At 48.2% G+C, this 57,671-nt stretch carries 42 protein-coding genes, 2 tRNA genes and 1 riboswitch; of the genes, 31 read left to right on the forward strand and 13 right to left on the reverse strand.

The window, feature by feature from the left end:
• A partial coding sequence (locus tag HZB61_02835) for a putative metal-binding motif-containing protein (protein MBI5055539.1) occupies positions 1 to 679 on the forward strand: 679 nt, incomplete at its 5' end.
• A gap of 131 nt (positions 680 to 810) precedes the next feature.
• The gene (locus HZB61_02840) at positions 811 to 1,320 is read left to right on the forward strand and encodes a hypothetical protein (protein ID MBI5055540.1); all 510 of its coding nucleotides are present in this window, start codon (positions 811 to 813) and stop codon (positions 1,318 to 1,320) included.
• A gap of 193 nt (positions 1,321 to 1,513) precedes the next feature.
• Here HZB61_02840 and HZB61_02845 read toward each other — a convergent pair whose 3' ends face one another.
• From HZB61_02845 to HZB61_02880, 8 genes are all read right to left on the reverse strand, one after another.
• Positions 1,514 to 2,065 carry a type I restriction enzyme HsdR N-terminal domain-containing protein gene (locus HZB61_02845; protein MBI5055541.1) on the reverse strand — a complete coding sequence of 184 codons (552 nt, stop codon included), beginning with the start codon at positions 2,063 to 2,065 and terminating at the stop codon, positions 1,514 to 1,516.
• A gap of 156 nt (positions 2,066 to 2,221) precedes the next feature.
• Positions 2,222 to 3,109, reverse strand: a complete 888-nt coding sequence (locus HZB61_02850; protein MBI5055542.1) for an NmrA family NAD(P)-binding protein — start codon at positions 3,107 to 3,109, stop codon at positions 2,222 to 2,224.
• A 43-nt stretch (positions 3,110 to 3,152) separates the two neighbouring features.
• Positions 3,153 to 3,623, reverse strand: coding sequence for a cyclic nucleotide-binding domain-containing protein (locus HZB61_02855; protein MBI5055543.1), 471 nt, complete (start codon positions 3,621 to 3,623; stop codon positions 3,153 to 3,155).
• 1 nt (position 3,624) lies between these two features.
• Positions 3,625 to 4,272, reverse strand: coding sequence for an ABC transporter substrate-binding protein (locus HZB61_02860; protein ID MBI5055544.1), 648 nt, complete (start codon positions 4,270 to 4,272; stop codon positions 3,625 to 3,627).
• Positions 4,273 to 4,275: 3 nt separating this feature from the next.
• The gene (locus tag HZB61_02865) at positions 4,276 to 5,658 is read right to left on the reverse strand and encodes a TolC family protein (protein ID MBI5055545.1); all 1,383 of its coding nucleotides are present in this window, start codon (positions 5,656 to 5,658) and stop codon (positions 4,276 to 4,278) included.
• Positions 5,655 to 6,101 (reverse strand): outer membrane lipid asymmetry maintenance protein MlaD, encoded by a 447-nt coding sequence (gene mlaD, locus HZB61_02870; protein ID MBI5055546.1) that lies wholly within the window; start codon positions 6,099 to 6,101, stop codon positions 5,655 to 5,657. Before mlaD ends, HZB61_02865 begins: the two co-directional genes overlap by 4 nt.
• The gene (locus HZB61_02875; GenBank protein ID MBI5055547.1) at positions 6,098 to 6,874 is read right to left on the reverse strand and encodes an ATP-binding cassette domain-containing protein; all 777 of its coding nucleotides are present in this window, start codon (positions 6,872 to 6,874) and stop codon (positions 6,098 to 6,100) included. The genes mlaD and HZB61_02875 overlap by 4 nt, the downstream gene beginning before the upstream one ends.
• On the reverse strand, positions 6,871 to 7,659 hold the full coding sequence (locus HZB61_02880) for an ABC transporter permease (protein ID MBI5055548.1): 789 nt from the start codon (positions 7,657 to 7,659) through the stop codon (positions 6,871 to 6,873). The genes HZB61_02875 and HZB61_02880 overlap by 4 nt, the downstream gene beginning before the upstream one ends.
• Before the next feature lie 210 nt (positions 7,660 to 7,869).
• On the opposite strand from HZB61_02880, the gene glyQ reads away from it, so the two are divergent.
• Together glyQ and HZB61_02890 are read left to right on the forward strand one after the other, a co-directional pair.
• Complete coding sequence (gene glyQ / locus HZB61_02885) at positions 7,870 to 8,742, forward strand: glycine--tRNA ligase subunit alpha (GenBank protein MBI5055549.1); 873 nt, start codon at positions 7,870 to 7,872, stop codon at positions 8,740 to 8,742.
• 27 nt (positions 8,743 to 8,769) lie between these two features.
• Complete coding sequence (locus HZB61_02890) at positions 8,770 to 10,848, forward strand: glycine--tRNA ligase subunit beta (protein MBI5055550.1); 2,079 nt, start codon at positions 8,770 to 8,772, stop codon at positions 10,846 to 10,848.
• Between the two features lie 243 nt (positions 10,849 to 11,091).
• Here HZB61_02890 and HZB61_02895 read toward each other — a convergent pair whose 3' ends face one another.
• From HZB61_02895 to HZB61_02915, 5 genes are all read right to left on the reverse strand, one after another.
• Entirely contained in the window at positions 11,092 to 12,312 is a 1,221-nt protein-coding gene (locus HZB61_02895) for an SAM-dependent methyltransferase (GenBank protein ID MBI5055551.1), read from the reverse strand.
• A gap of 52 nt (positions 12,313 to 12,364) precedes the next feature.
• Positions 12,365 to 13,615 carry an NADH-quinone oxidoreductase subunit NuoF gene (gene nuoF, locus HZB61_02900; GenBank protein ID MBI5055552.1) on the reverse strand — a complete coding sequence of 417 codons (1,251 nt, stop codon included), beginning with the start codon at positions 13,613 to 13,615 and terminating at the stop codon, positions 12,365 to 12,367.
• Positions 13,615 to 14,094 (reverse strand): NAD(P)H-dependent oxidoreductase subunit E, encoded by a 480-nt coding sequence (locus tag HZB61_02905; GenBank protein MBI5055553.1) that lies wholly within the window; start codon positions 14,092 to 14,094, stop codon positions 13,615 to 13,617. The genes nuoF and HZB61_02905 overlap by 1 nt, the downstream gene beginning before the upstream one ends.
• A gap of 139 nt (positions 14,095 to 14,233) precedes the next feature.
• On the reverse strand, positions 14,234 to 16,927 hold the full coding sequence (gene fdhF / locus HZB61_02910; GenBank protein ID MBI5055554.1) for a formate dehydrogenase subunit alpha: 2,694 nt from the start codon (positions 16,925 to 16,927) through the stop codon (positions 14,234 to 14,236).
• A gap of 105 nt (positions 16,928 to 17,032) precedes the next feature.
• Positions 17,033 to 17,974 carry an SDR family oxidoreductase gene (locus tag HZB61_02915; protein MBI5055555.1) on the reverse strand — a complete coding sequence of 314 codons (942 nt, stop codon included), beginning with the start codon at positions 17,972 to 17,974 and terminating at the stop codon, positions 17,033 to 17,035.
• A 195-nt stretch (positions 17,975 to 18,169) separates the two neighbouring features.
• Here HZB61_02915 and HZB61_02920 point away from each other — a divergent pair.
• From HZB61_02920 to HZB61_03050, 27 genes are all read left to right on the forward strand, one after another.
• Positions 18,170 to 18,243 (forward strand) — tRNA-Gln (locus HZB61_02920).
• Between the two features lie 109 nt (positions 18,244 to 18,352).
• Positions 18,353 to 18,428: transfer RNA gene (locus tag HZB61_02925), tRNA-Glu, on the forward strand.
• A 226-nt stretch (positions 18,429 to 18,654) separates the two neighbouring features.
• A riboswitch (cyclic di-GMP riboswitch) is annotated at positions 18,655 to 18,740 on the forward strand.
• A 516-nt stretch (positions 18,741 to 19,256) separates the two neighbouring features.
• A complete protein-coding gene (locus HZB61_02930; GenBank protein MBI5055556.1) occupies positions 19,257 to 20,273 on the forward strand; it encodes a polysaccharide biosynthesis/export family protein in 1,017 nt (338 codons plus the stop codon).
• A gap of 45 nt (positions 20,274 to 20,318) precedes the next feature.
• Complete coding sequence (locus HZB61_02935) at positions 20,319 to 22,571, forward strand: polysaccharide biosynthesis tyrosine autokinase (protein MBI5055557.1); 2,253 nt, start codon at positions 20,319 to 20,321, stop codon at positions 22,569 to 22,571.
• 275 nt (positions 22,572 to 22,846) lie between these two features.
• The gene (locus HZB61_02940; protein MBI5055558.1) at positions 22,847 to 24,433 is read left to right on the forward strand and encodes a Gfo/Idh/MocA family oxidoreductase; all 1,587 of its coding nucleotides are present in this window, start codon (positions 22,847 to 22,849) and stop codon (positions 24,431 to 24,433) included.
• A complete protein-coding gene (locus HZB61_02945) occupies positions 24,430 to 25,602 on the forward strand; it encodes a DegT/DnrJ/EryC1/StrS family aminotransferase (GenBank protein MBI5055559.1) in 1,173 nt (390 codons plus the stop codon). Before HZB61_02940 ends, HZB61_02945 begins: the two co-directional genes overlap by 4 nt.
• A 31-nt stretch (positions 25,603 to 25,633) precedes the next feature.
• On the forward strand, positions 25,634 to 27,775 hold the full coding sequence (locus HZB61_02950; protein ID MBI5055560.1) for a polysaccharide biosynthesis protein: 2,142 nt from the start codon (positions 25,634 to 25,636) through the stop codon (positions 27,773 to 27,775).
• Positions 27,776 to 27,863: 88 nt separating this feature from the next.
• Entirely contained in the window at positions 27,864 to 28,031 is a 168-nt protein-coding gene (locus HZB61_02955) for a hypothetical protein (GenBank protein MBI5055561.1), read from the forward strand.
• 30 nt (positions 28,032 to 28,061) lie between these two features.
• Entirely contained in the window at positions 28,062 to 28,835 is a 774-nt protein-coding gene (gene rfbF / locus HZB61_02960) for a glucose-1-phosphate cytidylyltransferase (protein ID MBI5055562.1), read from the forward strand.
• 4 nt (positions 28,836 to 28,839) lie between these two features.
• Positions 28,840 to 30,039: an L-2-hydroxyglutarate oxidase gene (gene lhgO / locus HZB61_02965; protein MBI5055563.1), complete on the forward strand. Its 1,200-nt coding sequence runs from the start codon at positions 28,840 to 28,842 to the stop codon at positions 30,037 to 30,039.
• Positions 30,040 to 30,262: 223 nt separating this feature from the next.
• Entirely contained in the window at positions 30,263 to 31,315 is a 1,053-nt protein-coding gene (locus HZB61_02970; GenBank protein ID MBI5055564.1) for an SDR family oxidoreductase, read from the forward strand.
• An 11-nt stretch (positions 31,316 to 31,326) separates the two neighbouring features.
• On the forward strand, positions 31,327 to 32,634 hold the full coding sequence (locus HZB61_02975) for a glutamate-1-semialdehyde 2,1-aminomutase (GenBank protein MBI5055565.1): 1,308 nt from the start codon (positions 31,327 to 31,329) through the stop codon (positions 32,632 to 32,634).
• 74 nt (positions 32,635 to 32,708) lie between these two features.
• Entirely contained in the window at positions 32,709 to 33,944 is a 1,236-nt protein-coding gene (locus tag HZB61_02980) for a class I SAM-dependent methyltransferase (protein MBI5055566.1), read from the forward strand.
• 4 nt (positions 33,945 to 33,948) lie between these two features.
• Positions 33,949 to 34,494 carry a dTDP-4-dehydrorhamnose 3,5-epimerase gene (rfbC, locus tag HZB61_02985; protein ID MBI5055567.1) on the forward strand — a complete coding sequence of 182 codons (546 nt, stop codon included), beginning with the start codon at positions 33,949 to 33,951 and terminating at the stop codon, positions 34,492 to 34,494.
• Positions 34,488 to 35,777: a DUF4910 domain-containing protein gene (locus tag HZB61_02990; protein ID MBI5055568.1), complete on the forward strand. Its 1,290-nt coding sequence runs from the start codon at positions 34,488 to 34,490 to the stop codon at positions 35,775 to 35,777. The genes rfbC and HZB61_02990 overlap by 7 nt, the downstream gene beginning before the upstream one ends.
• Positions 35,778 to 35,822: 45 nt before the next feature.
• The gene (locus HZB61_02995) at positions 35,823 to 36,656 is read left to right on the forward strand and encodes a dTDP-glucose pyrophosphorylase (GenBank protein MBI5055569.1); all 834 of its coding nucleotides are present in this window, start codon (positions 35,823 to 35,825) and stop codon (positions 36,654 to 36,656) included.
• A gap of 46 nt (positions 36,657 to 36,702) precedes the next feature.
• Positions 36,703 to 37,944 carry a glycosyltransferase gene (locus HZB61_03000; protein MBI5055570.1) on the forward strand — a complete coding sequence of 414 codons (1,242 nt, stop codon included), beginning with the start codon at positions 36,703 to 36,705 and terminating at the stop codon, positions 37,942 to 37,944.
• A 21-nt stretch (positions 37,945 to 37,965) separates the two neighbouring features.
• Positions 37,966 to 39,000 carry an FkbM family methyltransferase gene (locus HZB61_03005; GenBank protein ID MBI5055571.1) on the forward strand — a complete coding sequence of 345 codons (1,035 nt, stop codon included), beginning with the start codon at positions 37,966 to 37,968 and terminating at the stop codon, positions 38,998 to 39,000.
• Positions 38,997 to 39,947 carry a hypothetical protein gene (locus HZB61_03010; GenBank protein MBI5055572.1) on the forward strand — a complete coding sequence of 317 codons (951 nt, stop codon included), beginning with the start codon at positions 38,997 to 38,999 and terminating at the stop codon, positions 39,945 to 39,947. Before HZB61_03005 ends, HZB61_03010 begins: the two co-directional genes overlap by 4 nt.
• Before the next feature lie 48 nt (positions 39,948 to 39,995).
• Positions 39,996 to 40,871 (forward strand): ABC transporter permease, encoded by an 876-nt coding sequence (locus HZB61_03015; protein ID MBI5055573.1) that lies wholly within the window; start codon positions 39,996 to 39,998, stop codon positions 40,869 to 40,871.
• A 25-nt stretch (positions 40,872 to 40,896) separates the two neighbouring features.
• Positions 40,897 to 42,246, forward strand: coding sequence for an ABC transporter ATP-binding protein (locus HZB61_03020; GenBank protein MBI5055574.1), 1,350 nt, complete (start codon positions 40,897 to 40,899; stop codon positions 42,244 to 42,246).
• Between the two features lie 73 nt (positions 42,247 to 42,319).
• Positions 42,320 to 43,225 carry a sulfotransferase gene (locus tag HZB61_03025; protein ID MBI5055575.1) on the forward strand — a complete coding sequence of 302 codons (906 nt, stop codon included), beginning with the start codon at positions 42,320 to 42,322 and terminating at the stop codon, positions 43,223 to 43,225.
• Between the two features lie 25 nt (positions 43,226 to 43,250).
• Positions 43,251 to 44,036, forward strand: coding sequence for a carbon-nitrogen family hydrolase (locus HZB61_03030; GenBank protein ID MBI5055576.1), 786 nt, complete (start codon positions 43,251 to 43,253; stop codon positions 44,034 to 44,036).
• A gap of 98 nt (positions 44,037 to 44,134) precedes the next feature.
• Entirely contained in the window at positions 44,135 to 44,746 is a 612-nt protein-coding gene (locus tag HZB61_03035) for a hypothetical protein (GenBank protein MBI5055577.1), read from the forward strand.
• Complete coding sequence (locus HZB61_03040; protein MBI5055578.1) at positions 44,743 to 55,344, forward strand: alkaline phosphatase; 10,602 nt, start codon at positions 44,743 to 44,745, stop codon at positions 55,342 to 55,344. The genes HZB61_03035 and HZB61_03040 overlap by 4 nt, the downstream gene beginning before the upstream one ends.
• Complete coding sequence (locus HZB61_03045) at positions 55,289 to 55,894, forward strand: hypothetical protein (protein MBI5055579.1); 606 nt, start codon at positions 55,289 to 55,291, stop codon at positions 55,892 to 55,894. The genes HZB61_03040 and HZB61_03045 overlap by 56 nt, the downstream gene beginning before the upstream one ends.
• On the forward strand, positions 55,842 to 57,653 hold the full coding sequence (locus HZB61_03050; protein ID MBI5055580.1) for a hypothetical protein: 1,812 nt from the start codon (positions 55,842 to 55,844) through the stop codon (positions 57,651 to 57,653). Before HZB61_03045 ends, HZB61_03050 begins: the two co-directional genes overlap by 53 nt.
• The last annotated feature ends 18 nt before the right edge of the window (positions 57,654 to 57,671 follow it).

Below are 57,671 nucleotides of genomic sequence, written 5' to 3' on the forward strand. Positions count from 1 at the left end.
CGACTCGATAAAGTATATGAACAACACATCTGTACCAATTACTCTTATTGAAAGCGATAACCAGTCATGGGCTGACAATCCATCCATAGCGGTTGGTCCAAGCGGAGAGCTTCATGTGGTATATCTAAAGAGTAATAATGCAGCTCCATGGTCAGCTTCGATTATGTACATGAATAAAACCTGCCCGGATTCAGATGGTGACGGTTATTCATCCGATATAGACTGCGATGATAGCAACGCTGCTATCAACCCCGGCGTAACTGAAATCCCTAATGACGGTATTGACAATGACTGCAATCCTGCAACGCCTGTTGCGGTTGTCTCAGGCTCCGGCATGAATTATCCGGTGCCCGGTTTCAGCGCAACAATGAGTGTAAATGTAAACGACTCAAATCTGTCGGCAGGCAATCTAAAATATTCCTATACCCGTCAGAAGATCAGCCTGATAAGCACATCGATTACCGGCATATCAGCGACAGGCGGCACCGCAAGTGTAACAGGCGCAGGCTCTATGAACGGGATCGCAGGTTATACATTTACAGCAACAATAACAGACGGCAGTCCTGACGGGATGGGCATAGAGGTCCGCAAGCCGGATGGGACTCTTTATTTCAGAGAGCCGTCGGCAGGCGGAACAAGAGCTATATTGAGATGGGGATTTAATATAACGGGACAGTAGAAAAGAGTTGGGAGTTGAGAGTTATAAGTGTAGGGGCGAGGCGGCGCCTCGCCCGATGTTGAAACACACCCCTAACCCCTCTTGATAGAGGGGAATAAGAGGACGGAATGAAAACTAAGGAGGATTTAAAAATGAGAAAACTTTTAGCGGCAGCAATTCTTGCAGCGAGTATGTTTGTATGTTCATCAATGGCGTTTGCAGGCACAGGAGCAAATCTGTGGTACAACGAAACGGATTTGGGAAGCGGTCTATGGCAGTATGATTACACTTTTCAAAACACCTCTACTGCAGGCGAGAGTTTGTTTGCAGTGGACCTCTGGTTTACTCAGATGACGGATGTTACAGATTTACAGCTTCCCTCAGGGTGGGCCTCGGCAGCTCCGGCCCAAACAGATTTACTGGATACCTTTTCAACTTCTCCTGCTGATGAAATAGCAGCCGGAAGCTCGTTAGGCGGTTTTAAATTTACAACTAATTACAAGGCAGGGAATATTGCCTATGACGCATATTTTGATGACGGCACAGGAAACGGTGTTTTATCATCAGGCAGCACTACGCCTGTTGCTCCTGAGCCTGTAAGCTCCATTCTCTTTCTTGTCGGCGGGGCAACACTGGCGGCGAGACGTTATTTAATAAGATAATTAAAAGTCTCAAAAAACCGTCGGCGTTTGTCCGTCATGCCCGAAGTCCTTAATCGGGCATCCATTGACTAATAACTGCTGGATTCCCGCTCAACAGATTGCCAACAGTAGGTGCTTTAGGCACGGGAATGACGCCTATATGAGTGCACAAATTATTAGACCCTTGATGAGATAAAAGGCGGGAGGTGAGTTGTTACAAACTTCCCGAACATCCGATCGAATCAAACGCGCGGACGATCCTTTTTTCCTTCTCGGCCCTCTTTGAATCGAGTTTTATAAATTCGATCTGCGCGATCGCGGAGGCAAGATGCTTTTTGGAAGGGATGGCATTCATGCTATCGCCGATCACATCTCCTGAAACAGTGTCGAGCACTATCGCGTCAAAGCCGTCCGTTACGACTGCAAACGGCACCTGGTAGGCATCGAGCAGTCTTGCGCAGGCAAGGGCATGTCTTTCCCGCGATACGAGTGAATCCGGGGCGCATTTAATTGAGACAAGCTTCCTGCTGTTCATGCAGACGACGAGGTCCACTGTGGATCTAACGGCCTCGCAGTCGATTGTGACATCGAATTCACAGGCGGCCTCTATCTCATCGCGTGAGTAACCTTTTGTCTCAAGAAGAAATCTTTCAATAAGGTGGCGTACAGCAGCCAGCATGGATTCAGCGGTCTCGAACTCTTTTTTCAGGAGCGCATTGATCGCCTCTTCCTTGTTATTAAATCCTTCAGGCAGTTTATACTTCATATTATCTCCGCTTTAAGTTATTTCGCTCTGGACCCGTCAGGCTATCTGTCATTCCGGCTTGCCCGGAATCTTTCTTCAGGAAGGATTCCCGACGCGCTTTGCTTGCGGGAATGACAAATTGAAATGTCCATTCAATAATATAAAGTATGCCATTAGTTACCCTGACAAGTAAATCTTCGCAAAGACATCAGCGAATTCTTCAATGGATGTTTCTGTGGTATTCTCCGGAGTGCGTGTCAGGTTAACTGCGAACAGGCCTTCGTTCAAGGCCCTGCTCATCTCTACATACAACCTGCTCAGATCTTCGCTCAACCCCGCGCCGATCAGCCCCTTTTCCGCGTCTTCATAGGAAAACTGCACATACTTCAAGCCGGGTTTGTTTATCTTCTTCCCGAATATCTGAATGGCTTCATTCATTGAGACGTCCCTCTGTCCGAGGATGTCCCTGACGGATTTGCCGGAGAAGTCCCTCTTCACAAGACGCTCCGCGATAAATTTTGCGATATCCTTTGTGGCTATCATTGCAAACTTAACGCCGCCGCTGACGGCGGAGCCTGCCATGTCCATATTTTTTATCATGGGAACATACATCAACAGGTTCTCCATGAAATACGTCGGACGCACATGAAGCACATTTACATTGTCGAGTTTGTTCAGGCGTTCTTCCTGGTCATGCAGGCCTTTAATGGGGCCGGTTCTATCAGGCAGGTTTGCCCCCTGGCTGCTCAAATTAACGACGTGTTTCACGCCGGACTTTCTGATCGCCTCCGCTGTACTCGCCCCGATCTCGTTCTGATAGGCGCGGAAATCTTTGACCGCATAATTGGGAGGTATCATCGCAAAGACCGCGTCGGCATTTGAAAAGGCCTTCGCCAGAAATCCGCTGTCCGCCAGATCTCCGGCCGCTGCCTCAGCTCCTTTATCAATGAATCTCTGCAGCCTGTCCTTACTCCTTCCAACCGCCCTGACCTTGTGCCCCCGTGAGTGCAGATCGTCAACCAGTTTACTGCCTATGTTTCCCGTAGCTCCTGTTATAACAAACATGATACATCTCCTTTCTGATTTTTAGAGTTCAAAGTAATCTCCTTTAAAAAACCACAGCAAGCCTTTCAACCACCTTGCGTAAACGTATCGAAATGATCTGGTTCAGCCCCTGCAATATTTTTATCGCGATATAGGGATGTTCCTTTATGATCGTTTCCAATGACTGATGCCGGAGGACTATCAATTCCGAATTCTCAAGGGCAACTACAGTGGTCGAGCGCGGCTGTTTCGGATCGATCAGGGAAAGCTCTCCGACAAAAGACCCCTTGCCTAAAATTGCAATCACGATCTGCCTGTCTTTAAATTCAGTCTGCTTTTTAACTTCCAGGCGGCCGTAGACAATAAACCCTATAAAGCCTCCGGGGTCGCCTTCATTAAACACAGTCGCGTCCTTCGGGTAGCCGGCCGCTTCAAGAAAAGGGATGACTTTTTCCATTTCATCATCATTGAGTAAATGGAAAAGGATCAGCTCGTCCCTGCATGAGTAAATGAGTTCTTTTAATCCTGTGCCCATTTCAGCTCTTTTCCCTCACCGCAGGCGCTCTATCTTCGAGGATGTTTATCTCCTCGAGTTTACTCTTCATTTTCCTGAGCAGTCCGTTATAAGATTCATTGACGATGATCTGGTTGTACTGGCTCCTGTAGGTGCTGATGAAACTGACCCCTTCTATCACTACATCGTAGACCCACCATTTGTCCCCTTTCAGCATAAGCCTGTATTCGATCGGGATGGAGACGTTTTTTGTGACAATGGTGGTGTCGACTTCAGCATACTTGCCGTCACCTTTTAAGGTCTCTTTGTCGTATGTGATCTTTTCGTCAGTGTATGATTCTATTTTCCCTATGTAAGAGGACCTCAGAAGTTCAGAGAAAAGGCTGACGAACTCTTTCTTTTCTTCCGCAGTCCTTTCGCTCCAGTGCCTTGCCAGGGAGCGCCGGGACATCTCTTCAAAATCAAAACGGTCGTTGATCAACGCCTTTATCCTTGCCCTTCTTTCCTGTTTCCTGTCCGGGGCGGAGAGGCCCTTGTCTTTCAATGTATCGATGACGGCGTCAACGGTGGACTTAACGGATTCTGCCGGGGTGTTAACTGCCATGACGGGTACGCGGAAGCTCAGGATTGAAAACGCAGTGACAAGCAAAAGTATTTTTATAGTCTTCATGATCTATCTTTCCTCTGCATAAGAAATTTCCTCGCCCGCCAGCCCGGAGGCCTGCAGCACATTGGCATAGCTCATATTGAAGTTGTAGACGGATTTAATATATTCCCCCTTCATATTGCCGTACGCCGCTATCGCGTCAGCGGCGTCCCTGACTTCGCCTATTCCCATATCATAATTCATCACAGAGCCGATCATCCACTTACGCGCAGACTCGAAGGCCTTCCCTGTGGCTTCAATGCTGTTTTTTGCCTCCATCATTTCCCTGTAAGATTTTTCAACCTGCAGCGGGATCCCGGCAGAGGCGTATTCATGCAGGCTTTGAAGCTTCAGGTAATCCGCCCGTGCCCGGTGCACCTGCGAGCCGGTTATGCCGAAATCAAAATTCCATTTCATCCCCAGCGCTGCCCCTCCGGCCTGATGCCTGAAGTAGTCATAGATCCACGGGTTAGTCACCCGGTCCCTTTCAGTGGCGTCCGAATATGAATAGAACGCGGCGGCGAATATTTTGGGATAATAATCAGCTCGCGCCATATTGAGCAGGGACTCTTTTGCCTTTAAGCCTTCCCTGAGCTGGGCGAACTCGGGCCTTAACTCTCTGCTCTTTGCCGAATAGAAATCCATTTCCCTGACATCGGCGTCAACAGGTTTCAGGGCCTCGTCCTTCAGGCTGAATACGGCATTGCCGTCCAGGCCCATAAAGGTGCGCAGCGCGTCCTTGCTAAGGATGATGTTCTTTTCCGCTTCCCCCCTGTATTTTGCAAGCAGGCCCTGGTAAGTCTCAAGCTTGTTAAGGTCCAGTTCAGTGGCGCGCCCTGATTCCGAGTCAATAAGTTTTCTTGTCTTTTCTATGGTCGAATCAAGATAGCCCTGAATTTCGTCAACCAATTTTTTAGTTTCCAGCGCGGCGAGATGCCCGTAGTAGTATTGCTTTATCTCAAGGGCCACATCGGTCGCCTTTTGCTTCACCTTTGATTCTTCAACCATGATCCCGTGTGAAGCCGCATTCTTTGCCTCTGTGATTTTTCCGAAGGTGTAGATGGGCTGCACCACCTTTATATCAGCGCTGCCGAAAACCCCCAGCCCTTCGATCCGGTCATTTCTGTAATCGGAATTGATCTGGTCGCCCCGTGCCTTGGGTGACGGGCCGAATAACGTCATGACCTCAATCTGGGGGAACCGGTAGCCGTCCGCCTCTTGCAGTCTGGTTCTTGCTATTTCAACCTCCTGCTGCTGCCCTTTGACCTGAGGGCTGAATCTCAAGGCCGCGCTGATGCATTCATCAAGAGAATAGACCCGCGCCTCCTGAGAAAAGGCTTCATGAGAAATAAATACAAGGTGTAACCATAAGATAATGAAACTGAATTTTTTCATCTTGATTATCTTCACTTATTCTCTTTCTCAAAGATATACTTGCTGATCAGTTCTTCCAATTCTATCGCGGACTCGGTTTCAAGGACATCCCCGCCCGGCTTTAAATATTTTTCGGAGCCGCCGGGCTTGATCCTGACGAACTTGTCTCCGATAATGCCCTGGGTCCTTACCGAGGCTATCGAGTCTTCCTGAAGTTTCACCTCCGGGTCAATGAACAGGTCCACGAGGGCCTCATAATTATTAAGGTGAACTTTGCCGACCTTCCCTACTGTAACGCCTGCGATCTCCACTACAGCTCCTTCCTTAAGGCCGGATATGTTTGCGAAGCGCGCTTTGAGAATATATTGCTTTGTGCCGAACAATTGAACGTCTCCTAATTTCACTGAAACATAGGCGAGGCATAAAAGTCCGAGAACGATAAAAATCCCCACGCCTGTTTCAATATTGATCTTCTTCATATTGCATCCTCCATTTTGCTTGAATAAAGAGGTCCCATAGTTGTCTCAACATATTCCCTGATGACCGGCTCCCGCGAGAGCTGAAATTCCTCCGGCGTGAGCACGTCCTGTATGACGCCATCATGCAGGAGGGCCACGTAATCAGCCAGCTTCAGCACCTTGGGAACGTCATGGCTTACGATGACCGCAGTATATCCCAGCCTCGCCTGTGTTTTAAAAAATACGCGGTATAGCTCCCTGCTCTTCGCGGCGTCAAGGCCGGTCGTCGGTTCGTCAAAAAAAATTATCTTCGGGTCCAGCACGAGGGCGCGCGCAAGCCCGACTCTCTTTCTCATGCCGCCGCTGAGCTGGGCAGGGTACTTGTCATCCTCTCCTTCAAGGTCCATAATAGCGAGTTTTTCATGCACGATCTTTCCGACCTCCGCTTCTGTCTTTTTTGTGCGCTCTCTCAGGGGGAGCGCCACGTTGTCATATACTGTCATTGAATCAAAGAGCGCAGCATTCTGAAAGAGCACGCCGAAATTCATCCTGATCTCCATGAGTTCTTTTTTGCTGACCCCGGTAATTTCCTTCCCGCGAAACAGCACCTTTCCTTTGTCCGGTTTAATAAGCCCGAGGATGTGCCTGACGATAAGGCTCTTTCCCTGTCCGCTTGCCCCTACAATAACAGTGGTCCTGCCCTCTGTGACGGAGAGATTGACCCCCTTTAAAACATGCTGGGAGTCGAATGATTTCCAGACATCGATCAACTCGATCACCGGCTGTGTATTCATAAAAGCACCGACGTCAGAAAATAATCAAACAGCAAGATCGTTACCGACGCCATGACCACCGCGCTGGTAGTCGCGTAACTGACCCCCTCAGCGCCGAAGCCTCCTCCTTTTTCCAGATGTACATAAAAGCCTTTTGAAGCCGTAATCAATATGATCAGGAAACCGAAACAGACCGCTTTTATAAACCCCATATAAACGTCCTGAAACTCGACGTCTTTATACATGCTTGAAAAATACGCTCCTTCATCGCCCCCCATGAGTTTGACCCCCACGACATAACCGCCAAGAATGCCGACTACATCAAAGATGGAGGTCAGCAGCGGCATGGAGATTATCCCTGCGATGAATTTCGGGGCCACAATGTATTTATGCGGGTCAATCGCCATACATTCCAGGGCGTCGATCTGCTCAGAGATGCGCATGATCCCTATTTCAGCGCAGATGGCGGAACCCGCGCGCCCGGTCACCATAAGCGCCGCGAGCACCGGACCTAATTCCCTGATAAGACTGAGCGCGACAACGGAGCCGAGAAGCCCCTCGGCCCCGAATTTCCTCAGCGTATGATAGCCTTGCAGGCCAAGCACCATCCCTGTAAAAGCGCCTGTGAAGATGATGACGAATATTGAGAGCGTGCCTATGACATATATTTGCTTGACGGCAGGGGAGATCTTGTACGGAGGTTTCAGGATATTGATGACTGAGTAAAAAAGAAATACCCCCATCCTGCCTGTCTGATTGACATAATACAGCGCATTGCCGCCAAGCTTCTCAAAAAAACCGGGCATCCCATTCTCCATAGCAAAACCATATAAGGCTTAGCAGTATAATATTTGTTCCTGAGTATTCGTGCATGTAATAAATTATGTCCTTCTGATGTAATAGGACCGGCGACATTATCTAAGACACTATTATCACAAAATGTCTGAGAGTTCAAGACATTCAACGCTGGTTACAGGTTTGACAAAGTCACATGCTTCCTTTTAAGATTTTAGCCTATGTATTTACAGGACCTGATCTTAAAGCTGCATGAATTCTGGGGAAATAAAGGCTGCGTGATCCACCAGCCTTACGATATCGAAGTCGGCGCGGGCACGTTCAATCCCGCTACGTTTTTCCGTGTGCTCGGGCCGGAGCCGTGGAAGGCCGCTTATGTTGAGCCTTCAAGACGTCCCACTGACGGCCGGTACGGGGAGAACCCAAACAGGCTTCAGCATTACTACCAGTATCAGGTGATAATGAAACCCTCTCCGCCCGACACCCAGGAGCTTTATCTGAAAAGTCTTTCAGCGATAAGCATCGACCTCCTCAAGCACGACATACGCTTTGTCGAAGACGACTGGGAATCGCCCACGCTCGGGGCCTGGGGGCTCGGCTGGGAGGTCTGGCTTGACGGGATGGAGATAACGCAGTTCACCTATTTCCAGCAGGTAGGCGGCATTGAATTAAAACCGGTGTCGGTAGAGCTCACTTACGGCGTTGAGCGCATTGCAATGTACCTGCAGGAGGTAGACAATGTCTATAACCTGAAATGGAATAAGGACATAACATACGGCGACGTCCATCATGAGTCGGAGGTTGAGTTCTCGAAATACAATTTTGACGAATCAGACGCAGGCCTGCATTTCCTGCTTTTTGAAAAATTTGAGAAAGAATCACTCGCCCTGCTGAAAAAAGGACTCGTGCTGCCCGCTTATGATTTCTGCCTGAAATGCTCGCACAGCTTCAACATGCTGGATGCGCGCGGGGCGATAAGCGTGACAGAGAGGACCGCGTACATAGCACGGGTGAGAAACCTTGCAAGGAAATGCGCTGAGGGATATTTAAAACTGCGGGAGGAAATGGGTTTCCCGCTGTTAAAGAAAAGTTAAGAGTTAAAAGTTGAAAGTTAAAAACTAATGGACCAATCGAATAAAAACAACTCGTCACTCGCCACTCGCCACTCGTCACTGCTTCTGGAAATCGGAAGCGAAGAGATACCCGCCCGGTTTGTCCCGAGAGGGCTGGCGATATTGAAAGATGCGCTTGTTCAGTTTCTGAATAACGCTTCAATCGAATACGGGACAATCTCTGAATACTGCACTCCAAGAAGGCTGACGATATACATTGAAAATGTTTCGGAGATGCAGAAAGACAGGACAACTGAGACCCTCGGCCCTCCAAAGAAAGTCGCGTTTGACGACAAGGGCAATCCGGCAAAGGCGGCAATCGGCTTTGTCCGATCGCTGAATATCAGTGTTGATAAACTCAGGATAGTTCAGACAGAGCGCGGGGAATATATCGCGGCCACTATTGAGGAAAAAGGCAGGGCGACAAAGGAAGTCCTGAGTGAAGCATTGCCCAAACTCATTTCATCATTACAGCTCCCAAAGACAATGAGGTGGGGTGACGGCTCCCTGAGATTTTTCAGGCCGATCCGATGGATAGCCGCAATGCTTGGAGGCGATGTGGTCCCGTTTGATCTTGACGGGACCAAGAGCGGCGACATTACATACGGCCACAGGTTCCTGTCGCATGAGGCGATCAGGATAAAAGACCCTTCCGAATACCTGTCCCTTCTTTCAAAGGGCGGCGTAACAGCGGACCATGTTGAGAGAAAGAGGGTTATTTCCGAAGGCATAAAAAAGATCGAGTCCGAAAAAAATATCAGGGTGCATGAAGATGAGGAACTGCTGGAGCTTGTGACCTTTCTTGTGGAGCATCCGACCCCGGTCCTTGGAAGCTTTGAAGACAAATATCTTGAGCTGCCCAAAGAGCTTCTCATAACGGTCATGAGGACGCACCAGAAATATTTTTCAACTGAAGACATGCAGGGGCGCATCCTTCCGAATTACATCGTTGTGAGCAACACAAGACCAGAGAACAATGACATCGTAAGGAAAGGCGCCGAGCGCGTGCTCCGCGCAAGGCTTGAGGATGCGAGGTTCTACTTTATTGAAGACAGGGAAAAACCTTTGTGGGATTACATAGAAAAGTTAAAGAAGGTCACCTTCCAGGAAAAACTCGGGACCCTTTACGATAAGGTTGAGAGGGTCAAAACTTTATGCTCTTTCATTTCGGACAGGCTTAATTTCCAGCAGAAAGAAAAACTTCTGCGGGCCGCGATGCTTTCAAAGGCAGACCTCGTCACCGGGATCGTGAGAGAGTTCCCTGAACTGCAAGGCTACATGGGGATGATATATGCTGTTCATTCCGGCGAAGGCAATGAAATAGCGGATGCGATATACGAACACTATCTGCCGAAATCAGCAGGCGGGGCCCTGCCTGCCGGAGAAATGGGAACCATAATCTCTCTTGCGGATAAGGTTGACAACATCGCATCATTTTTTTATCTTGGGCTGGTTCCATCCGGCTCCGAAGACCCTTATGCATTGAGACGTCAGGCAGCGGGGACAATAAATATTTTGCAGAATAAATATTGTCCCCTGACAATTGATATTCTTGTAGACAGGGCGCTTGAAAACCTTCCGGTTTCCCCGGAGAGGAAAGGGGCGTTGTCCGAACAGATATTGCAATTCTTCAGTCAAAGGCTCGAAGGGATTTTGTTGTCGCAGGGCCATAGCTATGACATAGTCAACGCGGCCCTTGCGGTGAAGAACCTGAACATGAAAGATTTAAAATACAGGATCGAAGCCCTCTCGGATTTAAAAAAGGACCCGGCGTTTCCTGCTCTCCTTATGGCGGCAAAGAGGGTCTACAATATTCTTGCCAAGGTCAAACCGGGAGAGGTAAATGAAACTTTATTAAATGAGCCTTCAGAGAAGGACCTGTTCAATACTGCCGGAAGGGTCAGAGATAAAATTGCGGGACAGGACCTTAACAGCCTGTTCGAGTTTGAAAAACCCATCAATACTTTTTTCGACAGCGTGCTTGTCATGGACAAAGACGAGAGGATAAAGAACAACAGGCTCGCCTTACTGCTCTCGGTCAGGAATATTTTCGATTACCTCGCCGATTTTTCAAAAATAGTGGAGTAGAGGCCTGTCCTGCAGCGTCCCACAGATGAACTTATTTCCGAGGCTATATCGTTGCCTGCAGATATCAGCGCGTTAATAGTTAACAAACTGCTTGAGAGCCTGAATCCAACAACAAAAGAGATTGATGAAATATGGGCGGCAGAAGCAGAAAAAAAGAGCTGAAGACATCAGGACAGGCAAAGTTAAAACAATTTCAGGAGAAGAAGTTTTCAAAGAGATACGGGACAAATTCTCAGCATAGAGTTAAATATTCTCCTTCTGGTCCCTTATCGAAAACCCTCGCAGCTCCGGCGAACCTTCACCTTTATATTGGACCATCACATTATGGGTCTCGCCCATGCCCTGCGGGAATATCAGGCCTTTGATCTTTGCCGTTTCAAATTCGTAATCGGGGCTGTCCGCGTAAAGTTCAGTGATGACTTCATCAATGCCTGACGCAATGAGAAAGATCCCCTGCTGGCAGTAGCCGGTGGTTTTCAGGCCGAGTGCTTCGCCCCATTTTTTCAAAGAGGAAAAATTAACGTGCGCAGTTATGTCCTGTTCCCCAACATTCTGATACGGGTTTTCATTGACCTGATGTTTGTGATAGCAGAGCAGGGTGCCTTTTGTCCTCTCTTCACTGTAATATTCTTTCGTGGAGTATCCATAGTCAATCGTCAAGAGAAAGCCATTTGACAACACTGCGCTAACTTCTTTAAGCCAATCTCTGATTTTCAAATTTATCTCGGTCCTGTAGCCCGGCTGAATGTTAATCGAAAACTCTTTGAAATAATCTGTTAGTTTCGGAGAGCTGACTTTATCCCGTATCTCTACAATATTTTCTCCATCAAAATCAATGTAGATTTCATTTAAATCTTCTCCCATCTCAACGAGGTGAACAGGGAAGGCGTCGAGCAGTTCATTGGAAAAGATACAGCCGGTGATTTGTCCATTAAATTCCTTCAACGACTTGACCCATGTTATTAATTCAGGGTCCGTACCTGCGATCTTTTTCTTGTTTTCGTAGGGGCGGGTTTCAAACCCGCCCCTACAATGCGTGGAAAAATGTTTAAAATATTCGCCTATCAATTCCCTCTGCTTTTCCTCGAAATGCGCGTACGGTTCAACGATCACATACCGCAATGCTTTCAGAAAATCATCTTTATCATCCAGTGATGATCTTTGCAGATAATCAAGGATGTCTTTGCAGAGATATCCTGCTCCAGCGCCGATTTCCACCGCGTGAAATACAGACGGCTTGCCCATCACCATCCACATCTCCATGAATTGTTTTGCGATCATCGCCCCGAATATCGGGTGCAGATGCGGGCTGGTGTAAAAGTCGCCTGCCCTTCCTATCGCGGTTTTATTTGATGAATAATATCCAAGACCGGGATAGTAGAGCGCCATGTCCATGAAGGCCTCAAACGTGATAGGGCCTTCCCGCCTGATTCTCTCGATGATCTTTTCTTCAAGGGGATCCATGGTAAAAAGTATAACGTAATTGGAATAAAAGCAGGTAGTGATGGTTACTCGTTTAGGGTTGTTCTTTTTTCAGAAGGGCTTCGAACTCTCCTCTGAACTTCTTCACCATGGTCTCAAGGGACATGGCGGCAGCGTCGCCGAGGGCGCAGATCGTGGAGCCTTTTATGTAGCGGCATAACCGCAGTATCTGATCAATATCGGTTGATGTGCCTTTGCCGGCGACTAACCGGTCTATGAAAAATTTGATCATGTTAGTCCCCTCCCGGCAGGGGGTGCACTGCCCGCATGATTCATGGGCATAAAACTTTGCCGTCTTCTGCGCGACAAAAGGGATGGAGACGTCTTCATCAAGCACGATGATCCCTCCGGTCCCGAATATTGAACCTGCTGATACGAGGGATTCAAAATCCATATCAACATCTATCTCATCAGCCCTGAGGATCGGCGCGGAAAGCCCGCCGGGAATGACCGCCTTCAGGCGTTTGCCGTCTCTGACACCGCCTGCAACTTCATATATCAGTTTTCTCAACTGAGTGCCCAAAGGATATTCGTAGATGCCGGGTTTATTGACATGACCGCATATGCCGAAGAGATTGGTCCCGTAGCTCCTTGGCTTTCCGAAAGCCCTGAAGGCGTCGGGGCCGTTCTCAATAATGAACGGGATGAATGCCAGTGTTGAAACATTGTGTATGACAGTCGGTTCGCAGTAAAGCCCGGCTGTGGCCGGGAAGGGCGGTTTCAACCTCGGCCTTCCGGCTTTTCCCTCTATTGATTCCATAAGAGAAGTTTCTTCACCGCATATATACGAGCCAGCGCCCCTGAAGACGTCTATGCAGAATTGAAAACCGGAGCCGAGTATATTTGTCCCGCTGTAACCGTTGTCCTCGGCCTCTTTGATCGCGCGGACGAGCACCTTTGCTATCCAGTCGTATTCGCCCCGTATGTAGATGAAGCCGTGCAGCGCCCCGATTGCGTAGGCGGCGATGGTCATTCCCTCGATCAAAAGATGCGGATCAAATTCCATGATCTGCCGGTCTTTGAAGGTGCCGGGCTCTCCTTCGTCAGCATTGCAGATGAGGTGTCTTATCTTTGTCCTGTCGGCTGGGAGGAATTTCCACTTCATACCGGCAGGGAAACCCGCGCCGCCCCTGCCCCTGAGCCCTGACTCAGTGACAATTGAAGCAACATTCTCAGGCGGCATTGAAAGGGCTTTTTTAAGCGCCCCGTACCCGCCGTGGGCGGTGTATTTCTTTATTGAATGCAGGTCAACAATTCCGGTTTTTGCTAAAAGAATATTATCCATCAATCCTGCCATTCCATTTTCTTTATGTCTTCAATCATTGCGTCAACTTTCTCAATGCTCATATCTTCGTAGTGGTCCATGTTGATCTGTATTGCAGGCGCATTGCCGCATGAACCGAGACACTCGACGGATGCGATGCTGAACAGGCCGTCCTGCGTTATCTCTCCTTCCTGGACCCCCAGTTTTTCAGAGAGATGCTTCAGGAGCGATTCACCTTTAAGCAGGGAGCACACAACATTTGTGCAGACCTGGATATGATACTTGCCGATACGCTTTAAACTGAGCATGGTGTAAAAACTTGCAGCGCTGAATACGCGCGCCTCAGGGAGGTCCATTATCTTTGCTATCTCCTCCAGATCGTGTTCAGTGATATGGCCGTTCCTTTTCTGTATCATCGACAGCGCGGGAAGGAGGGCGGATTCCTTCTTCGGGAACCTGTGTATTAATTTGATGATGAGTCTTTTAGTTTTGTCTTCCATTTTAATATTAACCACAGAGGGCACAGAGAACGACAATTAATTTAGCCGCAGATTACACAGATTAAAAAGTTTTTAAAAATCTGCGTATATCCGTGCAATCCCTGGCCGGGTTTATTTTTCTCAGTGCGCTCTGTGTCCCTCATTCAGCTTTCTCCAACCTTATCGCGCAGGCCTTGTATTCGGCGGTTGCGGTGACAGGGTCAAAGGCGTCATTCGTCAGCACATTTGAACATGCCTCATGAAAGTGAAAGCTCATAAAGCAGGTGCCCGGCGGGACCCTTTCCGATATCCATGTCTTTACCTTGACCCTTCCCCTGCGCGACACCGCAAGGATATATTCCCCGTCTTTTATATTCAGGTCCCTCGCGTCTTTTTCATTTACCTCGATCAACTCTTCAGGGAATATTTCCATGAATCCCGCAGACCTTCTGGTCTGAGTTGCCGTGTGATAATGCCATAGCCTTCTGCCGGTTGTAAGTACAAACGGGTATTGTTCATCAGGCACCTCTGCCGGAGGCCGCCAGTGCGCGGGCTGGAATGTGGCCTTGCCGCAGGGGAATACGTTATTACAGTAAAGATAACTGGTGCCGGGATGACGGACATCAGTGCACGGCCATTGAATCCCGTTCTGTTCAATCCTCTCATATGTGATACCGGACATGCTTGGGGTCATGCGGCGAACTTCCTCCCAAATTTCTTCCACGAATGAATATCCCATGTCATAGCCCATCCTCTTTGCAAGCTCGCATAAGATCCACCAGTCTTCCTTTGCCTGTCCCGGAGGCCCGACAGCTTTTCTGACCCGCTGAATACGCCTCTCGGTATTCGTGAAGGTGCCGTCTGTTTCAGCATAACAGGCAGCCGGCAGAACAACATGCGCATACTTCGCGGTCTCAATGAAAAAGATGTCCTGCACGATGAGAAGTTCCAGTTTCTCAAGAGCCCTGATCGTGTGCGCCTGGTTCGGTTCGGACATTACAACATTCTCACCGATAAGGTAGAGGGCTTTAATGTCACCGTGTATCATGCCGTCAAACATTGCGGGTATCTTTGTGCCTTCAGTATCATGCAGGGAACCAACATTCCATTCCTTTGCGAATTTTTCACGTATCGCCGGATCAGATACCTTCTGATATCCGGTCAGCACATCCGGCAGCACGCCCATATCACACGCGCCCTGGACATTGTTCTGTCCCCTGAGAGGATTAACGCCGGTGAACTCTTTTCCGATATTGCCGAGGAGCATTTGCAGGTTCGCGCAGGTTTTGACATTATCAGTGCCGCTGGTGTGCTCGGTAATTCCGAGGGTGTAATAAAGCGCGGCCTTCCCTGCGGTACCGAGGACCTTCGCAAACTCTATGATATCGTCAGCCGGGACCCCGCATATTTCAGAGGCGCGTTCGGGGGGATATTCGCTTACTGTCTTTTTAAGCGCTTCAAACCCCCCGGTATGATTTTCAACGAAATCTTTGTCATGCCATTCATTCTTTATGATCTCGTGCATCAGGGAATTCAGGAATGCAATATCAGAGCCTACCTTGTGCTGAAAATGCCTCGTGGCCCAGCGCGTAAGGTCGATCTTTCTGGGGTCCGCGACATAAAGCCGGCCGCCTTTTTTCACGGCCCTCTTCATGCTGTTTGCAATGACCGGATGGGTCTCAGTCGTGTTGGAGCCGATCACGAAGATGACCGGGCTGTTCTCGATCTCGCCGATCGAGTTGGTCATCGCCCCCGCGCCAAGTGTTGCGGCCAGACCGGCCACGGTAGGAGCGTGTCACGTGCGGGCGCAGTGATCGACATTGTTGGTGCCGATTGCCGCGCGCATGAATTTCATCATTATATAATTGTTTTCATTGGTGGACCTTGCGCAGCCGATACCTACGATTGAATCAGCGCCGTGGGTCTTTTTGATCTCCTTGAGTTTATCCGCGATGAAACTGAGTGCCTCATCCCAGCTCACCTCAACAAACTCGCCGTTTCTTTTTATGAGAGGGGACTTCAGGCGTTCGGGTGAATGAACAAAATCATATCCGAACCTCCCCTTTACACATAAGCTGCCCCGGTTCGGCACCGCATCCTCAACGCCTGTGACCTTTATAATTTCATTATTATTGACATGCAGATGCATCTGGCATCCAACGCCGCAATATGGACATGTGGTCCTTACTTCCTTTGTCTCCCAGTATCTTCCTTTTCCAACAGCCTTCTTTTCGATCAAGGCCCCGGTCGGGCAAAGCTGCACGCATTCACCGCAGATGACACATGAGGACTTTCCCATCGGTTTGTCAGTATCACAGACAACTGTCATCTGATTGCTGCGATACCCCATGTCAAGGACTTCATTTACGGCAATATCATTGCATCCGGCAATACAGCGGTAGCACTGGATGCACTTGTTCATGTTTTTGATTATCATCGGGCTCGATGAATCGACCGGGATGTCTTTTGGTAAAACGGGCAAACTGGATTTTTCAATACCGAGATGATAAGCGGCATCCTGAAGCTCGCACTCGCCGCTGGCCTCGCATGAAATGCAGTTGTGCTTGCCGGTGGACAAATACAGCTCGACGATCATCTTTCTTGTCTCGATGACGCGTTCGGTATTTGTGCGCACCATCATTCCGTCCCGCGCTTCAAGGGAGCAGGAGACGCGCAATCCTGGCAGGCCTTCAACTTCAACAACGCATATCCTGCATTTGCCTGCCTGTCTGGTGCGGGGGTGGTAGCAAAGGGTAGGGATGTAAATGCCATTTTCTCTCGCCGCATTCAGCACGGACCTGCCTTCTGCCGTCTGGATGCTTCTTCCGTCAATGGTTAACGTTATGTTTTTCAAATAACATCTCCAACTGGAATAGCGATACGCGTATCAATGAATTTAATTTCCATTAAATCATATGATAGCAAATATTACAGGAAGTAGAAGTCCCTGCCGGAATTGTTATGAAGTGGATGCTAATTTTTTGAAGTACTTGATCGTCTCTTTAAGTCCGTCTTCAAGCTGGATCTTCGGCTGCCATTTCAGTTTCTTTTTAGCAAGTGTAATGTCGGGCTGACGTTGTGTCGGGTCATCATGGGGCAGGGGCTCAAAGACAATTTTGGATTTTGATCTTGTTAGTTTTATGACCTTCTCGGCAAGTTCAAGGATGGTGAATTCTCCTGGGTTGCCGAGATTCACCGGGCCGGTAAAATCATCGGGGGTAGCCATGAACCTGATAAAGGCATCGACCAGATCATCAACGTAACAGAAGCTCCTCGTCTGGTCCCCTTTACCGTAGACAGTGATGGGCTTTCCCTGCAGGGCCTGCATTATGAAATTACTCACGACACGTCCGTCATTTGGATGCATCCTGGGACCGTAAGTATTAAATATCCTCGCGACTTTTATCCTAAGGTTATGCTGGCGGCGATAATCAAAGAACAGTGTCTCCGCGCACCGTTTACCCTCATCGTAACATGAGCGATAGCCGACTGGATTTACATTTCCCCAGTAAGATTCCGGCTGCGGGTGCACCCGAGGATCGCCGTAAACCTCGGAGGTTGACGCCTGAAGGATTTTTGCCCTGACCCGTTTTGCAAGTCCGAGCATATTGATTGCGCCGTGAACGGAAGTCTTAGTTGTCTGTACGGGGTCAAACTGATAATGGATCGGGGAGGCCGGGCAGGCGAGATTATAAATCTCATCAACTTCAACATATAAAGGGAAACAGACATCATGCCGCATGACTTCAAACAAAGGGTCATTAATGAAGCTCATGATATTTGATCGGCGGCCCGTGTAGAAGTTGTCAATGCACAGGACTTCATTCCCTTCTTTCAACAGCCTCTCGCAAAGATGTGAACCTAAAAATCCAGCGCCGCCTGTAACGAGTATCCTTTTCATGTCATCTCCCTTTTTAAAATTATTGTACATGAATTATTATCTTACTACATTTAATTACATTTTTAATAAGTTATCGGTGTCCTCAGATATTTACTGTAACCGCAAAAAATCGGAAAATTAAAATTCAATTTGAAATGCCGTATATTGACGGACAATTATAAAATGGGTAATATAAACGGGTTATGTAGTTGAAATTGGGGAGTCGTCCAACGGCAGGACGGCAGCCTCTGGAGCTGCTTATAGGGGTTCGAATCCTCTCTCCCCAGCCAATATAAAACAAGTAAGAGGTAAGAAGTAGGAAGTCAGAGACAATAAAGAAAGAGATTTTAACACTTCTCACATTCTTACTTCTTATTTCTCACTTCTCACTTTTTCACCGGTCCCATCGTCTAGTGGCCTAGGACGTGGCCCTCTCAAGGCTAAAACACGGGTTCGAGTCCCGTTGGGACCACCAATGATTTCAAAATCATCACTGCCTCTTATTGCTGCTGATGGCTTGCAGTAAATCCCGAAACTCTCCCGGTTCTTGGTCCAGGAAAAATTTCATTCAAAAGTTATATTCATATAATTAGAATAAATTGACACGGCCGGTATTTCATGTTAAAAAAAACTTAATAAAAAGAAGTAACAAAAAATTCTCTTGACACGGTTGATACTCCGTGGTATAAGAATTTTATTAATTCCCGAAAAGCCAAACCCTTTGCGAGAAGGGGACGGAAAGCACCGGGTCTTATGAATAGTCAGATAAGACAGCCGAGCTGCCGAAGAATAAACTTGGGCACGCTTGGCTTTTTGCATTTATGTTATTCATTTTATTGAATGAATAATTGCATCAAAAATTGTCTCATTCTAATTAAGCGTAAATAATTTCTGCTTTCCAGTAGTGGAAAGCAGAAACAGACTTTAATAACCGCATTGGTTACAAAAAACAATATGTAACTGAAAAGGCGGAGCAGTGCCTGATATATATTTTAAAACCATTCGGGAAAACAATTGATGATCTTATTTAATATGTAAGTATACAGGAATAAAAAACTTCCATGCATGGCATGGGAGTTAATAATAACTAATAAAAAAATGCGAGGTCGGGAAACCAAACACTTAGGGGCTCTTTTTGTTTAATAGCGCGGGTAAGATAAAAATACAAAAAAACGCCCCTGCGTAGCAAGGGCGTAAGCCAGTAAATGATGAGGTCGGGAAACCAAACACTTAGAGGCTTGTTTTTATTTAAGCATGTTCATATGGAGATGTCAATATTCCTTAAAATATTCAGGAGTCTTAGATGAAACGCAATAAAACATCTTTGTTATTGCCAAGCGTCGCTGCCGGATATTTCAACATACTCTTGATCCTTCTCTGCACTTTTTCATGCAGCAGCGTAGACACAATCAAACCGGGCACGGACTCTATTAACAATATGAAGGCCGCCTCCGAGAGTGAGAAAAGAAATACATTGATCCTGGAGCGGGCGATCAACGCATCCCGTCAGGAAGATTATATTCTTGGACCTGAAGACCTCGTTGAAATCGATGTTTTTGAGGTGGATGAATTAAAACGGTCTGCCAGGATCAGTTCAACCGGCTTTATCAATTTGCCCCTTATCGGCAAGATAAACGCATCGGGTCTCTCTCTGTCTGAGCTTGAAACAGAGATCAGTAAAAGACTTCAGCAGTATCTTCAGGACCCGATAGTGAGCGTATTTATAAGGGAATACAGGAGCCAGAGGATAACGGTTTTGGGCGCGGTAAAGAATCCGCAGGTACACAACGTGACCCGCCAGAAATTTTTACTTGATATGCTGTCTTATTCAGGCGGGCTTGCCGATGATGCCGGAGATTTATGTTATGTGCAGAGGGGAGGCGGCACCGTCATCATAAGCCTGGATGAGCTATTGATTAAAGGCAACACAAAGCTGAACATACCGGTTTTTGCCGAGGACGTCATTCATGTCCCGAAAGGCGGGATCGTATTTGTAGATGGAGCGGTCATAAGCCCCGGCTCATTTGTTATAAAGGGAACGGTCACATTGACGCAGGCAATTGCGATGGCCAAAGGTCTAAAGTACGAAGCATTGACAGGCCAGCTTAGAATCTATAGAAATTCCGGGACGGATGCAATGGAAACCATAGATGTGGATTATGATGCGATCCTGGCGAATAAAGGCGCTGATTTCATTTTAAAAGACAAGGATGTCGTGATTGTGCCTCAAAGCGATGCCAAGGCATTCCTGAATGGTTTTGTTAAAACAGTCAGGGGCATGGTAACTTTCGGCGGCGCCTCTGTCGGGGCGGGACTGTAGCGGAGGTGAGCTTGAATACTAAAAAATTTTCCAAGGAGAAGCAGTATGAGTAAATTAGATAGCAGTATTGAGAAGGCTTCCAGGCTGCGCTCTGATGCCGTGCAGGTAATAAGAAAAGAGCCTTTACCAGCATCAGCATTTAAAATTCACTCAGAAGATGAAGAAGATCAATCCCATTTAAGAGACTATTTTAATATACTGCTGAAAAGAAAATGGATTGTGATGGCCTTCTTTATACCGGTCGTTGTAATTGCCGCGCTTGTATCATTCTTTTCGAAACCTTTATATAAATCATCAGCGACCATCCAGATCAAGGCGGAAAGCTCGAACCTGCTCACCTTTAAAGACATTTACGGCAAGGTGCCTGACCTGGAATATTATGAAACTCAATACAACATACTGAAGAGCCATGCCCTCGCGCAAAGGGTAGTGACAAGAATGGGGGAAGAGATAGAAAGGGAGGTCGAGCTTGCATCCGGAAATATCATTGATTCAGCATTGCAGCAGATAACAGGCGAGGGTGGGGACAATCTGAAATGGGCCGACGCCGGGGCCAGGGACAGGGCATTAACGAATTACCTTGTCAGTAAAATAGAGGTGGACCCTATAAAGAAATCCCAGCTTGTGAATGTCAATTTCATATCATACGATCCGGTGCTGGGCGCCAATCTCGCCAATACAATGGCCGATGAATACATAAAGTTCACACTGGACAGTAAACTTGAGCCTACCCGGCAGGCAAAAAACAGGCTCGAACAAGAAGTTGAAGATATGAAAGTAAAGCTCGATAAATCTGAAGAGCAGCTCAACGAATACGTTAGAAGAAACCGGATTTTCTTTTTCAATAAAGAACAGAACTACGAGAATATCCTGACACAGAAACTCTCAACACTTTCCAAAGAGCTTAATCAGGCGACAACCGAGAGGATTTCCAGGGAAGCTCTTTATCAGGAAGTCGAAAAATCCGGGACCGATTACAGTTTTATCCTCCAGAACTCTCTCATACAATCTCTTACGATGGATTATATAAAGCAGGAATCGGAATACGTTAATCTTTTAAAGATACACAAACCCGATTACCCGAAGATGCTCCGTCTCAAAGAGCAGATAGAAAAAATAAAGAGCAGCATCGAGGCGGAGGAACAGAAGCTTATCAACACTCTGGATTCTGATTATAAGATAGCAGTAAAGAAGGAAGGATATCTGGCGTCCGCAATAGAAGCGCTTCATAAGGACGTTAATACTTTCCAGGAAAAGATGGGACAGTTGCAGATATTAACGAGAGAAGTCGATACGAACAGAGATCTTCATAACTCTCTTTTACAAAGACTCAAGGAAGTAGGCATAAGCACAGCGCTCACTGAAAGCAATGTGCAGGTCCTTGACAGGGCGGAAATTCCCAAGGCCCCTTTCAAACCCAATAAAGCCTTTAACATGGCTTTGGCGCTGATGTTCGGATTGTCCGGCGGAGTTTTGCTCGCCTTCTTTGTCGAATATTTTGACCGCACCATAAGGACACCTGACGATGTTGAAAAAAACTCCCCGGTCCGGGTAATAGGTATGGTGCCGATCTCCGGCCAAAAGACTGCAAAGCTTGTCTATGCTAACTCAAATAACAATGAGGCCTTTACAGAGGCTTTCAGGTCTCTAAGCACTTTTATCCAGTTTACAAATGTCTCCAGTCCGCCAAAGCAAATCCTTGTCACGAGCCCATTGCAGGGAGAAGGTAAAACCATTTTGGCAGTTAATGCCGCAATGAGCCTTGCAAATTTCCTCGGGAGGGGAGTTGTTATTGATGCCGACTTCAGGAGACCCAAGATCCACACCTTTTTTGATTTTGATAATTCCAAGGGGCTTTCATCATTTCTCACGGGGGACACGGAGCTTGAGGGATTGGCAAGAAAATCTACCCGTCCCGGACTCGATGTCATAACCAGCGGTCCGATGCCGCCAAATCCTTCCGAGCTTTTAAACTCTCTTCGCATGAGAGAGCTTGTTGAAGCGCTCTCCTCAAGCTATGACTACGTGATAATAGACTCCGCGCCGGTGCTGGGAATATCCGACAGCCTGATCCTTTCCGCCCTGGTCGAATCCGTAATATTGGTAGTTAAATCCAGCAACACGCCTGCTGATGCATTGACCCAGACATATAAGCTTTTGAACAACGTAAATGCAACGATACTCGGTGTTGTAGTAAACGGCGTTAATCCCAAGACGAAATACGGATACGCATATTATCAAAGCCCTTATGGAGACGCAGCAAAGCGCGCCGGTAAATCTGTCGGAAAACAAACATGAATATAAAAAGTCTGCCCCAATAATATCTGTGATAATACCACTGTCAAAAAACATCACGCAGAAGGGCTTATGAAAAATTATTTTTGCAAGCTTGCAGTCTCCTGCGCCCGCAAAACAGCATCCCTGATAAAGGATGCTTCAGAAAGACATGAAGTAACCCGCCAATTCGTAAGCTGTGTTTAAGAAACTTTTCTTGAACACAGATTAGTCAGAAAACATTTTGAGATATTTCGCAAGCTGAAATCAGCCCCGCAGGCTGAGCAAGGGGGATTACAATGGAAAACCATGGGAAATTTATTGGCCTTATCGGCCTTGGTTACTGGGGGAAAAATATCCTCCGTAATCTCTGCGAAATAGGGGCCCTTCACACAGCATGTGACTCCGAGCCGCTGATACTTTCAGAACGGCAGGAAAGGTTCCGGGATATAAACTTTACAACGTCCCTTGACGATGTTTTAAATGAGCCTGACATAAAGGCCGTCGCAATCGCCACTCCTGCCGCGACTCACTATGATCTTGTCAAACAAGCGCTGCTGAAAGGAAAGGATGTCTTTGTTGAAAAACCGCTTGCTTTGAGCGTCAACGAAGGTGAAGACCTTGTGGCGTTAGCCAAAAAAGAAAACAGGGTCTTGATGGTCGGGCATATACTGCAATATCATCCGGCGGTCAAAAAACTAAAAGAACTTATAGACTCCGGCGAACTCGGCAAGATCCAGTATATTTATTCGAACCGCCTTAATATCGGCAAGCTCAGGACTGAGGAAAACATACTCTGGAGTTTCGCGCCCCATGATATTTCGGTGATCCTTATGCTTCTCGGCGAGGAACCGGTAAAGGTGTCCGCCTTTGGAGGGGACTATCTGAATAGCGGAGTTTATGACACTACACTCACGACTCTGGAGTTTAAAAATGAGATCAAGAGCCATATCTTTGTCAGCTGGCTTCATCCGTATAAAGAGCAGAGGCTGATCTTTGTCGGTTCAAAGGCAATGGCGGTCTTTGACGACGTGAGCGAAGAAAAACTGTTTGTCTATCCCCATAAGATAGAGTGGAAGAACGGCAAGATCCCGGTTGCTCATAAGGCTGACTATGATGTTGTGCCGGTAGAAAAAGGCGAACCCTTAAAGCAGGAGTTAGAGCATTTCGCGGATTGTGTACTTTGGAGGAAGAGGCCGGTAACAGACGGCGTTGAGGGCCTGAAGGTATTAAAAATTCTTGATGCGGCACAGAAGGGGCTTACAAGAGGAAAAGATGCAAAAACTGAATCCAGGACCCGGAATTATCACCTGCATGAAAGCGCCTATATCGACGCTGACACCAGTATAGACGAGGGGACCAGGATATGGCATTTCTCGCATGTGCTGAAAGGGTCCCGAATAGGGAAGAACTGCATCATCGGGCAGAATGTCACCGTGGGGCCTGACGCGGTAATCGGCGACAGGTGCAAGATTCAGAACAATGTGTCGGTATATAAAGGCGTAATACTTGAAGACGAAGTTTTTTGCGGTCCCTCATGCGTATTCACAAACGTTTATAACCCCCGGGCCTTCATTGAGAGAAAGCACGAGTTCAGGCAGACGCTTGTTAAAAAAGGCGCGACCCTCGGGGCCAATTCAACTATCGTGTGCGGGGTGAAGATCGGAGAATACTCCATGATAGGCGCGGGCGCAGTCGTAAAGACCGACGTGCCGGACCACGCCATTGTAGCAGGCGTCCCTGCCAGGCAGATTGGATGGACGTGCAGGTGCGGCACGACTTTAAGATTCAATGATAAACAAGGCATCTGTGCTGACTGTGATAATGAGTACATGCTGGACAATGATCATCTCATAACAATCAAAGAAAGGGTGCTAAGCAAATGAAACAGATACCAATGCTTGATCTAAAGGGCGAATACGAATATATGAAGGCTGATATAGATTCAGCCATTAAACGGTGCCTTGAACACCAGAAGTGGGTCCTCGGCCCTGAGGTAAAGGAACTGGAGGAGACGATAGCTGGCTACGTGAATGTGAAACACTGTGTAGGGATATCTTCCGGGACCGATGCCCTGGTCCTTTCACTCAGGGCGCTTGCGATAAAAATAAAAGGCAAAGAGTATTGGGACAGGAATGATCTGATAATAACAACACCCTTTACTTTTACGGCTACAGGAGACGCGATACTCCGCGCCGGGGCGACTCCTGTATTTGTCGATATCGACCCTGTCACATACAACATCGATACAGACAGGATACTTGAATGTGTCTCATCATCAAAGGGAGAAAATTTTGTAGGCATATTGCCGGTGCATCTTTACGGCCGGGGCTGCGACATGGACAGGTTAATGGATATCGCAAGAGAATATGATCTCTTTGTCGTGGAAGACGTGGCACAGGCCTTCGGCGGAAGCCATGAGGGCAGGAAACTCGGCTCCATCGGCGCTGCGGGAATTTTCAGTTTTTTCCCTTCAAAAAATCTCGGCGGGTTTGGCGACGGAGGGATGGTTTCTACAAACGATGATGAGATAGCGGGACTGGTCCGCATGTTGTTGAAGCATGGCGGAAAAGACAAATACAACGTTGATTATGTCGGCTACAACGCGAGACTCGACACGCTTCAGGCAGCCGTGCTCCTGTCAAAGATCAAATACCTGGACGAGTTCAACAGGCGCCGGAGAAACATCGCGGAGATATATACCAGCTCTCTCACAGGCCTTGCAGGATTAATCTTACCGGGCAATAAAGCAGGGCATGTTTACCATCAATACACAGTGCGTGCATCGAGGCGTATGGAACTACAGGCATATCTCAAGGGAATGGGCATATCCACGATGATATATTATCCGTTCCCGCTGCACAGGATGAAGGTGTTTGAAGGCAGAATGAATATCCCGGGAGCATTGACCAATGCTGAAAGGGCGGCTGAAGAGGTGTTCTCACTCCCGATAGGGCCTTTGCAGAAAGATGAAGACACAAAATATGTGATTGATGCGATCAAACGGTTTGTAGAGATCAACCAGGAAAACCACAATATAGTCTCAGTTTATTAATTTACCGGAAATGGTTTCCTGCTGGGCAGGAATGACACCAGCCGGTCACTCCCATAAAAACGGGAATAAGGAAGGCAGGGCAGGCATGAAGAGTATTGCAAGCAATACACTCCAGTTCTTAAGAGACTTCATCATCAGCAACAGGCGCGTCATTGTCATCATCGTTCATCTTGCACAAGCCGCACTGGCAAATTACCTGGCATTTTTTATCAGGTTCGATACAGTCATCCCGCATGAGTATTTCAATATGCTGGTGTATTATCTCCCCGCCCTGTTGGCGATACGCCTTGTTTTTTATATTCAGGCGGGCCTCTATAAAGACATCTGGAAGTATTCAAGCATACGCGACATGGTCAAGATCATAAAATCCGTGACCGTCGGGAGCCTCTTGTTCTATATTGCAATCAGGTATTTGATCGGCAATACATCATATCCTCAGTCCATATATATACTTGACGGGTTGCTGCTCATAATTATTTCAAGCGGCAGCCGGCTTTTCATACGGGTATTCAAGGAATATCTGCACTCCCAGCATCTGGGAAAAAGAATACTTATCGTCGGCGCGGGAGATGCCGGAGTGAAAATTTTCAGGGATATAAAAAATAATCCTAAATCATACTATGAGCCCATAGGTTTTATTGATGACGATCCTTACAAGAAAGGGCTCGTGATTCACGGTGTCCCGATCTTCGGCCCGATCAGCATGATCCCCTATATTATTGAGACAAACAAGCCGGATGAAATTTTAATCACTATTTCCTCAAACAATAACGACAACATCAGGAAGATATATGAATTATGCAAGTCATACAACGTCCTGATCAAAAAGCTGCCGGGTATAAACGATATACTCGAAGGCAATATCGCCATGGCTGTAAAACTCGGGCAGCAGCTGGTCGAAGCCAATATAGTAACGGAAGATAAAGTGCAGCAGGCCCTTGAACTGCAAAAAAAGGAAGGCGGAAGGCTTGGCTCAAAGCTTATTAAACTCGGTCATATTTCTGAAGAGAACCTTGTGTCGTTCCTCAATAAGCATCTCGGCATTTCACATATAAAACCGATCTCGCTCGAAGACCTCCTGCAGAGAGAACCGGTAAGACATGATATTGAATCCGTGAGGAACTTCATCAAAGGCAAATCCGTGCTGGTGACCGGCGCGGGAGGCTCTATCGGGTCGGAGCTTTGCAGGCAGATAACAAAGTATCATCCGGCAAGCCTTGTCCTGATGGACAGATACGAAAACACCCTGTTCAGTATTGACCATGAGTTGAGGTGTAATGATGGAAACGGCAACGGGAAATCCCAGTGCAATATTGTGGCGGCAATCGGAGATATTGTTGACCCGGTGACACTGGAATATATATTTTCAAAGCATAAACCACAGATCGTTTTCCACGCGGCCGCCCACAAGCATGTGCCGCTTATGGAATATAATCCGATTGAGGCTGTAAAGAACAATATACTTGGCACCAGGAACCTCCTTGATGCCGCATCGAGACATTACGCGGAGAGTTTCGTGATGATATCAACGGACAAGGCCATAAACCCAACCAGCATTATGGGGGCCACAAAACGCGTGGCCGAGTTATTGACCCTGAACAAAAAATCCGCTTCAGGCACGAAATTTACCACTGTCAGGTTCGGAAATGTCCTCGGAAGCAACGGAAGCGTGGTCCCTATCTTCAAGGAACAGCTAAAGAAAGGCGGCCCGATAACCGTGACACATCCCGATATGAAGAGGTTTTTTATGCTCATCCCTGAAGCAGTCCAGCTTGTTCTGCTGGCAGCTTCATCAGGAAACGGCGGTGAGATATTTGTACTTGATATGGGACACCAGATTAAGATAAACGACCTTGCTGAAAGCATCATAAGACTTTCAGGTTTTATTCCTCACAAGGAGATCAAGATAATGTACACCGGTCTGAGGCCCGGTGAAAAGCTGTATGAAGAACTTTTTGACGTATCTGAAAAAATAATTCCCACTTTCCATAAAAAACTCAGGATAGCCGTACCCGGTCCCCTGCCCATTGAAAACCTCAATGAATATATTTCAGAATTTGAGGGCATTGTTTCCAATTATGCTGTTGACAGCATAATTCCCGCCATCCAAAAAGTTGTGCCGAATTATGGCAATGGCAACATGTCATATGCCGAGCATCATATAGGGGTGTAATTACTACACCGTCTTGATATTCGTTGTTTGCAGCAGTTCTTGTTCGTGAAAGCATAAGCACACTCTTGTCATAAAAAGGGGGAGTGAAATGTACTGGATAGTAATAATAATTGCTTTTGTCGTTGGAGGCTTCATTGGGATTGCAGTCATGTCCGCCCTGTTCGTTTCAAGAAGGGAGGAAGACAAGATGAACGGCGGTCCAGCGTCTTTTGCAAGGAAGGAAATGCAAGAGAAGATCAGGGAGAATATTATTTAAGATGCATGTGTTCTTACAAAAGGAGGGAATATGAAAGCCGTAATACTCGCTGGAGGCTTTGGCACGCGCCTAACTGAAGAAACCGTTATGAGACCCAAGCCAATGGTAGAGATCGGCGGTAAACCGATCCTCTGGCACATTATGAAAATCTATTCCGCATACGGTATCAATGACTTCATTATCTGCTGCGGTTATAAAGGATACATGATCAAGGAATACTTTTCGAAATATTTTATTTACACATCCGATGTCACCTTTGATCTGAAGAACAACAATATAAGCGTCCACAAGAACGGCGTGGAGCCCTGGAAAGTCACGTTGGTAGATACCGGTGAAAATACAATGACCGGCGGAAGGCTCAAAAGGGTCAGGGACTATATCGGCGGGGAGACCTTCTGCTTTACCTATGGAGACGGCGTGAGTGACGTCAATATTGAAAAGTTGATCGATTTCCACAAATCCCGGAAGACGTCGGCCACTCTGACGGCGGTCCAGCCGCCGGGAAGATTCGGCATCATAAACATCAATGAGGACCAGGACAAGATAATAAGCTTTAAAGAAAAACCCGCAGGTGACGGCACATGGATAAATGCCGGGTTCTTTGTGCTTGAACCCGAGGTGTTTGATTATATATCCGGCGACTCGACCGTGTGGGAGCAGGAACCGATGCAGAGTCTCGCGCGTAAAGGGACATTATCCGCATTTAAATATTCCGGCTTCTGGCACGCGATGGACACCCTGCGGGACAGGAACGTCCTTGAAGAACTATGGAACTCGGGGAAAGCGCCCTGGAAGGTCTGGTAGCAGAATGATAACTTCTGATTTTCTTGTTGTCGGGGGCGGGATAATAGGGATCAATATTGCGAGAGAGTTGAAAAGGCAGTTTTCAGATTCGAAAATTGTCCTTATTGAAAAAGAGCAGGAATGCGGGCTGCACGCAAGCGGGCGAAACAGCGGCGTGCTTCACGCGGGCTTTTATTACTCTCCTGACAGCCTCAAGGCAAAATTCACAAGGCTCGGCAATAAGATGATGACGCAATACTGTGAATCAAGGAACCTCAGTATAAATAAAAACGGCAAACTCGTTGTTGCAAAGGGTCCCGAAGACCTCCCATTTCTCGACAAGCTGTTGAAAAGGGGCAGAGACAACGGCGTGCAATTAGAGGACATTACAGAGGATGAAGCTGTGAGAATAGAGCCGAGGGTGAAGACCTTCGGGAGGGCCATCTTTTCACCTTCAACATCGACCGTTGACCCGAACGCGGTCATGCGTGCGATGAAACTTGACGCAATAAAAGAAGGAGTGGAGGTCCATTCCGGCGTCTGTTTCACAAAGAAAAAGGGCAGGGACATTGTGACATCCGCCGGCATATTCCAGACAGGTTACCTGGTAAACTGCGCCGGTCTTTACGCTGATGAAATCGCCATGGAATTCGGCTTCTCGGAAAGATACCGCATCCTTCCGTTTAAAGGGCTGTACTTATATTCCGGGGAGCCGGCAGGTTCGCTGCGCACAAATATTTATCCGGTCCCGGACCTGCGGAACCCGTTTTTAGGGGTCCATTTCACTGCTACGGTTGACGGGAAAATTAAAATAGGCCCTACGGCCATACCCGCGTTCTGGCGTGAGCAATACAGTTTTTTTAAGAATTTCAACTTTTCAGAGTTCCTTGAGATCCTGGGGAGGGAAGCGGGACTTTTTATATTTTCCGGTTTTGATTTCAGGATACTCGCGTTTGAGGAAGTAAAAAAGTATTCGCGCAAGCGCATGGTGGCGCTGGCTGCACAGCTTGTAAAAGAAATCAAAACGGAAAACTACAGGAGCTGGGGCAAGCCCGGCATACGCGCGCAGTTATTGGACATAAAAAGGAAAAAACTTGAAATGGATTTTGTCATCGAGGGTGATGACAGGTCCATGCACGTATTAAATGCCGTGTCCCCCGCGTTCACCTGCTCCATCCCGTTTTCGCAATACGTCTGCGGGGAAATACAGTCACGGTTGAATTGAATGTTATCAATGGCTGAAATGAAAGCCTGTTACAGAATTTCTATAATCGACATGATTTTTAAATTTATGTTTAATGCCATTCAAGATATTTTCTTGACCCTATGCTCTTTGCTCCATGCCCCTGGTTTTTTTCAAGAGGTGTCGTATAGAAATTCTTCCACAGCCTTCCATTTCAGCGGCCATTGGAACGTGGTCATGAATAATGCTGCTTAAAGGAGAAGAAATGAAGATATTGATTACCGGAAACATGGGTTACATCGGGCCGTGCGTAGTGCAGCGGTTGAGGGCTTCTTGTCCCGGCGCTGTATTGGCGGGACTGGACACGGGATATTTTGCGAGCTGCCTGACAAACGCGGAAATACTCCCCGAGTGCAGGGTTGATATGCAGTATTTCGCGGACGTGCGAAAACTTCAAATGGACATACTTAAAGACGTGGACGCAATAGTGCACCTCGCGGCAATATCAAACGACCCGATGGGCAATACTTTTGAAAAGGTGACCCATGACATCAATTATCTTGCAAGCATCAGCCTTGCAGAGAAAGCGAAAGAAGCCGGGGTAAAAAGTTTTGTGTACGCGTCAAGCTGCAGCATGTACGGCGCAGCGGATGACGGGCCGCGCACCGAAAGGTCTGCGCTTAATCCGCTTACCGCGTACGCGAGATCAAAGGTCGCAACTGAAAGGGACCTTGAAAATCTGGCGGACAATAAATTTAAAGTAACTTCACTAAGGTTCTCCACAGCGTGCGGCTTTAGCGAGCGGTTAAGGCTGGACCTGGTGCTGAATGACTTTGTCGCGTGCGCAGTCTCTACAAAGAAGATCACCATCTTAAGCGACGGAACGCCGTGGAGGCCGCTAATAAATATAAAGGACATGGCAAAGGCGATAGACTGGGCGGTAAGCAGGGACCCGCGCAACGGCGGAGACTTTCTTGCCGTCAATGTCGGCAGCGATGAATGGAACTTTCAGGTCAAGGAACTTGCGGAGGCTGTTGCGGCTGTAATTCCGGGTGTGGATGTTTCAATTAACAAGGATGCGCAGCCGGACAAGCGTTCTTACAGGGTGAACTTTGAACTGTTCAGAAAACTGGCCCCGGACCATCAGCCCGTAGTTGATATAAAGACAACGGTCAGGGAATTAAAAGAGGGCCTTGAGGCAATGCACTTCAGTAACGGTAATTTCCGCAACTCGAACTTTATGAGACTGAAGGCGCTCAATCACTTAAGAGAGCGGGGGTTATTGACGGAGGACCTTGAATGGGCAACGAACGGGTGAAAGAGATAATCATGGATTTTTCAAAATCCGGCGCACTCAAGAAGAAGTTTCATGAGATCATCCCCGGCGGTGCGCATACTTATGCCAAAGGGGACGATCAGTTCCCGGAATTCGCGCTGCCGTACATTGTCAGAGGCGAGGGCTGTCATGTGTGGGACGCGGACGGAAATGAATTTATAGAATACGGCATGGGGCTCCGCGCCGTCACGCTGGGACACGCGTACAAGACGGTTGTAGATGCCGCGTGCCGGCAGATGCTGCTTGGCAGTAATTTTAACAGGCCGTCGGTGATCGAGCTTGAGTGCGCGGAGGAATTGTTAAGCCTGATCGAAGGGGCCGAGATGGTGAAGTTCGGCAAGAACGGATCGGACGTCACAAGCGCGGCGATAAAACTTTCGCGGGCCTATACGGGCAGGGATATTGCCGCGATCTGCGGGGACCATCCTTTTTTCTCCGCAGACGACTGGTTTATCGGGACCACGCCGATGTCTTCAGGTATTCCAAAGGCCGTACAGGACTTGACGGTCAAGTTTAAATATAACGACATCGAAAGCGTTAAAACACTTTTTCAGCAGCATCACGGCAAGATCGCCTGTTTAATTATGGAGCCTGAAAAGGACAAGGAACCGGTAAATAATTTCCTTCATGAAGTGCAGAAGATCTGCAGAGAGAACGGGACCGTTTTTGTTCTGGATGAAATGATCACAGGGTTCCGCTGGAACAACGGAGGGGGACAGGGCTATTACAATATAACCCCGGACCTGTCAGCCTTTGGCAAAGCCATGGGCAACGGCTTTTCCGTGTCGGCATTGGCAGGCAAGAGAGAGTTGATGCAGTTAGGCGGGCTTAGCCATAACAGGGAACGTGTCTTCCTGCTTTCTTTAACGCATGGCGCGGAGACCCATTCTCTGGCAGCCGCCCTTGAGACAATGAGGATATATATACGGGAACCGGTCGTAGATTTCCTCTGGCTTCAGGGTGAGAGGCTCTCGAAAGGGATCAACAGGGCCATTGATGAACACAGGCTTAACGGTTTTTTCGAGATCATTGGAAAACCCTGCTGTCTTGTATATGCAACGCGTGATAAAGATATGAAGCCTTCTCAGGCCTTCAGGACATTGCTCCTGCACGAAACAATGAAACGCGGCATCATGGCCACCAGTCTTGTCGTCAGCTACTCTCACACCGATGCCGATATTGACAGGACAATAGATGCCTTTTACGAAGTTTTATACATCTACCGCAAGGCGCTGGATGAAGGCATAGATAAATATTTCACGGGAAGGCCTGTAAAACCGGTGTGGCGCAGGCACAATTAGCGGTGGTCTATAACTTCTGCCATTTCATTGAAGTCAGTGAATCCGAAATGCCGACCAACAAAAAGGAGTCCACTATGAACAATAACTACTCATGCCGGTTTTGCGGCAACGAGCTGAGATATACCTTTGTAGATTTGGGCATGTCGCCGCTTGCCAATTCATATCTGAGGCCGGAACAGCTTCAGCAGGCAGAGGCTTTTTATCCCCTGCACACATATGTCTGCGAGAAATGCTGTCTGGTCCAATTGCCGGAGATGCAGTCACCGGAAAATATCTTCAGTGATTATGCTTACTTCTCTTCTTATTCGGAATCATGGCTGAGACACGCAAAGGACTATACAGATCTGATGATAGACAAATTCGGATTTGACGGTGAAAGCCGTGTCATTGAGATCGCCAGCAATGACGGGTATCTGCTTCAATACTTCAAACAACGCGGAGTGCCGGTGTTAGGGATAGAGCCCGCTAAGAACGTCGCAAAAGCGGCGCAGGATGCCGGGATACCGACCCTTGTAAAATTCTTTGGCACGCAGACGGCCGCGGAATTGGCGGCAGAGGGCAAATACGCGGACCTCCTGATAGGCAATAATGTATTGGCGCATGTGCCGGGCCTCAATGATTTTGTCAAAGGCATGAAGATCATCCTGAAGCCGCGCGGGACCATCACGATGGAGTTCCCGCATTTAATGCGGCTGATGGAAGAGAACCAGTTTGATACTATCTACCATGAACATTATTCATACTTTTCTTTAATAGCAGTAAATAAAATATTCGCGGCGCACGGTCTGAAAATATTCGACGTGAAAGAACTGCCGACCCACGGCGGCTCCCTGAGGATATTTGCCTGTCACAAAGGGGATGATTCACGGCCTGAAGACCAAAGCGTAAGCGATCTCATCAGCAAGGAAGATGATTACGGTTTGACCGTGCTGGAACACTACCTGTCGTTCGGCGAAAAAGTAAAGGCGACCAAGAGAAATATCCTGAATTTCATGATCAATGATAAAAGCCGGGGAAAATCTTTTGCGGGTTACGGCGCGCCCGCAAAGGGCAACACACTTCTGAATTATTGCGGCATCAGGTCTGACTTCATAGACTTTACAGTTGACCGGAGTCCGCACAAGCAGGGGCATTTCCTGCCTGGCGTCCACATCCCGATCTGCGGGCCTGAGAAGATAAATGAAATAAGGCCGGATTACCTGGTCATCCTCCCGTGGAACCTGAAAGACGAGATCATGAAGCAGATGTCCCACATTCGCGAATGGGGCGGACAGTTCGTGGTGCTGATCCCTGAAGTAGAGGTTTTTTAGCAGAATGATCTTCACGGAAACAAAATTAAAGGGTGCCTTTATCATTGAGCCGGAAAGGTTAAATGATGAACGTGGTTTTTTCGCAAGGACCTGGTGCAGGCGGGAATTTGAGGCACAGGGTTTAACCCCCGATCTTGTGCAGTGCAGTGTATCTTTCAACAATAAAAAATGGACCTTGAGAGGTATGCATTATCAGGCTGTGCCGCGCGGAGAGGCCAGGCTGATAAGATGCACCCACGGCGCTGTTTGTGATGTAATCATTGACCTCCGGCAAGAGTCTGAGACATATAAGAAATGGTTTTCCGTAGATCTGACAGCCGCAAACAGGAAAATGCTTTATGTCCCTAAAGGTTTTGCCCACGGCTTTCTCACACTTGAAGACGACAGCGAAGTTTTATATCAGATGTCGGAATATTACTGTCCCGAATCTGCAAGGGGAGTGAGATGGGATGACCCGGCGTTTTCCATCCAGTGGCCCTTTGATGTGAGGGTAATATCGGACAGGGACCGGGCTTATCCGGATTTTTGTTCTTTAGCTTTAATATGCTGATCAACCCGGACGCAACAGCGCATGAAATGAAGGAGCTTATATACAGGCTGTATCCCGTTTGCCGGAGTATCACCGGTGACGGCTTCAGGGAAACGCTCAGAATTCTTCGGGAGTACATCCCCGTCGAAGTCCATGAGGTCCCCACAGGCACAGAGGTGTTTGACTGGACAGTGCCAAAAGAATGGAACATAAAAGACGCGTACGTCAAGAATTCAAAGGGCGAGAGGATAATTGATTTCCGGGAATCCAATCTGCATGTCATGGGTTACAGTGTGCCGGTATGTTCGAAGATGCCGCTGTCTGAATTAAGGCAGCACCTGCACACTTTGCCGGAACATCCTGAATGGATACCTTACAGGACTTCGTACTACAAAGAGGACTGGGGCTTTTGCATGAGTCACAGAAAATTCCAGGAGCTTCAGGAAGACACCTATGAAGTTCTCATTGACTCCACACTTGAGGAAGGTCATCTGACTTACGGAGAATGTTATATCAAGGGACAGACATCAAAGGAGGTCCTGCTGTCATGCCATTCATGTCATCCCTCTCTATGCAACGACAACCTGTCCGGGGTGGCGCTTACAACAGTGTTGGGCAAACACCTGAGCGCGCTTTTCTTGCGTTACTCTTATCGCCTCCTTTTCATCCCCGGCACAATCGGCTCCATTACATGGCTGTCAAGAAACGAGCAGCGCATACCAAATATCAGACACGGACTGGTTGTCACATGCGCAGGTGATCCCGGCAAAGTCACGTACAAAAGAAGCCGCACCGGCAATGCTGAAATAGATAAAGCCGCAGAACATGTGCTTAAGCACTCAGGAGACCCTTACGAGATAATGGACTTCACTCCTTATGGTTATGATGAAAGACAGTACTGCTCTCCGGGCTTCAGCCTTCCTGTCGGCTGCCTGCAGAGGACGCCGCACGGTCAATATCCTGAATACCACACGTCGGCTGATAATTGTGATTTTGTGCGTCCAGTATATCTGGCGGACACACTTTCAAAATATCTGTCGGTGCTCAGCATTCTTGAAGACAACCGGATGTACCTTAATACCAATCCAAAGTGCGAACCGCAACTGGGCAAGAGAGGACTTTATTCTGCAACAGGCGGACAAAATCATAACGCTGTTGATCAGATGGCGATGTTGTGGACGCTGAACCTTTCAGACGGGCGGCATACGCTTCTGGATATCGCGGAGAGGTCGGGAATGGAATTCGATATAATCAGAAACGCATCGCTTGCCCTTCTGAAAAATAATCTGCTTAAAGAAATCTGATCAGTGACGAGTAACGCGTAACGGGAGCAGAAAGGATTTTTGAATATGAACCATTATTTACAAAACGGAAATAATCACCGTAAGGTCATAGGGCTGATACCGGCGGGTGGAAAGGCATCGAGGCTTTCCCGTCTGCCGTGCAGCAAGGAATTATTGCCGGTCGGTTTTTTGAACAATGAACAGAATAACGGCCCGCAGTTGAAAGTGATCAGCCACTATCTTCTGGAGAGAATGCGCCTGGCAAATATTACAAGGGCATATATTGTCCTGCGTGAAGGCAAATGGGACATTCCAGCGTATTTCGGCAACGGGAAAATAGTAGACATGCACCTCTCATATCTGATGATGGATTCGCAGACCGGGATACCTTATACCCTGGACCAGGCGTTCCATTTTGTAGAAGACGCTATAATAGCGCTGGGTTTCCCCGACTCGATCTTTCACCCGGACCACGCCTTTGAAAAATTGCTTATCAAACAGTCTGAATCCAAAGCCGACATAGTGCTGGGGCTGTTTCCCGCGCCCAAGCCGCACAAGACCGATATGGTTGACATGGATGACAGCGGACGGATACGTTCAATCCAGATAAAGCCGGACCATACTTATCTGGTATACGCGTGGGAGATCGCCGTCTGGACGCCCGCCTTCACACGTTACATGCACGAGTATCTTTTGACCAGGCAGGGAAACAACAATCACCAGGACCATGAGAAAGAATTGTATATCAGTGATGTGATCCAGTCCGCGATGTTAGACGACATGAAGGTGGATTCCGTGCTTTTTGAGGACGGCTCCTGTCTTGATATCGGAACTCCCGAAGATCTGTTCAGCGCTGTCAGGATAACAAGCGAAATGCCGGAAGGGTTTTTAAAGCAATGAGGAAATTTTCAGGACGGCAATGTATCTTGCTGATAGAACAGTTACCATGAGAATATTAAATGTAATACAGCACGATAGAGGTGCTTACGGCGCGGTTTTTGACCGTCATCTTGCCTTAAGAAAGGCCGGCATTGATTCAACAGTTCTCTGCAAGAGTGAAAAAAATAATTCATCTGAGATTATTAAATTGAATGTAAGGCCTAATTTAATGGAAAGAACATTTTTTTACTCGCTTAAGAAGAGTGCAGATTTCTTCGGGTTGAGCCATGTTCCCAACCCGATTACCTCCGGATTTGCCAGGGCCATAAAGAAATTGGAGTTCGATATCCTTCATGTGTGTACCGCGCGCGGAACTGCTTCCTATCTTGCGTTCCCGGAATTAACAAGCAGGAAGGCGGCTATTTTTACAGTTTCAAGTATGTGGAGTTTTACCGGGCATTGCTTTCACAGCCTTGATTGCGACCGGTGGAGAACCGGATGCGGAAAATGTCCCCGGTTATCTATTAATCCTCCGGTAAGAAGAGACGCCACACGCATAGAATGGATGCTCAAAGACCGGGCATACAGCCATTCGAATCTGACTATTATCACTACAAGTAACTGGCTGACTGAGCAGGTCAAGAAAAGTATGCTCAACCGTTTCCCCATACATCAAATCCCCCACGGCATAGATACGGATATCTATCACCCACTTGATCCGGGACAATGCCGTCTTGAGCTTGGGATCCCGCCAGGCAAAAAAGTCCTCATGTTTGCATCTGACAGGATGGACGATTTCCTGAAAGGCGGAGATCTGCTTTTGGAGGCTTTAGCAGGCCTGCCGGAATCTTTAAAATCTGAAACCGTGCTGTTGCTTATGGGCAATGGAGGCAGGAATATCTCCAATGATATCGGCATGCAGACAGTTGATCTCGGATATGTAAGCGATCATAACCGTAAAGCGCTCTGTTATTCCGCTGCGGACCTCTTTCTTTTTCCAACCAGGGCTGAAACCTTTGGTCTGGTATCAATCGAAAGCCAGGCTTGCGGCACCCCGGTGGTGTCCTTCCGTGTCGGAGGAGTTACCGACCATGTGCGGCCCGGCATCACCGGATATTTGGCCGAGCCCGAAAATGCTGAAGATTTCAGGAGCGGCATTATTCAACTCCTTGAACACGAAGAGCAACGAGAAAAAATGGGCCGGCAGTGCCGTTCAATTGCCGTGGAAGAATATAACATAAATCTCTGGGCCCAACGCTTTATTGAAGTGTGCAATTCAATTTATTTGAAAGAGGACCGGAGAAACTAAAGTTGACCATATGATCATCCTATGAATAAGGAACAATTGAAGAAAAATATAAAAAAGATCCCGGGAATCACAAGGGTCCACAGGACAGTCGCAGATGCTGCTTCAGCATTGAGGAAGGAAGAGCCGGGAGACTATCTTTTCAGGGAAAAAATACTGTCATGGATATCAGAGCCGTCCCTGAAGCGCCAACTGCCGCCTCTTTATCGCCTGTTTGTACCATTCTTTGTTTTTACGGGTTTCAGTAATGATAAAGAGAACAGTAAGTTTAGAAGAACAGCCTTCAGCCTGGTATCACGCCTTGCGCAGTTTTTCCGCTTGAGTGACTCAATGCAATTAGACCTGCCTGAGTATAAAGTTTGTATCAACCTGCTGGACCCACGCTGCTTCAAGGTCATAAGCGAGCTGCTTAATAATACTGCTCTCCTGAGCAATTTTTTGTCAGCAGGCGATACATTCATTGATGTGGGGGCCAATCATGGCAGCTACTCTATCCTTGCCAGTAAGTTAATTGGGGCAAATGGCCTGGTCATATCAATTGAACCTCAACCGCGATTAGCTGAATTGCTGGAGACGTCCCTTTCCTTAAATCAATACAGCAGGTACGAGGTGCATCAGATCGCCTGCGGTGACAGGAATGACTCGGTCGAATTTTACATTCCAAATTTCAATTCAGGTGAAGCCGGGATTTTTTCATCTTTATCAGCAAGGCATAAGCATCAGACAGTCAGGGTCCTTCTGAAGCGTTTTGATGAAGCATTCGACTGGCGCAGTTATCCGGGCAGGATTTTTCTTAAATTGGACATCGAGGGAAGCGAGTACGCTTTTTTGAATGGAGCCAGGGAAATGATCAGCGCCCGGAAACCCGTGATCCGGATAGAAATTAACCCGGCTTCTTTGCACAGCGCCGAGGTGACAGTCACGGCCTTCAAGAAGCTTTTATTTGAGCTTGGCTACCGGCATTTCTTCTATATTGATAATCTTTCGGAGCGCAGGTTGATTGAAGATTTAGATGCCACGCGGGAACGGGACATTGTTGCCATTCCGGCACAAGCATGACAAATGAGGTTGTTGTGGATTTGGCAATCAGGCAGATCATAAATCATCTAAGAGGCAGGCATAAAAAATCGGCTGCTGCTCCTGAAAGAAAACAGGAATGGTCCATAGGAATTTACAAAGGAGACTCACCTGTTTCAATCAAACCGGTGGCTGATGTGCGCAATCCTGTGCTGTCACGAGCTCATGTATCAGACGCAAGGGCAAGATACATTGCCGATCCGTTTATGGTCCACTCGTCCGGCAGATGGTTCATGTTTTTCGAAGTATTAAACGGGGAAACCGGCCGGGGTGAGATAGGGTTGGCCACAAGCGCAAACGGGCTGGACTGGAAGTATGAGAAAATCATTCTGGCTGAGCCTTTTCACATGTCTTATCCGTATGTGTTTGAATGGCAAAAGGAATATTACATGATCCCCGAGGCCTGGAGAAGCGGGGGAGTGAAGCTGTACAAGGCCCGCAATTTTCCTGACGACTGGTCATGTATCGGCAATATGCTCTGCGGAGAGCGCTTTGCGGACAGCTCCATTGTCAGGCATAACGGTAAATGGTGGCTGTTTACGGACGCAGGGGCCAGCTACAAATCACCTTCACTGCGACTGTACCATTCGGAAGATCTTATGGGAACGTGGGTTGAACATCCGCTAAGTCCGGTGCAATCCAGTCCGCACACTGCCAGACCAGGCGGCAGAATAGTATGTGCCGGCGGACAGCTTATGCGCTTTGCTCAGGATGTTTTTCCGGTATATGGCAGTCAGGTGCATGTCTTTGAGATTCAGGAGCTGTCTCCCGCTGCATACAAGGAAAAACAGGTTACAGCGGGGCCCTTGTTGTCGGCTGGCAGTGACATCTGGAACAGCGGAGGGATGCATCATGTGGACCCTCATCGATTGGCTGACGGGACCTGGCTGGCGTGCGTAGACGGATTTTTATGGCGTGAGCAGAAGTGACAAGGGATATGGATTGAATTGTTGTAAAGAATGAGGAGTGGAAAGATAATGGTCAAGTCATTTGAAAGAAAACCGGAAACAGGTACTTCAAACATAGATAGCGGGAGCGCTGCAGTAACTATTATCAAACCTGAATCCGGCTGGGGAATGCGCGACTTCAGGGAGCTGAAAGAATACCGGGACCTGTTCTTTTCCCTTGCATGGCGCAGTATTAAAGTATTATATGCCCAAACCGTGCTGGGTCTGTCCTGGGCAATTTTGAGGCCTCTTATTCAGATCGTTATTTTCAGCATTATTTTCGGGAGAGTTGCCAAATTGCCTACGGAAGGCGTGCCTTATTTTCTTTTTTCGAGTGTTGCAATTGTCCCCTGGACCTATATATCTCAGTCGATATCAGAATCCAGTGAAAGCCTGGTTGCCGGGCAGGGTATGCTGGGAAAGGTATACTTCCCCAGGTTGATATTCCCGCTTACGCCTGTACTTTCCAGGCTGGTTGATTTCGGGATATCCATGATAATTATTTGTTTCACTATGCTTTACTATCATGTTCCCCCCACATGGAACCTGCTTTTATTCCCGTTGTTTGTTTTGTTGATGGCGTCTATTCCCGCCGGCATCGGTCTGTGGTTGTCCTCTCTTGCCATCCGCTTCCGTGACGTAAGACACGCAATGCCGTTTGTGATTCAAATGTTGATCTACACCGCGCCCATAGTATATTCCGCATCATCGATTCCTGAAAAATACCGCCTGATATATTCACTGAATCCTATTGTGGGAGTAACGGAAGGGTTCCGGTCATGTTTGTTAGGCACATCCATTCCCTGGCTGTATATTCTGCCTGGAACAATTACTTCTTTTATTCTTGTTGTCAGCGGGGTCTGGTATTTTAAGCGGATGGAAAGAATCATTGTTGACGTGATTTAATGAGAAAATCTTCTAAAGGAATGAAATGAACAGTGGAGAAACAGTAATCAGAGCAGAAAATTTAAGCAAGTGCTACCGCATTGGTCTGAATGAAAACGTTAATGACAGTCTTGCCAGAAATGTATTTGATTTTATAAAAAGCCCTGTCAAGAACTATCGCAGGCATCGCTCTCTTTACAACTTTGACGATGTAAAATTGAATCCCGCCGGTAATAGTCCGGCGGATATTATCTGGGCGCTGCGGGATGTCTCCTTTGAGGTGAAGCAGGGTGAGATAGTCGGCATCATCGGAATGAATGGCGCCGGGAAATCAACCCTTCTGAAAATTCTTTCCCGGATCACAAATCCGACAAGCGGACACGCTGAAATTCGCGGAAGGATTTCAAGTCTTTTGGAGGTGGGGACCGGGTTCCATCCCGAACTGACAGGCAGGGAGAATGTATATCTTAACGGCACCGTCCTGGGCATGAGAAAAAAAGAAATAGACCGTAAATTTGATGAGATTGTGGACTTCTCGGGAGTGGAAACGTTTATAGACACGCCTGTCAAGCGTTATTCCAGCGGAATGAAGGTCCGTCTTGCCTTCGCGGTTGCAGCGCATCTGGAGCCTGAGATATTGCTTGTGGACGAGGTGCTCGCCGTAGGAGATGTTCAATTCCAGAAAAAGTGCTTAAGTAAAATGGAGAGCGTAAGCCGGCATGGAAGAACGATCCTCTTTGTGACTCACTACATGCAGGTCGTTACCCGCTTATGTCCCCGTACTATCTTATTGAATGGAGGCGCTGTTAAGGCGGACGGCCCGTCTCATAATATAGTAAGCATATATATGGATTCTGAAAAAGGCACCAGGCCGGAACGTGTATGGCCTGTTTTGACTGATGCGCCGGGTGATGATACTGTGAGATTGCGCGCGGTCCGGGTACGGACAGAAGACGGCCGGATCATGGACGTTTTGAATATAGACAAACCGTTGGTTGTTGAGATGGAGTATGAAGTTCTCCGTCCCGGCTATTCACTCTGCGCATATATCAGGGTCATTAATGAAAATGGAATAACTGTCTTCGAATCTTACGAAAATGATCCGGTATGGAAGGGCGTCCCCCGTCCGTCCGGACGATATGTGAGCGCTGCCAGGGTCCCGGGGGATTTGCTGGCAGAGGGAATGTTTTATGTTGCGCCGGCCTTAAGGTCCGTAAATCCTCCGATGCGCAGGTTCCGGGTTGACGACGCTATCGCGTTCAGGGCCGTCAACCCTCTGCACAGTGATTCATCTATTGAAGACTATATGGGCGGGCAGGATGGAGTAGTAAGACCGCATTTGGACTGGGAAACTCAAATTAACCCCATCGGAAGCAAGATACAGTTGAATAGATAGCATGAGCATTAAGAATGTGTAATAACTTTACATTTCACGATATATCCGCAAAAAAGAAAATAGCAAAATGATCCTGCCGAATTTTTTGATCATAGGAGCCCAAAGGTCCGGGACAACTGCACTGTACCATTTTTTAAAACGTCATCCCCAGATATTTATGCCTGGAATAAAGGAACCCAAGTTTTTTTTATTTGATGACAGGATGCCGGACTTTAATGATACACACGACCGGGAGGCAGCGGTAGCCAGGTATAAAACAATGTTCAGCAGATCAGTTACCAACTTTGCGGATTACGCGGCATTGTTTCAACAGGTAAAGAACGAAAAGGCTGTCGGAGAAGCGTCTCCGCATTATCTTTATAGCCCGGAGGCCCCTCTGCGCATATCCAAATTAATACCGGAGGTAAAGCTTATAGCTGTTCTCCGTGATCCGGTTGACAGGGCGTATTCGAACTATTTTTTAGATATTGCAGAGTTTGGCGGGGAAATGCTGATAAGTGATTTCGTCCTTGCAATTAATGAAGAGAATATCGATACGGAGGATATTTGGTCAGGCAGCCGTCATTACGCGCGTAAAGGGTTCTACTATACGCAGTTAATGCGGTATCTGAAAATTTTCAGCAGGGAAAGGGTAAAAGTATATCTGTATGAAGAGTTAAAGGATGACCCTGTCGCTGTGGTGAAAGACATTTTTAAATTTTTGGATGTAGACGATACATTCGTTCCTGATAATATTTTTAATAAATATACCGAAGCTATCAATAACAGTGAAAGCAGTCCGCGTTGTTTGATCAAAAGCATATTGAAATATTTTCCCCCGAACAGGCTGACCCGTTCATTTGATTCCAAAGATAACAAGCCTGTCAGGCAGCCAATTCCACCGGAGGTACGAAAATACCTTGTCCAGATATACAGGAAGGATATTTTGGGCCTTCAGGACCTTATCCAGAGAGACCTTTCAAAGTGGCTTGCTGTATAAGACAGGCCGCAAAAGGAACAGCTTTATGAAAATAGCCCTCATACAACTGAATATCGAGTGGGAATCGAAAACATCAAACAACAACAGCGCCGGGCTATTTATCGAAAAAGCCGCTTATGAGGGATGCGATACAGTTGTCTTCCCCGAAATGTTCAATACCGGCTTTTCCATGAATATGTCTTCAATTGCTGAAGATGCGAACGGGGAAACATCTTCGATATTGTCAAAGCTGGCAAAGCAGTACAATGTCAATGTCATAGCGGGATTTCCGGTAAAGTCACATTACGACAATAAAGCCGAAAATATTGCAGTCGTCTATGACCGCAGCGGAGCCCTCATCGCAAGATATTCAAAATTGCATCCGTTCTCCTTTGCGGGAGAGGAGCAGTATTATTTTGCCGGTAACAGCGCCGTCACCTTCAATATAGAGGGAATGCCGTCAAGCATTTTTATCTGTTACGACCTGAGATTTCCTGAAGTCTTCAGGATTGTGGCCAGGGAAGTGCAAGCGGTATTTGTAATCGCTAACTGGCCTGCTTCACGAAAAGACCACTGGGAAACGCTCCTGAAAGCCAGGGCGATTGAAAATCAATGTTATGTGGTAGGGGTCAACAGGACAGGGACCGATGGCAACGGCATCCGGTATCCGGGGGACTCGCATATTTTCGGCCCATCCGGAGAGAAGATATGCTCGGGGGGGGAAGAAGAATTTCTCACTGGCGAAATTGATCCCGGCCAAGTCATGAAAACGCGTCTGAGGTTTCCGTTTTTAAGTGATATGCGTCCGGTCAATCCGGTTGTTTTGTCTTAATCATATCTGAATTGATAAATAATCTGTCAAAAATTAAATTCACACTTCAACTAACTTTTTCTTAACTACACTAACAATTAATAATCAAGGAGGGAAACATGAAAAAACCATGTTTATCAACAAACAATCACGAAAAAATTTCATCCAATCCAATCTATCTGCTTTTGCTGGCTGCGATATTCCTTGTCTTTGCAGCAATGACATCCATGTTAAATACATCATTTGCGCAAGCCGGGCCGATAGTCAGTATCTCAGAAGGTGATGAATGGCATTATTTTAAAGGAACGCAGAAGCCGCCGCGCGGCTGGAACAGAAACGGCTTTGATTACAGCAACTGGCAAAAAGGACCGTCAGGCTTTGGATACGGCAAGACTTCCAACAAGACCAATCTTGGCGACATGCGGGGCAATTATTCCACTGTCTATGCACGCAGTGAGTTTGACATCAATAACATTTACGCAGTTGGCGGCATGACCCTGTCCTTGTTCTGTGACGGCGCATTTGTCGCATACCTTAATGGCATAGAGATCATCCGGAATGACTCAGGCCGCATGGCAGAGCAATTTGATGTCAGCGGGTTTATACACGAATTATTACCGGGTAAAAACGTGTTGTCCGTCGAGTGCAGTAATGATGATATAAACAGCAATGATTTTTCTTTTATTCCATACTTTAAAATTCTTGAGTCTCAGAAGGGGGGTATACAATGATTAACAAGAAGTTGTCAAAAATTAATCGGAATTGGACGCACAGGGCTTTGCGGTCTTCAATAAACATTCTGCTGATCTTGGCATTTTTTATTCTGATACCCGGCAGAGCAGATGTGTATGCTGGAAATGCAAAATACATTATTCTGATGGTTGGGGACGGCTGGGGGCCGAAGGCCATGGAGGCAACAAATAAATACACAGGCACAACCCCCCTTTATCAGAGCGACCCGAACTGGTCCAGGCATTGGGTGTCAACATATCCTATCGGAGGCAGTTATGACACAAACCAGGCCTGGTCGAATTTTAATTATGTAATGACAGGCTACGGAGACAGTTCCGCCTGCGCGACTTCTCTCTATACCGGGTTCAAGACTGCAAACGGACGGGTTACTGTGTCTGCTGACGCCTCACAGGCATTTTTCTCACTCGGTGAGAGGGCAAAAGAGTTCACTATGGCGTCAGGCGCCATAAGCACGGTCCCTATTTCACATGCAACGCCGGGCGGATGGGTTGCCCATAATGATGACCGAGGCAATACATTTGCCATAGCAGACGAGGGACTTTTTGGAGACCCTAACACCACCGGCACTACTGCTACGGACTGGAAGTATGGTGGAGGTCACGGGCCATCGCCTGTGACAGACGTCCTCATCGGGACCACCGGCTCGACCTATGTCAGCAGTCAGATATTGACCAAACTGAGGGGCGAAAACGGGCAGGCCGGAAAGCATGTGCTGGTTGAAAGACAGAGCGGAGTAGATGCAGGAAATACCCTGATGGCTGCTGCCAACAATGTTAATACAACCAAGCTGACGGGCTTATTTGAACATACTTATCATAATGCGGACAATTCCGGTTATACCATCGAAAACCCGACCCTTTCCGAAAGCTCTCAAGCGGCATTAAAGGTATTAAGCAAAAATCCGAATGGGTTTGTGCTTATGATCGAAGGCGGCGCTATTGACTGGGCTGCCCATGCAAACAATCTGAATCAGTTGATCGGTGAAGAGAAAGACTTTGACGATGCTGTTCAGACCGTCATTGACTGGGTAGACGATCCAACTAATGACAGCAACTGGAATAATACGCTGGTTATAATTACCGGTGATCACGATTGCGGCTACCTTACCGCCGGGAAAAATATATTTCCCGCGAACCCTTCAACACACGCAAATATTCCTCTTGGCACGGTCAACAACACAACGCTTGCCAAAGAAAAAATTGTTTCAGGCACCGGCGGGCGCCGTGCAAGCTGGGAGGACACTGACGGAGACAGTGTTATAGACGCGGGTGAAACTGTGTACTGGTACTGGCATTCCGGAGATCACACAAACTCCCTGATCCCTCTGTATACACGTGGCGCCGGCTCGGACCTTTTCGCAGTGTACGAAACAGGCAATGATACGGTACGCGGAGCTTACCTCGATGAAACAGCCGTGTTTAATGTGATGGACAACTCCATCAAGAACCCGACCTGTACTCCAACCGGTTCTCTTGCCATAGCTCCCGACCAATCGCTCTATGGCAATCCCATAGACCTTACATCCATAGTTGCAGCAAGCGATGCCGCAAACCTGTCATTTTCGGTACGGTCCGATAATGGCTCCTGTACGGTGAACCCGAATGGGACATTTATAGATACTGAAAACTATTCAGGTACTATCACGCAGGGGACCGGCACCTTTACGGTTTCAACTTCCAAGGCTGGATTTTATGGGGCCAATGCCCTCCGGGCCAATCAGCCCGGTCCTATTCGCGCTAATTGCCCTGCCGTTGATCAGGGGAAGGAATATGAGGTTTACTTCTCTGAAACCGGGACTTACACAGTGTGGACGAGGAACTGGTCATTTGACCAGACCAGTGACTCAATATTTATAGGACTGGACGGCAACTGTTCCGGCATCATAAGCCAGGATGATTCTTCAGGAGCGACCTGGAACCAGTGGATATGGACCAAGAAAGCCATGTCAGGAACAACCAATACCATTAATGTCACCACCCCCGGCCTCCACAAAATAAACATATGGATCCGCGAAGCCGATCACAGGATAGACGGCCTTTATATAACGAAGGGGACAGAAACGCCCACTGACGCCTCGCATGGCGTTCAGATCAATCCGGCCAACTGCGTTTCAACTATCTTCACCGGCGATCAGGCGGCAGCGCAATCTTTAAATACGGCGGGATGGACAAATGGAATTAAACAATTTCAGGCATCCGGTGAAGATGTCAGATGCCTTGTCCCGATTACATCCGTAAGCGGTACGTTTACCTTTAACAGCACTGTTCCCGGCGCTGACTCTCTCCTTGTTTCAAACAACACTGCTATTGCTTCTGTTGATCCTATTGAGGGAGATGCGGGACTGGTAATGCAGCGCTTCAGGGTAGACAGTAATTCCGTGCAGAACGGGCAGGTTGTGCTTACCGCGCTTTCCCTGTCTGACGAAGGAACTGCTGCCGATATTACAGATGCAAAAGTATATATATCGACAACCAGTTCAGCTGCGCTTCCTCCCGACGCAGTCTTGATAGGGAGCACAGGCGTGTGGGACGGCACAGCCAGGATACTATCGCTCAATGGAGGGGCAACTGCGGACCGGACGGTCACAAGCGGAACTTCCAAGTATATTTACATCGTTTATGACACTACGCCCGGAGAGGCCGGTAATACGATCCAGTCCCGTGTTGCAACTGTCTTTGTTGCTTCGCCTGATTTAAGTGACGGGAATGCCGGCAGTTCAAATCTGCTCACTATTGATCCCTGTAACAAGACAGGGGCCGTCGCGATAACATCCGGACAGACACTGAATGGAAGTCTTGTAGACCTCACATCAATTGTCACTGCAACTAATGCTGCAAATGTAATTTATACAGTGACGGAATATGGTTACTGTGACGTCAATCCAGGCGGCACGTTTTTCCAGGCAGAGAAATTTAATTCGACAATATCACAGGGTACAGGCTCATTTTCTTTCCTGAATGGTATATCAGGATTTTTTGGAGAGGGTTATCTCAGAAGTGTCAAGACCGGGACCCCCAGGGCCAGCTGTCCTGCAATTGACGAGGGGAAAGAGTACATATTCAATTTTCCTGTAGCAGGGCAATACAAGGTATGGATGAGGGGCTACACGGTAGACCCAGCCGGCACAGATGACTCCGTGTTTTACGGGCTGGACGGCAATTGCATCGAAGTTTTAACCGAAACCGAGAACAAACCCAAAAATGCATGGGTATGGACAAATACATCGAACCGTATTGGCGACCCTCCGGCTTATCCTCTTAACATTGCTTCACCCGGCATTCACACTGTCAATATATGGGTCCGTGAAAACGACCATGTATTAGATGGTATTTATCTGACAACGGGTACTGAAACTCCAACAGACAGCCAGCATGGCATTGAGATGGACCCTACTTATTGTCCTAAGACACTCTTTTCAGGCAATGCAACTCAGGCGCAGACAGTAAATGCAACAAACTGGTCCAACGGCGTTAAAACCATTCAAGTGACCGCTGACGATGCTGTATGCGGTACCCATATGGTGCCTGTAAGCGGGACCTTTACCTTTGACAGGAACAATCGTCCCGTATCATCCATAACAGATCCGGTTGACGGAGCAACATTAACCAGCAGTTCTGCTGATCCTTATGTGATTAGCGGTACAGCCAGTGATGATGAATCAGTAAATCATATAGAGGTCTCAACAGACGGAGGACAAACATGGCAGTTGGCAAACTGTCCTAATTGTGCCGGGGCAAGTGTGAACTGGACCTATAGCTGGACGCTTCCTGCCAACGGGACTTACGTCATAAAAAGCAAAGCCACAGACAATAGAGGCGTGGCAAGCCTACCGAGTCAAAGCGTTACAGTAACAGTATTCAGGGGCGGGCCTTCGATAACCTCTACTATTCCGGCAAATGGGACAACGGCAGTTGTGTCCAACGCCCCGGTAACGATCATCTGGGACAGGGATGTCGACTGTTCAACAGTGACAAATCCCAATGTGACCATAAGCCCTGCCCCTACATCATGGAACAAGACCTCCTGCAGCGGGAGCCAGGCCGTATTTACGCCGGGCGGCCAGTCTGTATTGACCACCTATAACATAGCCATCACAACAGCAGTGAAGGACACTGCCGGCAACCCGATGGCGGCTAACTACCAATTCTCTTATACAACCGGTGAGCCTTCAGCTCCGGCTTCCGCAATAACTGGTCCGTTAAACGGCTCAAAGATCAACAGCAGCGCTCCCAATCCATATACCGTGACCGGAACAGCCAATGACAATAACGCAGTTCAAAAAATAGAAGTATCAACAAACGAAGGAGGCACCTGGAACCTTGCAACATGCAGCGGATGCGGCACCGCAAGCGCGACCTGGACCTATGCCTGGACATTGCCTGCTGACGGCACGTATACGATACGCAGCCGCGCTACAGACACCTCAAACAATGTTGAGACGCCTTCGGCGGGAAATACTGTAATTGTTGACAGGACCTCGCCTTCGGTAAGCAGCACCATACCGGCCAACGGATCAACGGGCGTGGCTGTTAATGCAAGTATAGCCATCTCCTGGAATACCAATATAGACTGCGCGACTGTCAGCACTGCGACGGTAACATCCAACAGCCCTAACTGGACACGTTTATCATGCAATGGGAACCTGGCCATGTTCGGCGCCACAGGTCAAGCTGAATTTACGCTCTACAATGTAACCGTAACTACAGGTGTAAGAAATGCGGCAGGCATTTACATGAGCGACAACTATCAGTTCTCATACAGGACCAATAAAGTGCCTTCCCTGTCCATCCTCCAGCCGGACGGCGCCGGTGATTCATTAAAGGCAGGCAATCCTTTCAATGTAACATATACCCTCGATGATCCCGATCATGTTGTGACAGCGGCATTCTACTATGACACTGACAACACGGGATATAACGGCACGGCAATCGCCGGCGCATGCGCATCAGCCGCTGAAGGCGCAGGCATAACGTGTGCCTGGGACACAACAGGCATGAATTCTCCGGGAATGCCGCCCAAGACTTTTTATATCTACGGCATAACCAATGACGGGTTCGGGGACATCAGGAATTATTCGAGCGGGCCGGTCACCATTTATCCTCCAAATGAGCCACCGGTATTGTCGATCTCTGAACCAAACAGCAGTAATGATACCGTTGTTGCCGGTGATACGTATAACATTACATATGTACTTACGGACCCCAATATCGACGACACGGTGACGGCAGCTTTTTACTTTGATACTGACAACACAGGGTATGACGGCAATCCGGTCAGCGGCGCATGCGCTTCAGCCCCTGAAGGCACGAACGTGACCTGTCCATGGAACACGACAGGGATGACTCCCGGCGCTTATTATGTCTATGGCATAACAGGTGACAGCGGCGGCACGGTCAAAGCGTATTCACCGGGACAAGTTACGATTGTCGCGACCAACTCCCTTCCGGCAATTTCAGTCCTTCAGCCTGACGGTATAGATGATGCTATCAGACCAGGCGACCCTTACAATATTGTCTATACCCTCTCTGACATTGATGAAACGGTAACGGCAAGGTTCTATTATGATGTTGATACGGATGACACTAACGGGATCGGAACACTCATAAACGAATGCTCCGCAGCTCCCGAAGGCACGGGAGTAACATGTACATGGATCAATACCGCCGGCCTGACGCCCGGAATTTATTACATATACGGCAGGGTGCAAGACAGGACAGGAGCAATTGTGCATGTCTATTCAGGTCCGATAACAACAGAGGTGGTCCCGCCATCGGTCATTTCCACCGCTCCTGCAAATGGAGCAGCCGCGACAACGCTTAATGGCGCTGTGACCATCAACTGGAACGAGGCGGTGAACTGTGCGGCCGTCAACGAAACAACTGTGACCATAAGTCCTGCCGCAGGCTGGACAAAGACCTCCTGCAGCGGAACACAGGCAGTGTTTACCCCGGCCGGACAGGCTGAGGTGACCGCGTATACAATTACAGTGACCACGGCAGTCACAGACATCGCCGGCAATCATATGACTGCTGATTATCTGTTCTCGTATACAACTGCAGATGTGACAGGTCCTTCCGTCACTTCCACTTCTCCATCTAACGGAACAGCAGGGACAGCGATAGACAGCGCGGTGACCATCAACTGGAATGAGTCGGTCAATTGTGCGGCCGTCAACGAAACGACCGTAACCATAAGTCCTGCCGCAGGCTGGACAAAGACCTCCTGCAGTGGAACACAGGCAGTGTTTACTCCGGCCGGACAGGCTGATTCAACAGTCTATACGGTAAACGTCACTACTGCGGTGACTGATACCGCCGGCAATCCAATGTCTTCCGCGTATCAGTTCTCATATACCACGAATGTACCTCCGTCTTTGAGCATTTCAAAACCGGACGGAACAGAAGGGACCGTGACAACAGGCGATTCGTTCAATATCACCTACACTCTCAGCGATCCTGATAATACTGTGACCGCTGTGTTCTACTATGACACTGATAAATCGGGCTTTAATGGTACTGCAATTGCAGGGGCCTGCGCCCTTGCTGCTGAAGGTTCGAACATTTCATGCGCATGGAATACTGCCGGTATGCAGCCTGGCAGCTACTATATTTACGGCATCACAGGCGATGGAAGCGGAAGCGGTTCTTGTGCTACCCGTACATGGACCGGACTCGGCATCGATAATCTTGCGTCAAATGCTCAGAACTGGTCAGGCAATACAGTTCCTCAGAATTGGGACAATGTGATCTTTGACGGCACTTCCGTAGAGAATTGCGATTGGGACATTAACGCATCGCTTTCATCATTAAGCCTCAATTCAGGATATTCCGGCACGGTGTCCGTTAATTCCATTCTGTTAATTAGTGGAGATTTAATTGTCTCTGACGGAATTCTAATACAAAATGAAAATATTACAGTCGGCAGCGGCGGCGGAAGTTGCAGCGGCGGCAGCCAGGTCGGTGCATACTCACCGGGGCATATAACAATCAACAATGCAGGAATAACAGTTACTCCTGCAAGCGGGCTGGTGACTACGGAAGCAGGAGGCACAGATACTTTTACAGTAAAGCTCAACAGCCAGCCTTCATCTGACGTAACGGTTGCACTGAGCAGTTCAGACACGACAGAAGGGACAGTATCGCCGTCAAGCCTGACATTTACAACCGCGAACTGGAACCTGCCTCAGACAGTGACTGTAACCGGAGTTAACGATTTCATAATAGACGGCAGCATTGCCTATACCATAGTGACGGCAGCGGCAACGAGCACGGATATCAATTACAACGGACTGGTTGCGCCGGACGTATCGGTAACAAACACAGACAATGATGTTGCAGGTATTACAGTAAATCCGACAAACGGACTGTCGACAACAGAGGCAGGCGGCACAGCGACATTCACGGTAGTGTTAAACAACCAGCCGACAGCGGATGTAACGATCGGCCTGAGCATTTCAGACACGACAGAAGGGACAGTATCGCCGTCAAGCCTGACATTTACTCCGGCAAACTGGAATATTTCCCAGACGGCGACCATAACCGGAGTAGATGATTCAGCGCAGGATGGCGAAAAAGCATACACCATAATGACGGCAGCGGCAACGAGCGCTGATGTTAATTTTAACGGGGTGGATGCTTCGGATGTGTCTGTAACAAACACGGACAATGATGTTGCAGGCATAACAGTAAATCCGACATCGGGACTTTCGACAACAGAGGCAGGCGGCACAGCGACATTCACAGTAGTACTTAACACCCAGCCTTCATCTGACGTAACAATTGCCCTGAGCAGCTCAGACGAAAGCGAAGGCGCTGCATCACCGCCCCTTACGTTTACTTCAGAAAACTGGAATCTGCCTCAGACCGTGACTGTTACAGGTGAAGACGATTTCATAATAGACGGCAGCGTTGCCTACACCATTGTTACAGCAGCGGCAACAAGCGCGGACATTAATTACAACGGGCTGGATGCGCCTGACGCCTCGGTAACAAACACAGACAACGATGTTGCAGGTATTACAGTAAATCCGACATCGGGACTTTCGACAACAGAGGCAGGCGGCACAGCGACATTCACAGTAGTACTTAACACCCAGCCTTCATCTGACGTAACGGTTGCACTGAGCAGTTCAGACACGACAGAAGGGACAGTATCGCCGTCAAGTCTGACATTTACAACCGCGAACTGGAACCTGCCTCAGACAGTGACTGTAACCGGAGTTAACGATTTCATAATAGACGGCAGCATTGCCTACACCATAGTGACGGCAGCGGCAACGAGCACGGATATCAATTACAACGGACTGGTTGCGCCGGACGTATCGGTAACAAACACAGACAACGATGTTGCAGGTATAACAGTAAATCCGACTGCGGGATTGTCGACCACAGAGGCAGGCGGCACAGCGGCATTCACGGTAGTGTTAAACAACCAGCCGACAGCGGATGTAACGATCGGCCTGAGCAGTTCAGACACGACAGAAGGGACAGTATCGCCGTCAAGCCTGACATTTACAACCGCGAACTGGGACCTCCCTCAGACAGTGACTGTAACCGGGGTTAACGATATCACTATTGACGGCAACATTACATTCACTATAGAGACTTCAGCGGCCACAAGCCCGGACCTGAATTACAACGGGATAGATGCTGATAATGTTTCCGTAACGAATAGCGACAATGATGCAGCCGGCATGACGATCACACCGTTGTCAGGACTAACTACCACGGAGGCCGGCGGGATTGCCATCTTCACCGTTAAACTGAATACTCCACCCACGGCAAGTGTAACTATCGCGCTGAGCAGTTCAAACACGGCAGAGGGCACGATCAATAAAACGAGTCTCACGTTTACTACATCGAACTGGAACACCCAGCAGGCAGTTACTATAACCGGAGTAAATGATCCAATAGATGACGGTAACGTTGCCTACTCGATAGTTACAGCGGCCGCAACCAGCGATGATATTAATTACAACGGTGTGGATGCCGCGGATGTATCGGTTACCAACACCGACAATGACACAGCAGGCATCATAGTGACCCCGGCCAGCGGATTGGTTACATCAGAAGGAGGCCTGACAGCGACCTTTAGCGTCGTGCTCAACAGCCAGCCTACTGCGGATGTAACGATTGCGCTGAGCAGTTCAAACACTGCAGAGGGCAATGCATCCCCTGCAGTCCTGACGTTTACTTCAGCTAACTGGAATACAGCACAAACAGTGACGGTGACGGGAGCGAACGATGACGTACAGGATGGAAACGTAGCTTACACAATTATCACAGGAGCAGCCGCAAGCCCGGATAGCAATTACAACGGAAGGGCCGTATCTGATGTTAGCGTGACGAACACTGACAATGACGTGGCTGGAGTAACAGTCAGCCCGGCCAGCGGATTGACAACAACGGAGGCAGGCGGCACAGCGACCTTTACTGTAAGGCTTAACACACGGCCGACAGCAAGTGTAACTATCGCGCTGAGCAGCACAAACACTAACGAAGGAACGGTATCACCTTCAAGCCTGACATTTACCTCTGTGAACTGGAGCGGTGAACAGACGGTGACCGTAACAGGGGTGAATGATTTTGCGATAGACGGTAATGCAACTTTCACAATCATTACAGGAGCCGCGGCAAGCTCTGATGTTAATTACAGCGCAATGGCTGTCTCAGACGTGAGCGCAACCAATATGGACAATGACGCGGCCGGAGTGACTGTTACCCCGACCAGCGGGCTGACGACAACAGAGTCAGGAGGCACAGCGACATTTACTGTAGTCTTAAACGCCATACCGGCAGCGGAGGTGACGATCGGCTTGAACAGTTCAGACTCAACAGAAGGGACAGTATCGCCTTCAAGCCTGACATTTACCTCCGCAAACTGGAACGTTGCCCAGGCAGTGACAGTGACCGGGGTGGACGATTCAGCATATGATAATGATGTCTCTTATGTCATACAGACTGCGGCGGCATCAAGTACAGACCCGCTCTACAGCGGGGTAGATGCTTCGGATGTGTCAGTAACGAATGTGAACAATGATGTGCCCGGCATAACAGTAACGCCGACGAGCGGCCTGACGACAACAGAGGCAGGCGGCGCAGCGACCTTTACTGTAGTGCTTAACAGCCAGCCGTCTTCGGATGTAACTGTCGGCCTCAGCAGCAGCAATACTTTAGAGGGGAATGTATCTCCTGCAAGCCTGACATTCACATCAGCGAACTGGAGTACACCGCAGCTTGTGACCGTCACTGGCGCAAACGATGATGTTGCTGATGGCAACATTCAGTACACCATAGTAATCGCACAGGCCGTAAGCACGGACGGCTATTACAATGTCATAAATCCTGATGACGTGAGTGTAACTAACACCAACGATGATGTGGCAGGGATAGTAGTAACGCCGACGAGCGGCCTGACGACAACAGAGGCAGGCGGCACTTCGACATTTACGGTAGTAATGAACAGTCAACCAACAACGGATGTGACGATTGCCCTGAGCAGTTCCGACACTACCGAAGGTAATGTGTCACCTGTGGGCCTTACGTTTACTTCATGTCTCAGATGTATCGGTAACTAACACCGACAACGACGTGGCAGGAATAGTAGTAACGCCGACAAGCGGACTGACGACAACAGAGGCAGGCGGCGCAGCTACCTTTACAGTAGCGCTCAACAGCCAGCCTACAGCGGACGTGACGATCGGCTTAAGCAGTGGCGATACCACAGAGGGCACTGTATTACCTGTAAGTCTTACGTTTACTTCAGCTAACTGGAATGCAGCACAAACAGTGACTGTGACGGGAGCGAACGATAACGTACAGGATGGTAACATTGCCTACATAATCATTACCGGGGCGGCATCAAGTGTTGACGTTAACTACAGCGGTATGGCTGTCTCAGATGTATCGGTAACGAACACTGACGATGCTGACACTGCAGGGATAACGGTAACGCCGACAAGCGGACTGACGACAACAGAGGCAGGCGGCACTTCGACATTTACGGTAGTAATGAACAGTCAACCAACAACGGATGTGACGATTGCCCTGAGCAGTTCCGACACTACCGAAGGTAATGTGTCACCTGTGGGCCTTACGTTTACTTCACGGAGCGGCATCAAGCACTGACGGCAACTACAGCGGTATGGCTGTCTCAGATGTATCGGTCACTAACACTGACGATGCTGACACAGCAGGCGTAACCGTAACGCCGACGAGCGGACTGACGACCACAGAGGGAGGCGGTGCAGCTACCTTTACAGTAGTGCTCAACAGCCAGCCTACAGCGGATGTGACGATCGCCATGAGCAGTTCCGATACTACTGAGGGTAATGTATCACCTTCAAGCCTTACGTTTACAACCGCGAACTGGAACACACCAAAGACAGTGACTGTTGCAGGCGTTAACGACTTCATAATAGACGGCAGCATCGCCTACACCATAGTGACGGCAGGGGCGGCAAGCGCGGATGCCAACTACAATAGCATGGATGCCCCGGATGTGTCGGTAACGAACACTGACAATGACGTCGCAGGCATAACAGTAACGCCCACGAGTGGACTGACGACCACAGAGGCAGGCGGCACAGCGACATTTACAATAGTGCTCAACAGCCAGCCTGCATCGGATGTCACCATCGGCTTAAGCAGCGGCGACACCACTGAGGGCAGTGTATCACCTTCAAGTCTGACTTTTAATTCAGCAAACTGGAACACCCCGCAGACTGTGACCGTAACAGGCGTAAACGATGATACAGATGATGGTGATATCGCCTACACCATAGTGACGGCAGGAGCAGCAAGCACGGATGCCAATTACAACGGACTGGATGCTTCGGACGTGTCTGTAACAAACACTGACAATGACGTTGCGGTCATAACAGTAACGCCGACGGGCGGACTGACGACAACAGAGGCAGGCGGCGCAGCGACATTCACGGTAGTATTGAACAGTGCACCCACAGCAGATGTCACGATCGCCCTGAGCAGTTCAGACACCACAGAAGGCAATGTGTCACCTTTAAGCCTTACGTTTACTTCCGCGAACTGGAACACACCAAAGACAGTGACTGTTGCAGGCGTTAACGACTTCATAATAGACGGCAGCATCGCCTACACCATAGTGACGGCAGGGGCGGCAAGCGCGGATGCCAACTACAATAGCATGGATGCCCCGGACGTGTCGGTAACGAACACTGACAATGACGTCGCAGGCATAACAGTAACGCCCACGAGCGGACTGACGACCACAGAGGCAGGCGGTACAGCGACATTTACAGTAGTATTGAACAGCCAGCCTTCTTCAGACGTAACGATTGCACTGAACAGTTCAGACGCAACAGAAGGCAATGTATCACCTTTAAGCCTTACGTTTACCTCAGCAAACTGGAACTCCCCGCAGACTGTGACCGTGACCGGGACAGATGATTTCGCAGATGACGGTAACATTACCTACACCATAGTAACGGCAGCAGCATCGAGCTTAGACGCCAGTTACAATGGTATTAATGCGCCGGATGTGGCAGTCACAAATTCAGATGATGATACGGCAGCCATATTTGTTGAGCCTGCAAGCGGATTGACGACCACGGAAGACGGCGGTGTAAACATGTTCATGATTGTGCTTGAAAGCCAGCCTGCAGCGGACGTGACGATAGCGCTTAGCAGTTCAAATCCAAATGAAGGCACTGTCTCAGTGGCAAACATTACCTTTACGACTGAGAACTGGGCTGATACACAATTTGTGATCATAACCGGCGTGAACGACTTTGTAGTGGACGGCGATGTGCAGTACACAGTAGTAACGGCGCCTGCGACAAGCTCAGACCCGATTTACAACGGTATGAACGCATCAGATATATCGGTCATAAATCTGGACAACGATTAATTGGTTTACAGTAATGAG

This window comes from Nitrospirota bacterium (assembly GCA_016214845.1).
Taxonomy (GTDB): domain Bacteria; phylum Nitrospirota; class Thermodesulfovibrionia; order UBA6902; family UBA6902; genus SURF-23.

Excerpts from the sequence above, each read along its gene's own strand:
- HZB61_02890 (MBI5055550.1), top strand. The coding sequence starts at position 8,770 with ATGGACCAATCGAATAAAAACAACTCGTCACTCGCCACTCGCCACTCG.
- HZB61_02895 (MBI5055551.1), bottom strand. The coding sequence starts at position 12,312 with ATGGATCCCCTTGAAGAAAAGATCATCGAGAGAATCAGGCGGGAAGGC.
- HZB61_02860 (MBI5055544.1), bottom strand. The coding sequence starts at position 4,272 with ATGAAGACTATAAAAATACTTTTGCTTGTCACTGCGTTTTCAATCCTG.
- HZB61_02915 (MBI5055555.1), bottom strand. The coding sequence starts at position 17,974 with ATGAAAAGGATACTCGTTACAGGCGGCGCTGGATTTTTAGGTTCACAT.
- HZB61_02980 (MBI5055566.1), top strand. The coding sequence starts at position 32,709 with ATGAACAATAACTACTCATGCCGGTTTTGCGGCAACGAGCTGAGATAT.
- HZB61_03015 (MBI5055573.1), top strand. The coding sequence starts at position 39,996 with ATGGTCAAGTCATTTGAAAGAAAACCGGAAACAGGTACTTCAAACATA.
- HZB61_02940 (MBI5055558.1), top strand. The coding sequence starts at position 22,847 with ATGGAAAACCATGGGAAATTTATTGGCCTTATCGGCCTTGGTTACTGG.
- HZB61_03005 (MBI5055571.1), top strand. The coding sequence starts at position 37,966 with ATGAATAAGGAACAATTGAAGAAAAATATAAAAAAGATCCCGGGAATC.
- nuoF (MBI5055552.1), bottom strand. The coding sequence starts at position 13,615 with ATGGATAATATTCTTTTAGCAAAAACCGGAATTGTTGACCTGCATTCA.
- rfbC (MBI5055567.1), top strand. The coding sequence starts at position 33,949 with ATGATCTTCACGGAAACAAAATTAAAGGGTGCCTTTATCATTGAGCCG.
- HZB61_02950 (MBI5055560.1), top strand. The coding sequence starts at position 25,634 with ATGACACCAGCCGGTCACTCCCATAAAAACGGGAATAAGGAAGGCAGG.
- HZB61_02935 (MBI5055557.1), top strand. The coding sequence starts at position 20,319 with ATGAGTAAATTAGATAGCAGTATTGAGAAGGCTTCCAGGCTGCGCTCT.
- HZB61_03045 (MBI5055579.1), top strand. The coding sequence starts at position 55,289 with ATGTGTCACCTGTGGGCCTTACGTTTACTTCATGTCTCAGATGTATCG.
- HZB61_02945 (MBI5055559.1), top strand. The coding sequence starts at position 24,430 with ATGAAACAGATACCAATGCTTGATCTAAAGGGCGAATACGAATATATG.
- rfbF (MBI5055562.1), top strand. The coding sequence starts at position 28,062 with ATGAAAGCCGTAATACTCGCTGGAGGCTTTGGCACGCGCCTAACTGAA.
- HZB61_02845 (MBI5055541.1), bottom strand. The coding sequence starts at position 2,065 with ATGAAGTATAAACTGCCTGAAGGATTTAATAACAAGGAAGAGGCGATC.
- HZB61_02850 (MBI5055542.1), bottom strand. The coding sequence starts at position 3,109 with ATGTTTGTTATAACAGGAGCTACGGGAAACATAGGCAGTAAACTGGTT.
- HZB61_03050 (MBI5055580.1), top strand. The coding sequence starts at position 55,842 with ATGTGTCACCTGTGGGCCTTACGTTTACTTCACGGAGCGGCATCAAGC.
- HZB61_03040 (MBI5055578.1), top strand. The coding sequence starts at position 44,743 with ATGATTAACAAGAAGTTGTCAAAAATTAATCGGAATTGGACGCACAGG.
- HZB61_03000 (MBI5055570.1), top strand. The coding sequence starts at position 36,703 with ATGAGAATATTAAATGTAATACAGCACGATAGAGGTGCTTACGGCGCG.
- HZB61_02970 (MBI5055564.1), top strand. The coding sequence starts at position 30,263 with ATGAAGATATTGATTACCGGAAACATGGGTTACATCGGGCCGTGCGTA.
- glyQ (MBI5055549.1), top strand. The coding sequence starts at position 7,870 with ATGTATTTACAGGACCTGATCTTAAAGCTGCATGAATTCTGGGGAAAT.
- HZB61_02855 (MBI5055543.1), bottom strand. The coding sequence starts at position 3,623 with ATGGGCACAGGATTAAAAGAACTCATTTACTCATGCAGGGACGAGCTG.
- HZB61_03010 (MBI5055572.1), top strand. The coding sequence starts at position 38,997 with ATGACAAATGAGGTTGTTGTGGATTTGGCAATCAGGCAGATCATAAAT.
- HZB61_03030 (MBI5055576.1), top strand. The coding sequence starts at position 43,251 with ATGAAAATAGCCCTCATACAACTGAATATCGAGTGGGAATCGAAAACA.
- HZB61_02990 (MBI5055568.1), top strand. The coding sequence starts at position 34,488 with ATGCTGATCAACCCGGACGCAACAGCGCATGAAATGAAGGAGCTTATA.
- HZB61_02995 (MBI5055569.1), top strand. The coding sequence starts at position 35,823 with ATGAACCATTATTTACAAAACGGAAATAATCACCGTAAGGTCATAGGG.
- HZB61_02840 (MBI5055540.1), top strand. The coding sequence starts at position 811 with ATGAGAAAACTTTTAGCGGCAGCAATTCTTGCAGCGAGTATGTTTGTA.
- mlaD (MBI5055546.1), bottom strand. The coding sequence starts at position 6,101 with ATGAAGAAGATCAATATTGAAACAGGCGTGGGGATTTTTATCGTTCTC.
- HZB61_02905 (MBI5055553.1), bottom strand. The coding sequence starts at position 14,094 with ATGGAAGACAAAACTAAAAGACTCATCATCAAATTAATACACAGGTTC.
- HZB61_02875 (MBI5055547.1), bottom strand. The coding sequence starts at position 6,874 with ATGAATACACAGCCGGTGATCGAGTTGATCGATGTCTGGAAATCATTC.
- HZB61_02880 (MBI5055548.1), bottom strand. The coding sequence starts at position 7,659 with ATGCCCGGTTTTTTTGAGAAGCTTGGCGGCAATGCGCTGTATTATGTC.
- HZB61_03020 (MBI5055574.1), top strand. The coding sequence starts at position 40,897 with ATGAACAGTGGAGAAACAGTAATCAGAGCAGAAAATTTAAGCAAGTGC.
- HZB61_03035 (MBI5055577.1), top strand. The coding sequence starts at position 44,135 with ATGAAAAAACCATGTTTATCAACAAACAATCACGAAAAAATTTCATCC.
- HZB61_02930 (MBI5055556.1), top strand. The coding sequence starts at position 19,257 with ATGAAACGCAATAAAACATCTTTGTTATTGCCAAGCGTCGCTGCCGGA.
- HZB61_02975 (MBI5055565.1), top strand. The coding sequence starts at position 31,327 with ATGGATTTTTCAAAATCCGGCGCACTCAAGAAGAAGTTTCATGAGATC.
- lhgO (MBI5055563.1), top strand. The coding sequence starts at position 28,840 with ATGATAACTTCTGATTTTCTTGTTGTCGGGGGCGGGATAATAGGGATC.
- HZB61_02955 (MBI5055561.1), top strand. The coding sequence starts at position 27,864 with ATGTACTGGATAGTAATAATAATTGCTTTTGTCGTTGGAGGCTTCATT.